57 protein-coding genes, 2 tRNA genes and 1 pseudogene (2 of these 60 only partly in view) are annotated in these 57,671 nt (G+C 45.2%); 31 read left to right on the forward strand and 29 right to left on the reverse strand.

Annotated features, from left to right (window positions below; all coding sequences use genetic code 11):
* From AC51G0_RS07640 to AC51G0_RS07720, 17 genes are all read left to right on the forward strand, one after another.
* Positions 1-122, forward strand: the 3' end of a protein-coding gene (locus AC51G0_RS07640) for a phage protein (RefSeq protein WP_496301455.1). 334 nt of this gene lie to the left of the window's left edge; only the last 122 of its 456 coding nucleotides appear in the window; its start codon lies off the left edge, out of view; its stop codon occupies positions 120-122.
* A 9-nt stretch (positions 123-131) separates the two neighbouring features.
* Entirely contained in the window at positions 132-350 is a 219-nt protein-coding gene (locus AC51G0_RS07645) for a TraR/DksA C4-type zinc finger protein (RefSeq protein WP_496301456.1), read from the forward strand.
* A complete protein-coding gene (locus AC51G0_RS07650) occupies positions 347-850 on the forward strand; it encodes a hypothetical protein (protein ID WP_496301457.1) in 504 nt (167 codons plus the stop codon). Before AC51G0_RS07645 ends, AC51G0_RS07650 begins: the two co-directional genes overlap by 4 nt.
* Complete coding sequence (locus tag AC51G0_RS07655) at positions 847-1,077, forward strand: hypothetical protein (RefSeq protein WP_496301458.1); 231 nt, start codon at positions 847-849, stop codon at positions 1,075-1,077. The genes AC51G0_RS07650 and AC51G0_RS07655 overlap by 4 nt, the downstream gene beginning before the upstream one ends.
* 2 nt (positions 1,078-1,079) lie before the next feature.
* Entirely contained in the window at positions 1,080-1,319 is a 240-nt protein-coding gene (locus AC51G0_RS07660) for a hypothetical protein (protein WP_496301459.1), read from the forward strand.
* Positions 1,316-1,582 (forward strand): putative phage tail assembly chaperone, encoded by a 267-nt coding sequence (locus AC51G0_RS07665; protein WP_496301460.1) that lies wholly within the window; start codon positions 1,316-1,318, stop codon positions 1,580-1,582. The genes AC51G0_RS07660 and AC51G0_RS07665 overlap by 4 nt, the downstream gene beginning before the upstream one ends.
* A gap of 41 nt (positions 1,583-1,623) precedes the next feature.
* Positions 1,624-1,767, forward strand: a complete 144-nt coding sequence (locus AC51G0_RS07670) for a DUF6890 family protein (protein ID WP_496301461.1) — start codon at positions 1,624-1,626, stop codon at positions 1,765-1,767.
* A 38-nt stretch (positions 1,768-1,805) separates the two neighbouring features.
* A complete protein-coding gene (locus tag AC51G0_RS07675) occupies positions 1,806-3,671 on the forward strand; it encodes a phage tail tape measure protein (RefSeq protein ID WP_496301896.1) in 1,866 nt (621 codons plus the stop codon).
* Positions 3,671-4,003, forward strand: a complete 333-nt coding sequence (locus AC51G0_RS07680) for a DUF2590 family protein (RefSeq protein ID WP_496301462.1) — start codon at positions 3,671-3,673, stop codon at positions 4,001-4,003. Before AC51G0_RS07675 ends, AC51G0_RS07680 begins: the two co-directional genes overlap by 1 nt.
* Complete coding sequence (locus tag AC51G0_RS07685) at positions 3,996-5,183, forward strand: baseplate J/gp47 family protein (protein WP_496301463.1); 1,188 nt, start codon at positions 3,996-3,998, stop codon at positions 5,181-5,183. Before AC51G0_RS07680 ends, AC51G0_RS07685 begins: the two co-directional genes overlap by 8 nt.
* Positions 5,170-5,772 carry a phage tail protein gene (locus tag AC51G0_RS07690; protein ID WP_496301464.1) on the forward strand — a complete coding sequence of 201 codons (603 nt, stop codon included), beginning with the start codon at positions 5,170-5,172 and terminating at the stop codon, positions 5,770-5,772. Before AC51G0_RS07685 ends, AC51G0_RS07690 begins: the two co-directional genes overlap by 14 nt.
* A 12-nt stretch (positions 5,773-5,784) precedes the next feature.
* Entirely contained in the window at positions 5,785-8,349 is a 2,565-nt protein-coding gene (locus AC51G0_RS07695; protein ID WP_496301465.1) for a phage tail-collar fiber domain-containing protein, read from the forward strand.
* A 2-nt stretch (positions 8,350-8,351) separates the two neighbouring features.
* Positions 8,352-8,888 carry a baseplate complex protein gene (locus AC51G0_RS07700; protein ID WP_496301466.1) on the forward strand — a complete coding sequence of 179 codons (537 nt, stop codon included), beginning with the start codon at positions 8,352-8,354 and terminating at the stop codon, positions 8,886-8,888.
* Positions 8,885-9,574: a hypothetical protein gene (locus tag AC51G0_RS07705; RefSeq protein WP_496301467.1), complete on the forward strand. Its 690-nt coding sequence runs from the start codon at positions 8,885-8,887 to the stop codon at positions 9,572-9,574. The genes AC51G0_RS07700 and AC51G0_RS07705 overlap by 4 nt, the downstream gene beginning before the upstream one ends.
* A complete protein-coding gene (locus AC51G0_RS07710; protein ID WP_496301468.1) occupies positions 9,565-10,329 on the forward strand; it encodes a hypothetical protein in 765 nt (254 codons plus the stop codon). Before AC51G0_RS07705 ends, AC51G0_RS07710 begins: the two co-directional genes overlap by 10 nt.
* A 1-nt stretch (position 10,330) precedes the next feature.
* Positions 10,331-10,528, forward strand: a complete 198-nt coding sequence (locus AC51G0_RS07715) for a hypothetical protein (protein WP_496301469.1) — start codon at positions 10,331-10,333, stop codon at positions 10,526-10,528.
* A 708-nt stretch (positions 10,529-11,236) separates the two neighbouring features.
* On the forward strand, positions 11,237-12,157 hold the full coding sequence (locus tag AC51G0_RS07720; RefSeq protein WP_496301470.1) for a pentapeptide repeat-containing protein: 921 nt from the start codon (positions 11,237-11,239) through the stop codon (positions 12,155-12,157).
* A 98-nt stretch (positions 12,158-12,255) separates the two neighbouring features.
* On the opposite strand, the pseudogene AC51G0_RS07725 reads toward AC51G0_RS07720, so the two are convergent.
* Positions 12,256-13,200: pseudogene (locus AC51G0_RS07725) on the reverse strand (glycoside hydrolase family 18 protein); the annotation flags it as partial.
* Between the two features lie 522 nt (positions 13,201-13,722).
* Between AC51G0_RS07725 and AC51G0_RS07730 the strand changes: the two are divergent.
* The gene (locus AC51G0_RS07730) at positions 13,723-14,883 is read left to right on the forward strand and encodes an EAL and HDOD domain-containing protein (protein ID WP_496301471.1); all 1,161 of its coding nucleotides are present in this window, start codon (positions 13,723-13,725) and stop codon (positions 14,881-14,883) included.
* Between the two features lie 74 nt (positions 14,884-14,957).
* Here the strand turns inward: AC51G0_RS07730 and AC51G0_RS07735 are convergent, their stop codons facing one another.
* Positions 14,958-15,605 (reverse strand): YccT family protein, encoded by a 648-nt coding sequence (locus tag AC51G0_RS07735; RefSeq protein WP_496301472.1) that lies wholly within the window; start codon positions 15,603-15,605, stop codon positions 14,958-14,960.
* A gap of 281 nt (positions 15,606-15,886) precedes the next feature.
* Here AC51G0_RS07735 and AC51G0_RS07740 point away from each other — a divergent pair, with 281 nt between their 5' ends.
* Entirely contained in the window at positions 15,887-16,138 is a 252-nt protein-coding gene (locus tag AC51G0_RS07740; RefSeq protein ID WP_496301473.1) for a hypothetical protein, read from the forward strand.
* 275 nt (positions 16,139-16,413) lie between these two features.
* Positions 16,414-18,579, forward strand: a complete 2,166-nt coding sequence (locus AC51G0_RS07745; protein WP_496301474.1) for a hypothetical protein — start codon at positions 16,414-16,416, stop codon at positions 18,577-18,579.
* Positions 18,580-18,646: 67 nt separating this feature from the next.
* Here the strand turns inward: AC51G0_RS07745 and AC51G0_RS07750 are convergent, their stop codons facing one another.
* The gene (locus AC51G0_RS07750; RefSeq protein ID WP_496301475.1) at positions 18,647-19,081 is read right to left on the reverse strand and encodes a DUF2846 domain-containing protein; all 435 of its coding nucleotides are present in this window, start codon (positions 19,079-19,081) and stop codon (positions 18,647-18,649) included.
* A 438-nt stretch (positions 19,082-19,519) separates the two neighbouring features.
* On the opposite strand from AC51G0_RS07750, the gene AC51G0_RS07755 reads away from it, so the two are divergent.
* On the forward strand, positions 19,520-19,966 hold the full coding sequence (locus AC51G0_RS07755) for a DUF3319 domain-containing protein (RefSeq protein ID WP_496301476.1): 447 nt from the start codon (positions 19,520-19,522) through the stop codon (positions 19,964-19,966).
* 475 nt (positions 19,967-20,441) lie between these two features.
* Positions 20,442-21,200 carry a sulfite exporter TauE/SafE family protein gene (locus tag AC51G0_RS07760; protein WP_496301477.1) on the forward strand — a complete coding sequence of 253 codons (759 nt, stop codon included), beginning with the start codon at positions 20,442-20,444 and terminating at the stop codon, positions 21,198-21,200.
* An 86-nt stretch (positions 21,201-21,286) separates the two neighbouring features.
* Here the strand turns inward: AC51G0_RS07760 and AC51G0_RS07765 are convergent, their stop codons facing one another.
* Both AC51G0_RS07765 and AC51G0_RS07770 read right to left on the reverse strand, forming a co-directional pair.
* Entirely contained in the window at positions 21,287-22,477 is a 1,191-nt protein-coding gene (locus AC51G0_RS07765; protein ID WP_496301478.1) for a class I SAM-dependent methyltransferase, read from the reverse strand.
* Between the two features lie 197 nt (positions 22,478-22,674).
* Complete coding sequence (locus tag AC51G0_RS07770) at positions 22,675-24,075, reverse strand: methyl-accepting chemotaxis protein (protein WP_496301479.1); 1,401 nt, start codon at positions 24,073-24,075, stop codon at positions 22,675-22,677.
* Between the two features lie 95 nt (positions 24,076-24,170).
* Between AC51G0_RS07770 and yccX the strand changes: the two genes are divergently transcribed.
* Positions 24,171-24,443 (forward strand): acylphosphatase, encoded by a 273-nt coding sequence (gene yccX, locus AC51G0_RS07775; RefSeq protein WP_496301480.1) that lies wholly within the window; start codon positions 24,171-24,173, stop codon positions 24,441-24,443.
* Positions 24,444-24,543: 100 nt separating this feature from the next.
* Here the strand turns inward: yccX and tusE are convergent, their stop codons facing one another.
* From tusE to AC51G0_RS07795, 4 genes are all read right to left on the reverse strand, one after another.
* Positions 24,544-24,873 (reverse strand): sulfurtransferase TusE, encoded by a 330-nt coding sequence (gene tusE, locus AC51G0_RS07780; protein ID WP_496301481.1) that lies wholly within the window; start codon positions 24,871-24,873, stop codon positions 24,544-24,546.
* 139 nt (positions 24,874-25,012) lie between these two features.
* A complete protein-coding gene (locus tag AC51G0_RS07785) occupies positions 25,013-25,678 on the reverse strand; it encodes a Bax inhibitor-1/YccA family protein (RefSeq protein WP_496301482.1) in 666 nt (221 codons plus the stop codon).
* Positions 25,679-26,035: 357 nt separating this feature from the next.
* The gene (locus AC51G0_RS07790) at positions 26,036-27,250 is read right to left on the reverse strand and encodes an amino acid ABC transporter substrate-binding protein (RefSeq protein ID WP_496301483.1); all 1,215 of its coding nucleotides are present in this window, start codon (positions 27,248-27,250) and stop codon (positions 26,036-26,038) included.
* Between the two features lie 261 nt (positions 27,251-27,511).
* Positions 27,512-28,411, reverse strand: a complete 900-nt coding sequence (locus AC51G0_RS07795; protein ID WP_496301484.1) for an adhesion domain-containing protein — start codon at positions 28,409-28,411, stop codon at positions 27,512-27,514.
* Between the two features lie 327 nt (positions 28,412-28,738).
* On the opposite strand from AC51G0_RS07795, the gene AC51G0_RS07800 reads away from it, so the two are divergent.
* Positions 28,739-28,829, forward strand: a tRNA-Ser gene (locus AC51G0_RS07800).
* A 44-nt stretch (positions 28,830-28,873) separates the two neighbouring features.
* A tRNA-Asp gene (locus tag AC51G0_RS07805) sits at positions 28,874-28,950 on the forward strand.
* A 578-nt stretch (positions 28,951-29,528) separates the two neighbouring features.
* Here AC51G0_RS07805 and AC51G0_RS07810 read toward each other — a convergent pair.
* The 6 genes from AC51G0_RS07810 to AC51G0_RS07835 all read right to left on the reverse strand — a co-directional run bounded on the left by AC51G0_RS07810 (position 29,529) and on the right by AC51G0_RS07835 (position 39,352).
* A complete protein-coding gene (locus tag AC51G0_RS07810; RefSeq protein ID WP_496301485.1) occupies positions 29,529-31,037 on the reverse strand; it encodes a cytochrome-c peroxidase in 1,509 nt (502 codons plus the stop codon).
* A 722-nt stretch (positions 31,038-31,759) separates the two neighbouring features.
* Positions 31,760-32,986, reverse strand: coding sequence for an L-lactate MFS transporter (locus AC51G0_RS07815; protein ID WP_496301486.1), 1,227 nt, complete (start codon positions 32,984-32,986; stop codon positions 31,760-31,762).
* 268 nt (positions 32,987-33,254) lie between these two features.
* Positions 33,255-33,491, reverse strand: coding sequence for an HP1242/YdcH family protein (locus AC51G0_RS07820; protein ID WP_496301487.1), 237 nt, complete (start codon positions 33,489-33,491; stop codon positions 33,255-33,257).
* A 274-nt stretch (positions 33,492-33,765) separates the two neighbouring features.
* Positions 33,766-34,989 (reverse strand): sodium/glutamate symporter, encoded by a 1,224-nt coding sequence (gene gltS / locus AC51G0_RS07825; protein WP_496301488.1) that lies wholly within the window; start codon positions 34,987-34,989, stop codon positions 33,766-33,768.
* A 721-nt stretch (positions 34,990-35,710) separates the two neighbouring features.
* Entirely contained in the window at positions 35,711-36,046 is a 336-nt protein-coding gene (locus AC51G0_RS07830; protein ID WP_496301489.1) for a hypothetical protein, read from the reverse strand.
* Between the two features lie 150 nt (positions 36,047-36,196).
* On the reverse strand, positions 36,197-39,352 hold the full coding sequence (locus AC51G0_RS07835; protein WP_496301490.1) for a putative bifunctional diguanylate cyclase/phosphodiesterase: 3,156 nt from the start codon (positions 39,350-39,352) through the stop codon (positions 36,197-36,199).
* 730 nt (positions 39,353-40,082) lie between these two features.
* Between AC51G0_RS07835 and AC51G0_RS07840 the strand changes: the two genes are divergently transcribed.
* Positions 40,083-42,038, forward strand: a complete 1,956-nt coding sequence (locus AC51G0_RS07840) for an LTA synthase family protein (protein WP_496301491.1) — start codon at positions 40,083-40,085, stop codon at positions 42,036-42,038.
* Positions 42,039-42,090: 52 nt separating this feature from the next.
* Here the strand turns inward: AC51G0_RS07840 and gloA are convergent, their stop codons facing one another.
* Together gloA and AC51G0_RS07850 are read right to left on the reverse strand one after the other, a co-directional pair.
* The gene (gloA, locus tag AC51G0_RS07845) at positions 42,091-42,531 is read right to left on the reverse strand and encodes a lactoylglutathione lyase (protein WP_496301492.1); all 441 of its coding nucleotides are present in this window, start codon (positions 42,529-42,531) and stop codon (positions 42,091-42,093) included.
* 36 nt (positions 42,532-42,567) lie between these two features.
* Complete coding sequence (locus tag AC51G0_RS07850; protein ID WP_496301493.1) at positions 42,568-43,245, reverse strand: type 1 glutamine amidotransferase domain-containing protein; 678 nt, start codon at positions 43,243-43,245, stop codon at positions 42,568-42,570.
* Positions 43,246-43,498: 253 nt separating this feature from the next.
* Here AC51G0_RS07850 and AC51G0_RS07855 point away from each other — a divergent pair, with 253 nt between their 5' ends.
* The 4 genes from AC51G0_RS07855 (at position 43,499) to AC51G0_RS07870 (ending at position 45,504) form a co-directional block, all read left to right on the forward strand.
* The gene (locus AC51G0_RS07855; protein ID WP_496301494.1) at positions 43,499-43,852 is read left to right on the forward strand and encodes a MerR family transcriptional regulator; all 354 of its coding nucleotides are present in this window, start codon (positions 43,499-43,501) and stop codon (positions 43,850-43,852) included.
* 128 nt (positions 43,853-43,980) lie between these two features.
* Positions 43,981-44,556, forward strand: a complete 576-nt coding sequence (locus tag AC51G0_RS07860; RefSeq protein WP_496301495.1) for an NAD(P)H-dependent oxidoreductase — start codon at positions 43,981-43,983, stop codon at positions 44,554-44,556.
* Between the two features lie 26 nt (positions 44,557-44,582).
* Positions 44,583-44,966 (forward strand): hypothetical protein, encoded by a 384-nt coding sequence (locus AC51G0_RS07865; protein WP_496301496.1) that lies wholly within the window; start codon positions 44,583-44,585, stop codon positions 44,964-44,966.
* Positions 44,959-45,504 (forward strand): alpha/beta fold hydrolase, encoded by a 546-nt coding sequence (locus AC51G0_RS07870; protein WP_496301497.1) that lies wholly within the window; start codon positions 44,959-44,961, stop codon positions 45,502-45,504. The genes AC51G0_RS07865 and AC51G0_RS07870 overlap by 8 nt, the downstream gene beginning before the upstream one ends.
* A 117-nt stretch (positions 45,505-45,621) precedes the next feature.
* On the opposite strand, the gene torA is transcribed toward AC51G0_RS07870, so the two are convergent.
* From torA to punC, 8 genes are all read right to left on the reverse strand, one after another.
* Positions 45,622-48,084, reverse strand: a complete 2,463-nt coding sequence (gene torA / locus AC51G0_RS07875) for a trimethylamine-N-oxide reductase TorA (RefSeq protein ID WP_496301498.1) — start codon at positions 48,082-48,084, stop codon at positions 45,622-45,624.
* Positions 48,085-48,107: 23 nt separating this feature from the next.
* Positions 48,108-49,286, reverse strand: a complete 1,179-nt coding sequence (torC, locus tag AC51G0_RS07880; protein WP_496301499.1) for a pentaheme c-type cytochrome TorC — start codon at positions 49,284-49,286, stop codon at positions 48,108-48,110.
* A gap of 44 nt (positions 49,287-49,330) precedes the next feature.
* Positions 49,331-49,507 carry a trimethylamine N-oxide reductase system protein TorE gene (gene torE, locus AC51G0_RS07885; protein ID WP_496301500.1) on the reverse strand — a complete coding sequence of 59 codons (177 nt, stop codon included), beginning with the start codon at positions 49,505-49,507 and terminating at the stop codon, positions 49,331-49,333.
* Between the two features lie 573 nt (positions 49,508-50,080).
* A complete protein-coding gene (gene artM / locus AC51G0_RS07890) occupies positions 50,081-50,752 on the reverse strand; it encodes an arginine ABC transporter permease ArtM (protein WP_496301501.1) in 672 nt (223 codons plus the stop codon).
* Complete coding sequence (gene artQ, locus AC51G0_RS07895; protein WP_496301502.1) at positions 50,749-51,438, reverse strand: arginine ABC transporter permease ArtQ; 690 nt, start codon at positions 51,436-51,438, stop codon at positions 50,749-50,751. Before artQ ends, artM begins: the two co-directional genes overlap by 4 nt.
* A 1-nt stretch (position 51,439) precedes the next feature.
* Positions 51,440-52,171, reverse strand: a complete 732-nt coding sequence (locus AC51G0_RS07900) for an arginine ABC transporter substrate-binding protein (RefSeq protein WP_496301503.1) — start codon at positions 52,169-52,171, stop codon at positions 51,440-51,442.
* A 90-nt stretch (positions 52,172-52,261) separates the two neighbouring features.
* On the reverse strand, positions 52,262-52,990 hold the full coding sequence (artP, locus tag AC51G0_RS07905; RefSeq protein WP_496301504.1) for an arginine ABC transporter ATP-binding protein ArtP: 729 nt from the start codon (positions 52,988-52,990) through the stop codon (positions 52,262-52,264).
* Positions 52,991-53,301: 311 nt separating this feature from the next.
* A complete protein-coding gene (gene punC, locus AC51G0_RS07910) occupies positions 53,302-54,510 on the reverse strand; it encodes a purine nucleoside transporter PunC (RefSeq protein ID WP_496301505.1) in 1,209 nt (402 codons plus the stop codon).
* A 105-nt stretch (positions 54,511-54,615) separates the two neighbouring features.
* Between punC and punR the strand changes: the two genes are divergently transcribed.
* Positions 54,616-55,518 carry a DNA-binding transcriptional activator PunR gene (gene punR, locus AC51G0_RS07915; RefSeq protein WP_496301506.1) on the forward strand — a complete coding sequence of 301 codons (903 nt, stop codon included), beginning with the start codon at positions 54,616-54,618 and terminating at the stop codon, positions 55,516-55,518.
* Between the two features lie 58 nt (positions 55,519-55,576).
* Here the strand turns inward: punR and AC51G0_RS07920 are convergent, their stop codons facing one another.
* The 4 genes from AC51G0_RS07920 to AC51G0_RS07935 form a co-directional block, all read right to left on the reverse strand.
* Complete coding sequence (locus AC51G0_RS07920; protein WP_496301507.1) at positions 55,577-55,786, reverse strand: DUF2986 domain-containing protein; 210 nt, start codon at positions 55,784-55,786, stop codon at positions 55,577-55,579.
* 98 nt (positions 55,787-55,884) lie between these two features.
* Positions 55,885-56,499, reverse strand: a complete 615-nt coding sequence (locus tag AC51G0_RS07925) for a CDP-alcohol phosphatidyltransferase family protein (RefSeq protein WP_496301508.1) — start codon at positions 56,497-56,499, stop codon at positions 55,885-55,887.
* Positions 56,500-56,511: 12 nt separating this feature from the next.
* A complete protein-coding gene (locus AC51G0_RS07930) occupies positions 56,512-57,159 on the reverse strand; it encodes an ATP-binding cassette domain-containing protein (RefSeq protein WP_496301509.1) in 648 nt (215 codons plus the stop codon).
* A protein-coding gene (locus AC51G0_RS07935) for an ABC transporter permease (protein ID WP_496301510.1) crosses the window boundary here: on the reverse strand, positions 57,125-57,671 show its end. It continues 1,190 nt past the right edge of the window; only the last 547 of its 1,737 coding nucleotides appear in the window; its start codon lies off the right edge, out of view; it ends in the stop codon at positions 57,125-57,127. The genes AC51G0_RS07930 and AC51G0_RS07935 overlap by 35 nt, the downstream gene beginning before the upstream one ends.

Consider the following 57,671-nt stretch of genomic DNA (forward strand, 5'->3'; position numbering starts at 1 on the left):
ATGGCAATGGTGGAAGTGCCTTGGTTCACAAGGTGCCTTATGAAGTGACCAGTCCTAAGTTTGTTCGCATCAATGGCGTGCCGTACTTGCGTGATGATGAAACTGAAGACTTGGTGCAATAAGGGGGCTTGATGACTGATGTTGTCGACCAAGGCTGCCGTTTCGAAGCCCAATTCACAGAAATGGCGATTGCCAAGCAACGGGCAAGGTCTCACCAGACTGAACAACGGGAAAGCGCACATGAATGCGGCGAATGTGGCGAGCCAATTCCCGAAAAACGCCGCGAGAAAGTACCGGGGTGCAGGTATTGCACCTCATGCCAGGAACTAGCAGACAAGGGACGTCTATGAATATCGCAAAACGCTTTATTAGCTATGTGATTAAGCCTGTGCTTGATCAGTTGGATGCGGCCGCCGGAGGTAAGGGCAAGCTGAACACGGATGCGGCGGTTGCTCTCATCATGATGATTGTGGCCCATGAATCCGGCAAGTTCACGTATTCCAAGCAGGTTCGTGGGCCAGCGATGGGTTTTACCCAAATGGAGCCGGCCACCTTCTACTGGCTGATTGAATGGCTGGGTAAAACAAAACCACACCTGTTGGACGCCATGAGTATGTTCGGGGCCATTGGTGAACATGATCCGTTGATGATGGTGATTTGTCCTCAGTATGCAGTGGCAGCCGCCAGGATGAATTTGATTAGGTTCCCGGAGCCGTTACCAGCAGCTGATGACCTTGATGGTCTTGCTCGGTACGCCAAGAAGTACTGGAACACCTCGGGAGGTAAAGCCACCGAAACGGATTACAAAAACGCTTACCTTCACATGATGGAACAGGAGCAAGCCGCATGAATTTCGTTACTGGCGTACTACTGAAAACGGTTTGGGAAGTCCTGAAAGGTCTGTTCTTCCAAATCGGTTGGAAAATCATTCTGGAACGCTTCGCAACCCGGGCCGTGGTTTGGGGCTTGGAAACACTCAAGAACCTGACAACCAACGATGTGGTTCAAGCAACGGTTGACGATGTAATTGCATCGCTGCAGGGCAAACGCCTGAAGGAAGTCCCTAAAAAGGAATAGCTATGGATCCAAACTGGCTGAATGCACTGGTAGCACTGGCCTCCTTACTCACTTTGCTTACCAGTGTGCTAATCGGCTACCTCTTCCGCTTGTCGAAGGAGCTATCTGATTACAAAACCTATGTGGCGCAACATCATGCCACCAAGGAAGAACTCAAAGATATGGCGGAAAGGATGGAACGCCACTTTGATACTGGATTTAACCGAGTTATCGAAATGCTTAAACAAGGAAAGGCAGCATGAAAGAGCAAGTAGTTACCCTGAACGTTGGCAAAGAAGAGTTGGCATTCCAACCAACAGAAGTTGAATACAACGACTATATGAACGAGTTGATGCCAGATAACAAAGTCGCACCGGCACATAATTTTCTGTTCAATTGCGTTACGGAAGAATCGAAAGATGCCCTGCGTAGTATCACCAATGCCAACCCAAGTGCTGCTGTGCAGTTAACCGCAGCAGTAATGGCTGAATACGCGCCACAGTTGGAAATCACCGTAAAAAAATAGATGGCCTTGTCGCTGCGCTTGACCGCAACGACTTTGGCAAGATGCTCGCTTGGCGTCGTAAGTGGATGCCTGGTGAGCCGGACACCGATAGCAATTTAGCCAGGGCTGTTTGGCTAGAAAAGAATCACTGGGAAAACATGGCAACGGCCACCGCGAACGGAGTAGCGAAAGCCTTTAGTTCATAAGCAAGGATGCATAACGAGTGAGCTTACCAGACGCATTGATGTTCCAAGTGGGCCTGATTGACAAAATCAGTAAACCACTTGGCAACATTCAAAGACAATTCGGTGATATGGGGCGGGATTACCGTGACGGTACCCATACTATGATAGCGGGTGCCGCTGGCGTTGCAGGTGCAGGTTTTGCACTGCAAGCCGCGTTAATGCCTGCCATCGAAATGGATCGCGTTCTTGGTGAAGTGAAATCGTTAGGTGTGGCTGATGAGCAGCTGCAGCAGCTTAGTGATACTGCGCTGAACTTTGCTGTTGATTATGGTAAGTCGGCCACTGAGTTTGTGGCCGCTTCCTATGATATTCAATCGGCCATATCTGGTTTGGCTGGCAATGAGCTTTCCGAGTTTACCCGTGCTTCAGGTGTGTTAGCCGCAGCCACAAAGGCGGATACATCAACCATCACCAACTATGTTGGCACCATGTATGGCATCTTCCAGAACTCAGCAAACGAAATGGGCAAAGCTGACTGGGTGAACATGCTTGGTGGGCAAACGGCAAGGGCCGTTCAGATGTTCAAGACTACTGGTGATGGCATGTCCTCGGCTTTTACTTCGGTGGGAGCTTCGGCCACGGCTGTTGGTGTTGGGATGACAGAGCAAATGGCGATCCTTGGTACTTTGCAGTCCACTATGAGCGGAAGTGAAGCGGGTACCAAATACCGTGCTTTCCTCGCAGGTACAGCCAAAGCCCAAGAAGCCTTGAATATGCAGTTTACTGATGCCCAAGGGCAGATGCTGCCAATGGTCGACATCCTGAACCAAATCAAAGGGCGTTATGGCGACACTATTTCTGTTGCTGAATCAGCAGAATTGAGCAAGGCATTCGGTACCCAAGAAGCAACTGCCATGATTCAACTTCTGATGCAAAACACCGATGGGTTGGCTAATTCCATTGATGAGCTAGGCAAGGTGAAAGGTCTTGATGTGGCTGAAGAAATGGCTGGAAGCATGACAGACCAATGGGAGCGACTGGAACAACTAGTGTTCGCAATACGGGCAGCATTCGGCCAAGCACTACTGCCGGTTGTATTGCCTGTGGCTCAGGCATTTGCCGACGGAGGAAAAGAAATCCTTCTTTGGACGAAGATGTTCCCGAACTTGACCAAGTACATCGGTATGGCAGGAATGGCTGTGCTTGGGTTAGTAGCCGCTGGCGGTATGTTCACCATGATGATGGGTATAGGCAAACAGGCCATGGTGGCCTTTACCTTAACCATGAAGATTTGGGCAGGCATGAACTTCCTGTTGACTAAAGGCATGGTGGCATTACGTGCCGCCGTTCTTGCAGCAAACATCATGATCGCTGCTAACCCTATCGTGCTGGTAATTGTAGCCATCGTTGCCGCAATAGCTGCTATCGGAGCCCTGATTTACTACTGGGATGATCTGAAAGCCAGCTTTGGCGATACCACTTGGTTTCAGATTATCCAAGGTGCAATCACCTTGCTAACGGCACCATTCCAAGCATTGTACCAGTTCCTGAAAGGCGGCTGGCAATGGGTAATGAGTGGCTTCACCGATACCAGTGGCTTTGATGGCCTGTTCGCTTTGGCTGATAGTCTGAAAAACATTTTCGGTACCGTCTTCAGTTGGATATCAGAGCAACTTGGCAGTGTATGGGAAGTGGCGAAAGGCTTGGTGGATTGGATCCCCGGCTTTGGCAGCGAGGAAACCGAAATTAAATCCCAAGCCGTTCAGCAGGCTACACCAAGGGCAGCTATCCAACCAGGCGGCGCGGCTAAATCCATAGCCAGCTATCAAACTAGTTCAACTAATTACGGTGGGGTGGCTATTTATCCAACTTATATGGGTAGCCCGCAAGATATGGCGAGCGAACTAGAAATGGCGGCAGGCTGATGGCGGATTATAAATATCAAGATTTGCTGATTGAAGAAGGTGATGTGGTGCTTGATGCCGGGCGCAACCCTATTTTGATTCAAGACCGAGCAGTGATCGCCCAAGACATTAAACACGCCATTTTAGAAAGCCAGCTAGCAGTTGAACTGATTGCCGAGCGTAGCCCATCACTGAAAGCCGATATTCGCACCAAGTTGGAATTATTGGTGGAAGAAGATGTGCGCTTGGTACCGGGAACGGTACGACTTGAAGAGCCCAAAGAGGGCACGATTTATATCTTTGCTAAAACTATCGACTTTGGCGAATTGACCGTGGAGCTTGTGAATGTCTGATATTCCTAAACCTGATTATTCTGAACTAGTGAAACAATCGGGCATACCGACTGATGAAGCGGGTTGGAAAACAGTGCTCAAAGAAGAAATGGAAAAGGAAGAGTGCATAATCTCTAATGATTCGCCTTTCTCCCCGTTCTGGCGCTTGATTGAATCTGCCGTGGTTAAAGTCACCTTGTGGCTAATTATCACCTTACTGGTTGGTTATGTGCTGCCAAATATGTTTGTCGCTACGGCAGTAGACCAATGGCTGGACTTGCTTGCATGGCAATGCAAATTGACTCGAAAGGGCGCAACTAGCGCCAAAGGCATGATCGCCTTTCAACGTGCGGCTGTGAAAGGCCCGGCATTGGTCATTCCAAAAGACACGTGGATTCAAACCGAAGCGATTAACGGAAATATCTACCGTGTTCGTGTTCTTGCCGATACCACCTTGCCAGAAAACGAAACCATGATTTTGGTTAATGTCGAGGCAGAAGAAGAGGGTGCGGCCTACAACCTTGGCGAAGGTTACTACCATATTTTGCCTACTGCGATACCTGGTATTGCAGCAGCAACCAACCCCGCAGAATGGTTGCTCGAAGCAGGGGCCGATAAAGAAAGCAACGACGAACTTCGCTTACGTATCCGCAACCAGTGGAGCGCCGTAGCGAAATGGCACATTGATGCAGCTTATCGCTCTTTGCTGACCAGTCGCGCAGGTATTAATGACGATAACGTGTATTTCGAGCATAACGCACCCCGGGGACCAGGTACTGCAAACGCCTACATTCTGCTTGATACGGGTGAACCATCACAAGAAATGCTCACCGACCTGAACACCTACATTCGCAACCAGGGGCAACACGGCCATGGCGATGATCTGCAGGTGATGGCGATGCCAGAAACACAACACAGCATTGTTTGCCATGTTTGGCCGCTTCGCTCCCTCACTATGGATGAGCGTACCCAGCTAAAAGCGGCGGTTGAAAAGTTCATCGGTGCCGCATTCCGCGAGAACACTGATTACTCGCCAACGGTGACGAATCCGGTGCTTCGCTTTAGCTTCTCCAAACTTGGGCAAGAACTACACGGCCAGTTCTCGGAGATTGAATCACTCGAATTTGATAATGCAGACATCATCAACAACCTGACGGTACCACGAATTCAGACGTTGGAGGTATCCATTGAAAATACCTGAGATAAACCTGCGTTACTGGATGGGTAGAGGCGAGTTAGCGAAATTCGCCCGAGCACTGTGTAATTACTGGGAACATGTGAAAGCCGCTTTTGAAATGCCGCTGCAACAACATGACCCGCTGATCGCCCCGATTGCTTTGGTGAATATCCTGGCTTGGCAACGTGGAGTCGAAAAGCTCGGCCAAGAGCCCGAAAAACTGTTTCGCATCCGTGTGGCTCATGCTTACGGGTTTTCCCGCGAAGCTGGCTCGGTGGCCGGATGGGAAGAGATGTTTGAAAAGCTCGGCTATCCGCACATTGCCCAAGATGAAAGGCTAGTGAATGTCGATTGGGATGTAGTCAGCCTGAAAATTCAAGACGGTGACTTAACCAACGTTCCGAAGTTATTAGACACAGTGATCCGCCAGTACGGACGTACCTGTCGCCGTTACCAATACACCAGTTATGTCGAAATGCCGTTGGCTGCACGTAGCAAGAACATTGAAGCGCAATATACAACGTCACATGTAAAGACACGGATAAATGTTGGCATGTTACCGAGTGTGCTCAATGTCGATTGTGAGTTTTACCAGGCCACAGTGAAAGGTTAAGGATTAACAAGAATGACAAACACCACTGATAAACAGATTCTAACTGCTGCTGGTAAGGCGTTATTGGCCCAGCTTAACGCAGAAGAAAAACCACTTATCATTGATAAGATGATTTTTGCCAACGTGCCGAACCGTCCAGATTTTCCACAGCCTGATGATGTGGTACCAGGTGACGATGTTGTTCATGAAACAGCCGTAGAGCAGCGTGGACGCCTTTCTGCAGACACGGTTATTTACAGCACAACACTAACCAGTGAAGTAGGCCCGTTCGAGTTTAACTGGACAGGTACCTACTGCTCTGAATATGGCGTTTTGGTCACTATCGACCACCATGCACTGACACCAAAGACTGCCAACGAACCAGGTGTCTCGGGCAATACATTGGTGCGCTCTGTGGTGCTTGAGTACAAAGACATTGCAGAAATCACCAACATCACGGTTGATGCGTCAAGCTGGCAGTACAACGCTGATCCTCGCATGAAGAAGATGGACAACGATACAGCTCAAGCCATCATCGACCAGAACGGCAAAGACTGGTTCATTGAAGATGGTTTCTTGGTAACGCCACAATCCACGGCCTACAACATCAAAGCAGGTGCCGGTTATGTGTCGGGCAACCGTGTCACCTTAGAATTTGATCGCAACGTTCAGGTACCTAACAAGCCATCGTTCATCTATGTGGATGCTCACCGTGAAGGTACATCAACAGGTGAACAAGTCACGTTGTTTGATTTCGTAGTCACAGCCGAAGAAAAAGATGACTACACCGATGCAAATGGCGTGAAACACTTTGTGTGCAAGATTGCTCAGGTGCTGGCTGATGGCTCGGTTGTAGACATGCGGCCGGAGGGAGAGAGCGCAGGTAAAAAGTGGGTGGAAGAAAACGCCGACAAGTCATTTGATGATCTAGAAGAGTTAAAAGGTTCTAGCTATCGAGTCGAAGGTAAACGAGTTTATCTACAAGGCCGATTTAAACCTAACGATGGTGGTGCAGCATATTACAAAATTAAGCGTGGATTAACGGCAAACGGCATTTGGATACATGATTTGGGAAGTAGTTGGTTCGCGGAGTTACAGTTTGATGATATGGGTGTATCTGTTGTTACTCTGGGAATGAACCCTGAAGCTGCTGATAATCGTCAAACTTGGAATGACTTGAATAATTTGGGTATATTTAAAACCGTGACGGTTCCTGCTAAAACATTCCGTTTGTCTCAATTTGTTCCAAGAAATATAACTATTAAGGCCGAGCCAGGGGCTAAATTTGAGTTTTTTTATACCACCACCCCTGTTTTTGTTGGGTTTAAAGAAAACGTTAATATTTATGACCTGTGGTTGCATTCCACTGAGGAAGATTTGGAGTGGCAACGGGCAGAGTTTTCAGATACTCATGATGTAAACATTTATCGTGGCAAAATCTCAGGTTTTCGCCATGATTCTGTATCACCTAATGCGTGGGGGGCTTACTTCAAGCGCGCAAAACGTTGTTACTTGCATAATGTTGAGTTTGAAGATAACACGCAATCGGATATTGCTATTGTTGACGGCAATGAAGATGTTGGAGTTTATCAGCCGAAACATACAACTGACGAGTTAGTGATTAACTGTGAGCCAAACGGGAATGAAGTAAATAAAAGAATTGAGGTTAGTGGTTTTAAAGCTAAACGCCTCTATTTGCTTGTAAACACTCGTGGCATCAATCCGCTGACAGAGATAGCCATCAAAAACGCTGAAGCCGAAGAATTGTATTACGATGGCGCTGACGTTTCATTTGAAAATGTTGTATGTGGTCGAGTGTATGGTGATCCTAATCAGTACTTTACAGGGGTTATCAATTCAATTAATTCGTTTGGAATTGGCGATAATCTGCTAATCGACCCAAGGATTGTCGTTCTTGGGTCGAATAATGGTAACTGGAATGTTCGTTTTTCTAGCATAATTCCTACCAGTCGTTATGAACTGTTTAAACACCCAAATTATGTAGGCGTTCATATTAACCCTCAGAATCTCAATGGTGTTGTAAATATTGAGAGTCAGCACCCTATTCCGATTGAGGGCGGAAAAACTTACTACGTCCACGTAACGGGAACAGCGTTTATTCCGGACGGTGCGCCACATGGTTCTGATTACTTACGCCTGGACTGGAAAGACAATACTGATACGGAAATTCAGTCTGATCCGGTTCGACCTTTCAGAACACAACCAGGAACCACGTCACCAGTGCGAAGTGAGGGTGTGTTCGTTACCGCCCCCGGCAATGCTGAAACTGTAGTGATTCGTATAGCCAATGCTTTTAGTACAACAACCGTCAGTTGTATTTTGACGGCAATCACGTTTCATGAGGCGAGAATGGACTCGACTCAGTTCAACGATGTTTTAGTTAAATATCACTCCCTATCAAATGAGCCAAGGAGTGTTTATAAGTCAAAGCTGACCTCTGAAAATTTCAATTATCAGTTGCCAATGCTCCTCAATGACGTGATATCCGTTGACAGTAACAAGCAAATGTTCCGCTGTATCGATGACACCTACTATCAATCAGCCGGTCATTGGCTTGGTCAGTTCAAAGAGGTGTGAGAGTGCTAACCCTAAACGGAACTCAACTCCCATTAAAGAACCTACGCATTAGCGTTCGTCAGCAATTAGCCGGACAGGACATGTCCGGCCAAACCTCGGCTACTGACCAAGCGGAAACAGGCAGCAAAGGTAAAATACTGACTGTTAAAGGCGCGATCCCTTTTACCAAAAAACAGCTATTAACCAACTTATTCAGCATGGCCGAAGCACTGGAAGACGGTGCTCGGCAAGTTTATCGAATCAGTAATAAAACCGCCGAAACCTTAAAGATTCGCCAGGTGAAATTTCAAGGCGCGATTCGTGCGAATGAGCAAGACACACTCAGGCAGTGGAGCGTGTCATTTGAACTTGTTGAACACTTATCCGTTCCAGAACGTGTTGAGCAACGTCAACCCGACAAGCCAGCTGCACAACAAAAAGTGCAGGGCGTAACCACACCAGTGGAAAGTGGCCGGAGTGAAGATGTTCCTCCTGGTACAGAGGTGGAAACATCACTGGTAATGAGAGCGTTAAAAGCAACTGATGAGTGGTTAGCATGACGGCAAACAACAAATTCCTTTGCCGAATCTATCTCGGCAAGGAAAAAGCCAAAGTAAAAAGTCACCGCATCGTATTCAGTGAGAACACACCAGGGCGATGCAATCTCATGGTTGAAGGCAATCCTGAGCCAAATACGATCGTTGCGGTTGATTTGGGATGGGGGGACTCAATCACGCGAGTATTCTTGGGCTACATCGAACGTGTACAACCTGCTGAAAAAGGGTGGTCAACGTTATTTTGTCGTGAGCTGGCGGCGGTATTGTTCAAGCCGCTCAACATCATTATGCGCCATCCAACATTGATGCAGCTACTCAGTGAAGTCACCAACAAAACAGGGCTGCAGTTTGTGGTGCCAGAAAGAGCCTACAGCAAAACAGCTATTGCTTGTTTCTACAGTGATGGTAATGGCTATCGGGTCATTGATGAACTGGCCCAAGCATTCAGCATTGATGATCTGTTTTGGCAGCAACAAGGTAACGGTCAAATATATGTTGGCAGTTGGAAGGACTCGTTTTGGGCAGATAAGCCAATCACCATCCCAAACCAACTAATGACTAATCACACCGCCAACAAATCAGTGAAAATCCCTGCAATCCCAAAACTAAAGCCGGGTGTTGTTGTTAATGGCATTCGCCTCACTGGCGTAGAGTTCGAAGGAACGGAGGCAAAGATAACGTGGATGTAAAAACAATTCGGCGCATCATCTTTCGCCTGTTTCCAGAGTTGACAGGCCGATGGCATTTACCAAGATGGGGGAAGGTGGTCGCACTGCCAGAGCTGCCAGAAGAGGGCGATTTGTCTGATCGCTTTTATCCTCACTATGCTGTTGATGTTCAGCTACTTGATGAAAAGGGTATGGAGTACGAGAACAAACCACCACTTCAAGCGGTACCGCTTCCCGTTCCTGGTCTTGGTGATCATGCTGGCCGACTCGAACCGCCTGTAATCGGCAGTATTGTCGAGCTCGGCTTTATGTTTGGACAGCCAGATAAACCATTTATTCGTTGCGTCTTACCGCTTGGCTTTAAGTTACCGGCTATCAAAGAAGGCGAAAGCCGATACCAGCAACGTAAAGGTGTTTACCATTACGTTGACAAAGACGGCAACTTTGAAAGCACCACAGACAAAAACGCCACACTCAACTGTATCGACAGAGCAGTTAACGCCACCAATTACACCGCCATCATTGAGCAGATGTGCAAAATTGTGGTGAAACAGAGTGAAGAAATCACCATTCTCAAAGATCAGGTTCAGGACATCAAAGGGCAAGTGAATCTCACTGTGGGCAAAGACCTAACCATCAAAGCCAAGAACATTACCGAAGATGCAGACACCATCAAACTCAATGGTGGTAAAGGGGTGTGTACTGGCGGAACTTACTGCCCATTTACAGGGAAAACCCACGTAGACGTATCAACTACAGTATTTGCAGGAAAATAATATGGCATTAAGCAAAGCATCATTGAAACAGAAACTGGAAACCGAACTGAAAGCCCAGGGCTTTGTTCTTGATGGCGAGTTCGCAATGGCGGGTAAGATGGCCGAGGCCATAGCTAATGCCGTGGTGGATGAAATAACCCAGAACGCCAACGCCGATGTAAAAGGTGGTAGTTCCACCGGGCAGCATTCAATCATCTAACACTTATACCTCATACCTAATCACCACAGAGCGCCCTTAGCAGGGCGTTTTCTTTCATCTGATGAATCTACACCGCCAATCATCCACGAAAAGCACAGAGACAAGCGCACACCACCACGGAAAGGCTGACGGCGACGTTAACGCCACGGAAAGCGCACTCCTCCTCCCCCTCCTGCGGGCTTTGCGATCTAAAATTTTTTCAGTTTTATATTTTCGCAATTCTGGCAAGCCAGCGAAGAGCGCAGGCCACGGCGAGAGCAGAGAAATAGCGGGGTTCGGGCTGAGAGTAGACACGCTGAGAATGGCTGTCAGGGAGGAAAATAAAATCTCAAAGAATGATCTTCTTTTCACCGTTTTTCAGTTTAATGATCACGATAAAGATTCAATGTTTTTAACTAAGTGATTGATAATAAATGGAATTGTGTGTTTTTCGTCGTATTTCTTTGAAACGAAAGGATCTGCCACAATTTTGAGAGGTACCGACAAACCCAGTAACCACGCGGGATGAATTAAGTAAGAGTGAAAATGAAAACTGAAACTAGTGATATGACAACTTGACTACCTCAATTTTCCAACAAGTCAGGATTAGCAACTTTTATTCGTTATTTTTCGAAAGTGTTGGGTTTACTCTGTATTGAGAATGTAAGGATACTTGGACAGTGATAGGATATTCAGCAAGATAGATAAGTTAGCTTAGTGCCAAGGAAAATGATGAGACGACAGAAACCAGAATTTTATCGTTACAAGAAGCAACTCAAGACAATTCCTTGTGCAAAACATTCGAAACCGATAAATAACATGTTACATCAGTTAGCTAACTGGTTGAATGACTGGCATTTAGTGCGGATTTTCTCGTCTCTATCAAGTTTTTTGTTGATAACAGCACTCTTTTCATTTTGGACGGACCTTCAAGACCGTCAAGTCGGGCTAATTAATTCCGCATGGCAACTTCTTACTAGCGATGTTTCTGGTCAATCAGGTAAAGCACAAGCAATTGAATATTTAAATAGTGAAAAATGCTTACTGAACTCAGTTCTATGTTGGAAAGAGCGTGTGCCATTAGCTGGACTCGACTTAGCACCAAGTAATGAAAATGAACTCGGGGTATATTTGGTTGGGGCTAAACTTAGTGGTGCTCAACTTTATGATGCCGATTTTACGGAAGCTGACTTATCTAATTCAGATCTTACAGGAGCTGAATTAACAATTGCTAATCTAATGAGAGCTGATTTTTCAAGAGCTATATTGATTGGTGCAATACTGGTGGATGCTGATCTAAGTCAGGCATACTTAAGTGGAGCTAACCTTTCGTATGCTAATTTGAGCGGAGCTGATCTTCACAACACGTTTTTACGGTCAGCTAATCTACAGAACTCCAATCTTTCTAATGCTGACTTAACTGGTGCTGATTTGGGTTCTACAGATCTAAGAGGAGCTAATTTTATCAGGGCGGATATTAAAGGGGCCAACATAGGCAATTCAGATTTGAGGGGAATTCGCCTTGTATCAACTGAAGAGAGAAGCTTACATGTCAAGTGTAGTAGGCTCTTTGAATTTAAAGGTTGGGAAAAAGCCAAAAGAGATGAAAGCCTTGCTTGTGGTGCTTCTATCCCAAGATATCTTGAGTAAGATGCACTTTTAAGTGTCGCCACTTTGTCGCCATTAGTTGTTCTTGTGGCTTTTAAGTTCTTGAATAAGAAAACATTAATTTTGATAAAAAGATTCTACGACATGATATTGACGTAATCTAGGTACTTGGTGACGTCAAACGTCTCCATACCACGCAGCAGGTAACCGGAAGATGGCGCTGCGATAGTTAGCATATAGTGAATGCCATCTTGCGCTGATGCTTGATCTAGCTTTTGACGGAGGACTTTCATTAGCTCTTGGTAAGAGGCCCATAGGTACTGACGGCGAGGCTCCATGAAAGTTTTGTCATCTGGGTTGCCTGCACCTGCCATTGACGTTGGGTATTCGTAGTCGATATCCAGACCGTCGAACTTGTACTTTTTCATCATCGCAACTGCAGAATCGGCAAATTTTTGAATACCTGCGTGGTTAATGCTACCGTCAGCGTTGGTCGTCATTGTGTAGAAGCCGCCATCGGCAACCCGTTTGCCATCAACACCAAAGTGACCGCCGGTTTCAGCCCAGCCACCAATTGAAATCAGAGTCTTTACTCCGTGTTTGGCTTTTGCTGTTGCGAGCGCGCCGAAGTGGCCCTTGAATCCAAGAGAAGGATCGATTTCAACGCCGTTCCATTCCATGCCAACTGCCGGGTTGGTCGGATCATTGACATTGCCAATATTGACATTGCCGTCGGCTCCTATGCTGACAAATGCATAGTTGATATGCGTCAGCTGCTCCCATGGAATATCTTTGACTAAATATGAGGCTTGCGGATCATCTCCTGCACGCCAGCTAGTGAAGTAACCAATGACCCGGCGAGGGTGGTCTGCCCCCATTTGTTCACGGCCTTGCTCATCGTAAACGGTACAGTATGGAACGGTGACCCCTTCAGTCTGGTATAACCCGTCGGGGCGACAATCTTTGGCCACAGCAGCGGTACCTGATGCTGTAGCATGCACATTGAAAGCCAGTAGGCATGAAACAGCAAGGGTTGTTAGCCTGAAAGCCTGTTTTATTACCTTTCCTTGTTTCGAATGATTCATTTGTTCATCCTTAAGTTGTTGTTACATTATTGGTTTGAATGAGAGGCAGTGTATTTATTCTTTAATTCTGCCGTGAAAAAACTATAGAAAACCATCTGGAATTAGCACTGTTTATAAGTGTTTTTTTTATGATGCCTCGCAAAAACAGGTGGTAAAATGTAATGTTTAAGCCCTTTTTTTGCACAGAGAACCAATTGATTTGTAGGATGAACACTTGATTTATTTGAATTGCCCTTTAAGCAATCCAAATTTAGTTTGTTGCATTTTGTGCAGGAAGGAGCTTACTTTGAGTTAAAATTGCTCAATTGCCATTGGTTGCCTGAATGTTTTCTTGGTGGGGATTTGACTTGTAAATGGTGCGCTTGTATAAAGGCGTTATATCATTTTCCAGCTAAAACCCACGGTTGTGTATTTACTCAAAATACGAGCAGGTGTTAGAGAAGTACTAAAATGGAATGTTCCGCGGTACGGCAACCGATATATAATGCTAGAAAGAACAAAGTCGCATACCAAATCAGTTTTGTGAATCAAGAACAGCTGGCCAATAAATGTATTCCAGCGGCTGTTTTCCAGGATAGATCTGATCCCAGAAAGCTATATGAGCTGCTTGCCAAGGCTGGTGTTGACTATTATTCAGACAATAAAACAGTAATCATTACATTTGAGCGTGAGACCCTTAAGGGGATATTTGACTACTTTTTCTCTTCTAGAAGCCTAGTGATAGAGCTTTCGACTGCAGAGGCATTGGATGACGAGCTTCTTGGCCTTATTCGTATCGGTAAGCGTCGAAATTATAACATTATTCTTGGAGAGAAGGCGCTGCTAGGCGGAAATGAAGATTTTCTGAACTATATTAGTCATATTAAAGTTGATGTGGCGAATAAAACACCAGAAGCTGTGCAGCTGCTAATTAATAAAGCACAGAAGCATAACGTTCGAATAATTATCGATAATATCTCTTCTGATGAGGAATTTAATAAATTCCATGCACTCAACGTGGATTTTTTTATTGGTGATCTTTTTTCAAAACAAGATCTTGTTGAAATGCGAACCAATAAGCTTCATGAGGGTAGCTTGCTGAATGTATTTCAGCATGTGATGTCGGAAGATTATTGCTACCAGAAACTAACCGATATTCTTGCGTCAGACGCTCAACTCACTCATAAACTGATTTCTTTTTTGAATTCAGTGATGTATGGACGAAAGGGTAATATTTACTCGGTGAAGCAGGCTATTTGCTTCATGGGCGAAAATAAAATGCGTAAGTTCATTTCATTGCTGACGGCGCAAGAGCTGACGGATTCTCGCTCGGAAGATATTTATTTAAAGGCGACGAGTCGTGCTAGGTTTTGTGAGTTGTTGGCCATGAGGATGGGTAAAAAGAGAGCCGTCGTTGATCGGGCTTTTTTGAGTGGATTATTCTCTAATCTACCCGATATTCTGGGGTTAGAGATGGAAGAGGCTTTAGATATACTCAAAATTCATGATGATATTAAGAAGGCCTTGATGGGATCTGAAGGTGACTTGAAGCGCTTGGTTGATATGGTTGTGGCTTATGAGTCTGCCGACTGGGATAGGCTGTCAAAACTGACGGAAGGAAGCGGCGTGCCGTTTGATTTAGTTCCCCGACTCTATAAGCAAATGATCAAGGATATGAAGACAGAAACCTATCTAATGCATTAGTTAGTCGTTCCTCGAATATTAAAAGGGCCCAGGCGAGCTGGGCCTTTTTTGATCTAAAACTGGCCGCAGGGCAGTTATAACTGGTTAATGTGGGCTTTGAAGCGTTCACGCGTTGCTTCGTCAGCTTGCGCATACCAATAGTTAAGCATGTTCTCGGCAACATTCTTGCCTTGTGGTAGCGGCTTGCCATCAACGGCAGGTTTGGCTGTTGGCGCAGCAGCGATCGCAGGCAGTGTAGTGATCGCCATGGCTGATTTGAGTGCTGCAGGTTTGTCAGTTTGGTTATAAGTCGCAATTTCTGCTTCAAAATTCCGCCCGAACTGTAGCCCATGCTTCATTAATTTGTCTTGGGCATAATCGACCTGGTTACCTTGCTCGTCAGTTAGGGTCAGGGAGGGGCTCTTGTTGAACTTCTGAGCGTCTTGTGCACTGCGCAGCTTAGGTAGTTCGAGATGATATGTTGAATCCTGGCCGGAGAATTTCACGATGACCACATCGGATTTAAATAGCTGATGCTCACCGTTCTCTCGGTAGCTGTCTTGATAACGGAAGGCGATTTGGTTTTCACCGTTTTTGAGTGAAACAGGGTCGTTTCCATCTGCTTCAATGCCATTGACTAAGACGAGCTCGGCGCTGTAAGGAAGCGCTAACTTGATATCAGCAAGAGTCGGAAAGCTTAACCCGCATGCAGCTATGGCCAGAACGGCCGTACGAAATTTCATGTCAGTTCCTTGATGGTTCTATTATCACAGCAGTTTGGCGCTTACGGCCTGAATATAACCTGAATGCTGTCGTGCATAAGACAGAGAATAATGTATTCCAAATCCTCCCTCAAGAACAAAGAGCTAGCTGCTTGACATCTGGGTTTAGTTAACGAGAAAAACTGTATCAAAATGACTTCCGCCACCAATAAAAATATTTTTGCTTTTCCTTTGACGGTGAAAACGCAGATGAAAAGGCGTGGGACTTCTTGCTTTGGGCCGCAGGTGCGCGTGGCTGGTCGATGGAATCTAAATCTGAAGATGAAACTTACCGCCAAGCCGTAGCTGAAGCTAAACAAGCCGCATGTATCGAATACGCCAACAGCTATTTCCGATTCAAAGAAAAGCGTGCTTACTGGCAAAGCGTCTTAAATGATGAACATTTCCGTAATGAAAATGAGGGTGATCATGAGGCTGAACTGTCTAAGAGCATGCTAATGGTTGAGCAATATGAGAGGTATTACAATACCGGTGATCCGTACCTATTGATGTAAGGGAATGATTATGCGTGACGAAGAAAAGCGACAATAAAAGTTTCAAGGATTAAAATAATCCATACATTGTGTCTGGTTGTCTTTACAACGGAAGGTGAGCCAATATAATCAACACGTTTTAGTCATTACTGCGTTGTGATAACAAGTTCAAGGTGTTGTATTTATAGATCATCACCTAATCATTAGGTGAAATAACTTAAAATCTCACTTTGAAATTTCAAATAATTCATAAAAATGTCGGTTAGGATAAGAATTAGCTCAAGGAGCGATACCACATGAAACACTTAGTTCGAGGTGTTCTTTTTATTTTTCTATTAGGCTCATTAGTCGCCTGTGGTGGTGGCGGTTCAGGGGACAGTGCAACACCAACACCAACACCAACACCAACACCAAACACGATTGATAGTCTCATAAGTTCAGCTGATGAGGCATACAACGAGGGTGAATATACAAAGGCATATGGGCTTTATAAACAGGCCGCTGAGTTAGGTGACAAATGGGCCCAGTTTAACGTTGCTTGGATGGCAGAAAATGCTGTGGGAGTGCAACAAAATTATGAAACTGCAGCATATTGGTATCAAAAGTCCGCTGATCAACATTATCCTGCGTCACAAAATAATTTAGGTGTCTTGTATGAAAATGGCTTAGGAGTTGAACAAGACTATACCAAAGCAAAAGAGCTTTATCTTGCATCAGCGAAGCAAGAAAATGAATACGCTAACTATAACCTAGGTCGCTTATACAAATCTGGCCTTGGCGTTGACCAAAATGATGAATTAGCTGCAGATTGGTTTGAAAAGGCTGCGTACCTGGGGCATGCCTATGCGCAAGCTAATTTGGCTGATGCTTTCTATTACGGAAATGGCCGAGAACAAAATTTATATAGTGCTTATTCTTGGTATCTAGTGGCAGCAGAGCAGGGAGTAGCCAGTGCTCAGAATAATGTTGCTGAAATATTTGAAAAAGGTAAACCTTACGGTGTCAACTATAAGCTAGCGTTTTATTGGTATCTCAAAGCAGGCGAACAAAATTATCCTTCAGCCTCATATAGCTTAGGCTTTTTGTATGAGAAAGGGTTGGGCGTTACCAAAGACAACAATATTGCCAAGAGCTGGTATCAAAAGGCTGCAAGTCAAGGCTATGAGAAAGCAATCAGTCGGCTAAATCTCGCGCCAATTAAAATGATTTTTTCAACGGCCACGGCGTTTGCCGCACTTAAAGAAGATGGCAGTGTAGTTACCTGGGGCTCAGACTACTACGGTGGAGATTCATCAAGTGTCAATACTGAACTGTCCGCTAATGTTGAAACTGTTCTTTCAACCATTGATACATTTACGGGCCTCAAAAGTGATGGTAGTTCGGTGGTATGGGGAAAAGGAGCGAGTATTGCAAATTACTCAGCAGTTGCTTCAGACCTTACTAGCGGTGTTAAGCGCCTTATTGCGAGAAAAAATGGTTACGCTGCGCTGAAAGACAACGGAAAGGTAATAACTTGGGGAAGCGGCACAAGTGATATAGATTTCTCATCAGTATCTTCAGCATTAGAAAACGGAGTTAAAGAGATTTATTCTTCCAAAGATGCATTTGCCGCATTAAAAAATGATGGCAGTGTCATTACTTGGGGAGGGAAATATTCTGGTGCAGATTCATCATCTGTCGCTTCCGAGCTAGAAGGTGGTATTAATATGATCTACCCGTCGAATGATGGCTTTAATGATGGCTTTGTTGCATTGAAAGACAATGGCGGTTTGGTATTGTGGGGTTATATTGATAAGCCCTATTCACATCAGCAGCCTAACCTATCGAGTGGAGTTAAAGAAGTATATACCTCATCTGGAGGAGCTTTCGCGGCCTTGAAAGATGATGGTAGTGTTGTTGTTTGGGGCGATAGCAAATATGGAGGAGACCCCTCTTCGGTAGCATCAGATCTTACAAGTGGTGTGAAATCTATTGTTTCAACTCGTAATGCTTTTGCCGCTTTAAAAGATGATGGTAGTGTTGTTGTTTGGGGTGATAACAAATATGGAGGAGCCCCCTCTTCGGTAGCATCAGATCTTACAAGTGGTGTGACGGAGATGTATGCCGTTTTCGATATCTTTGCTGTACTGAAAGAAGATGGTAGCGTGGTAACTTGGGGCTCAACCGATTATGCCGAGAGCTTATCTTCAGTGGCTTCAGAGCTGTCTAGTGGCGTGAAGACGATTTATTCAAACAAGTATGCCTTTGCTGCATTGAAAGAAGATGGCAGTGTAGTTACCTGGGGCTCAGACTACTACGGTGGAGATTCATCTTTAGTCGCTTCTGACTTAAAAAGTGGTGTGAAGATGATTTTTTCAAATGATAATGCCTTCGCAGCTTTGAAGGAGGATGGCAGTATTGTCACCTGGGGAAATTCGGGGGGTGACTCTTCGTCTGTAGCGCATTTACTTAACCCCCTTTAAGTAGAAAAAGCTCAAAGTGTTTTTATTTACAAGGCTGCTGAAGGCAGCCTTTCGGACTTCCCTTAAGTTACTCAGCTAATTTTGTTTTAAGTACACGTTTCATCCCTTCTTCCGGGTCGACTAGCTCTAAACCTGCACCACCGACAAAGAGTCCCATTTTTATGTAATTCTCAATGAAGTAGTTTTGGCCAGATTCAGCGTCAACAATTAAGTCATTAGGGCTAAATTCGGACTCAGTTGAAAGGGTATGTTTACCTTCACTAACCAGTCTATAGAAATAAACGGAGGGAGCAGATTCACCTAATACTTCACCATCAATCCATATGGTTTTTTTCAAAGCACCACCAAGAGCAGAGTCTCTAAACACATATATACCGGCATTACCTTCAGGTGGGGGGGTGAATTGTTTTGCTTCTTGATCCATTTCCTTAGACGCCATTGGTACTGTTGCACATCCGCCTAGAGTCAATAATGCCAATGTTATTACTAGTATTCTTTTCATCAAAATCACCCTGTGCCATCTGATATTTGTAATTGTTACAATTCTCAAAAAATTGATAGTTACTATGCCCGTACCCAGATCCTTTATATGAAAACAGACATCACGAGTCAAAGCTTGGCATTGTGCCTTACTTCTCAGGCAGCAATGTGTGATGTTGCAAGCAAAATGAATTGTGAGATTGATATATTTACAAAAATTAGAATGCATGGAAATTTTGATGTGGGCACAATGAAGATACATAACTAGACTGCTAAATGAGGATCGTTTTTCGTCACTGGTGTGTCCTGCTTCCTGTGAGCGTATCAATAGTGTTAATTGATAACGTTATGAAAACCTCCTTTACGGAAACCTTTATAATCACAAGTCAGAGCAGTTTTTAACTAAAAGTTTGATACGTTTTAGATATAATCTCAGATAATTTCGGTTATAACGTTGCCTATGTCTATAAAAAAAGAGCTATTTAGATTATTCGGCTTCAATAGCAATCGGACTTCATCAAAGGTAACTGAGTCAAGCCACCTGCAACAGCCAGTAATAAAAAGAATGCATCACCGCGGTTATCTTATGGAAAGCTCGACTGAGGGTGTTGATAGCTGGAAAGCAAAGATCAACGGTAAGGTTATTACTGGTGAGCAAGCTTTTATCAAGGAAAGTATTGATTGGTGGTGTGACAAGAAAACAGAACTATCACCGGAGAAAGCTTCCAGTCACGACAGCTCAAAGCGTAAAGTTGAAGTTCACCAAGGGTTCAAAATAATGAATGATACCGGTGAACACAATGGATGGTATATGTTGCATAATGGAAAATTGTTAAAAGGAACAAAGAAGGCCATTGAAGCAAGGATAGATATTGCAGTTGAAAGGTTACGCAGAAAACAAAAATGATTTGCCGCGAACATCGTCCCGTGCTGTAAATCGGCCAGTAATTGGGGTAGTTAGCTCCATACTAATCACCACCCCCCGATAACTCAGAACCTCTAGCGTTACCCACACAGAAAGCTAGCCTCAATCAGCTAATCAGTGAGCCGGTTTGGGATGTATCTCTATTGAAGGAAAAGTGGTGATAACGAAACCTAGAGGGTATTTCGTTATCACCCGATAGACACGAATGTCTCGAAAAAGAGGTGGTGCACAATGCTCATTAGTGAGTATAGGTGCTGATTCACTGTATAGGACTTTTTTGTTGTACATTTTTTGTGTGCGATGTGGCTGATATCCCGATACAATGAAAACCTGTCACCATATTGTCGCCATTTTTGATTTGAAATGGTTATAACTAATTGATATCTAATGAAGTTAAACATGGTGAACTGGATTGATATATAACTGATAAAGAATTAACTAGGAATTTGAAAAGTATATGGATATTACTCTTTTTCAAATTGTTTTGCTGCTGGTAACAGGTTTTCTGGCCGGCATTATCAATACCCTGGCCGGTGGAGGTTCCAATTTAACGCTGCCCGCGCTAATGGTGATGGGGATGCCAGCGGAAGTTGCCAATGCGACTAACCGGGTTGGGGTGGCAATTCAGGGGCTGACTGCTGTTGTAGGTTTTCGCAAACACGGCAAGCTAGATACTGACGATACCGTACCTATCTTAATTCCATCGGTTGTCGGAGGCTTGTTGGGTGCTGCGGGTGCGGCCTATGCCCCTTCCGAGTGGATAAAGCCGCTGCTACTTGGCACTATGCTGACCATGGCTTTTGTTATTTTGGTTAAGCCATCTATTGTTGCACCTGAACCTGGCACAGTTAGCCGAAAAGTGATGGAGACACCAAGTTCGTGGTGGGGGCTAGGCCTTGCCGGTTTTTATGGTGGTTTTGTACAGGCAGGGGTGGGCTTTGTATTACTTGCCGCTTTGGCAGGCACGCTTCGCTATGATTTGGTCAGAGCCAACGCCCTTAAAATGTTGTGTACCCTGGTGTTTACCGTTGTTGCGCTGGGGCTGTTTATTGCTGAAGGCTTGGTGATGTGGCTACCGGGGCTTATTTTGGCCTTCGGAACTATGTTTGGTGCCAATATGGCGGTTAAAATGGCCATTAGAGCCAAGCCAGAAACATTGAAGTGGTTTTTGTTTATTATGACTTTATGCGGGTGTATTGCTGCGATACTCAGTTAATACAATTGGTGAAAGCCATTATAAGAAAGCCAGGCTGCATAGCCTGGCTTTATTGGTTGGAAAGAATCATTGCTGCTGGGGAGCAATTATTTCACGTAGCAGGCAAAGCCTTTCAGGTAGAACCCTTCAGGGTAGGCACTGTCTAGCGGGTGATCAGCGGCTTGGCTGAAGCGTTCAATAAACTGGACTTCACGCTTTGCATCCAAAGCGGCATCAGCAACGATTTTCTGGAATAAGTTGTTGTCCATTAAGCCAGAACAAGAGTAAGTAAGCAGGGTACCGCCAGGCTTCAGGATCTGCATCGCCAGCATGTTGATGTCTTTGTAACCGCGACAAGCACCAACCAGCTGAGATTTAGATTCTGCAAATTTTGGTGGATCCATGATAACCACATCAAACTGCTCGCCACGCTCACGGTACTCACGAAGTAACTTGAAGACATCGGCATTCAAGAATTCAGCGTTTTCAACTGGCAGGTTGTTCATCTCTGCATTTAGGCGTGCGGTATCAAGGGCTGGCTGAGAAACATCAACATTGACTACTTCGCTAGCGCCGCCTTTAAGGGCGTATAGGCCAAAACCGCCGGTATAACAGAAGCAGTTCAGTACGCGCTTGCCATTAACATATTTTACGGCACCCTGGCGGCTATCGCGCTGGTCAAGGTAGAAGCCTGTCTTGTGACCGCCAACGATGTCGACATTGATCTTAACGCCATTCTCTTCGATGGTAACGAACTTTGGTGGCTCTTCACCAGATAGCACGCCAGTGTGTTGTTTCAGCCCTTCTTTCTTACGGACAGAAACATCAGAACGCTCATACACATTGCAATCTGGGTAGCAGATGTTCAATGCTTCAACCAATGCATCCTTCTGCGCCTCGGCACCGGCGCTCAATAGCTGGCATACCAAAAAGTTCTGATAGCGGTCGATGGTGATCCCCGGTAGGCCATCAGACTCGGCTGCGATTAGGCGGTAACCGGTCAGGCCATCACGCTGAGCCAGAATATCTCGCAAGCCCTGGGCGTTGTTTAGACGGTTAACGAAGAAATCAACATCCACAGCTTCGTTTTTATTGAATGTCCATACACGAACACGGATCTGAGATTGTGGAGAATAAGCACCACGTGCTAGCCATTCGCCTTTATGATCAAAAACCTCAACGGTTTCACCAAGAGAAGGCTTGCCTTCGATACGTTGAATACCACGTGAAAATACCCAAGGGTGGCGGCGGCGAAGTGATTTTTCTCGGCCTTTAACCAGATAAATTGAAGCTGTCATGACATGCCCAGTAAGGAGTTCAGAATGGTCGCGTATTATGTTGTCCACAAAGCGGAAAAGCAAATTAATCTGTGGCTAATCGATGAATGAATTTGCTCAAGGTGTATTGGGGGCAGTTTATCCAGATAGTAAGTTGGAAGTTACTAACAGAAAGGGCGCACATTACTGCACGCCCTTACAATGATAATCAGTGTCACTTAGGCTTTTAGGCCACTCATTAATGATTCGAGTACTTCAGCTTGTTGATTCAACCGCTCAATTTCACTGGCAGATTGGGTGATCACATCGCAAATTTGACTTGATTGAGAACGTACCTGCTCGACACTGGTCGCAATATTGTCAGCTACGGCACCTTGTTGCTCTGCTGCTGCAGCTATTTCAGTACTGCGGTCAGAGATGAGCTGGTTACGTTCGGTGATCTGGTTGATTTCACTATCGACGGAGTCCATCAGCTGTTCACTGCTGGTGGCATTGTCGACAGTGTTCTTCATGACTCCCATAAGCCGCTGGCTGTTTTGCTGCAGGGACTCAATCATTTTCTGGATCTCAACCGTGGCACTTTGTGTTCTGCCTGCTAGGGTACGAACCTCATCGGCAACGACGGCAAAGCCTCGGCCTTGTTCACCTGCACGGGCGGCCTCAATAGCAGCATTGAGTGCCAATAGGTTGGTCTGCTCTGAAATGCCGTTTATTGTGGTTACGACATCATCAATTTTGGCCGCATTGCTATCTAGCTCTGTTACAGCATCAGCCGCCTGACCAATTTCTACGCTCAAGACTGAAATTGCCGAACGGGTTTGGTCGACTTGAGCCCGGCCTTGTTCGGAAACCTGCTGGGCTTCTCGTGTTTGTTCCGAGGTTTCATGGGCATGGGTCGCCACTTCTCGGATTGATGTCGCCATTTCCTCGGTAGCACTGGCCAGTGAGTCTAAGTGCTGTTGCTGATCAGAAGAAAGTGTCTCGCTTTCATGGCTACGCTGGCGTAAATCGCTGCTGATTTGCTGCATTAAGGCGGTAGCTTGCTGGGTCGCTTGAACCAGTTTCTGCTCTCTTTCGCTAACTTTGTCGATGGTGATTGCCAAGGTACTGAATTCATCGCGAACCTTGAAGAAATTAAGGCGATTGGTTAAATCGCCATCGGCAAGTGCTTGTAGGGCCTTGTTGGTGGTAAACATTGCACCACCAATGAAAGTCATGATGTAGTACACAGTTGCCAGAACAACAGTCAGTATAATAATGGTTACGCTGATCTGGGTAGTAGAGAGATAGTTCAAAATGCTTGGAGTGTCAGTGGTAGTAATCGTGTAGTTCATCCCTGGTACTACCGCTGAAAAATCTCCATTGCCGATTTCTAGTCCGTTTGGGGCCAACAATGCGGACGCATCTGACTGGCTGACCTTATATTCAGACAGCAAAGCTGCCGTGGAATTTAACTGATTATTCGTGATTTCAATACGTTGTTCATCTGCCGCATCAACTAGAATTGCACTGACACTTACGATGGCAATGATTGGTAGTAGGAAGAGAAGATAGAATTTTTCTTGTATTGTTATATGAATGAGATACTTATCGATCCATCGAAAGGCAACTTCTTTCATGAGGGCATCCTGTTTTAGCTGGTGTTTTGTAGCTTTATTGATAAAGCTCATACTAAGCATTTATCGGGCTATATAAAGAATACTTGAGGTGATCTATGTCACAGATTTGTGTAAAAGCGTTGATCAAAGGAATGGTGCAGGGGGTAGGGTTCAGATTTCATACCGCTCATGAAGGCTTACGGTGTGGGCTGACAGGGTATGCGAAGAATTTACCCGATGGTAGTGTTGAGGTGTTAGCTTGTGGCCATGAAGAAAAGGTTAGCCAATTGCTATTATGGCTAAATTCAGGGCCAAGAACATCGAGAGTAGATAGTGTTGAAACCGAAGAAATAGAATGGCGTCATATCGATGGTTTCGAGATCATGTAGTGTTAGAACCTAGAACCTAGAACCTAGAACCTAGAACCTAGAACCTAGAACTGACAGTTCAGGCTCTAGGAACCAGGATCCAGTGGCCTAGCTCAATACATTATATGCATTTTACCGGCTTAGGCAGCCCAGCTAGCTTAGTGGCTTGCTTTGCAGGGCCTTTCGGGAAAAGTTTATATAGGTAGCGTGAGTTACCTTTTTCTTCACCGTACTTTTTAGCCATCGCTTTAACGAGCATACGAATTGCGGGGGAGGTATTAAACTCCTTGTAGAAATCACGTACGAAGTGAACCACTTCCCAATGCGCTTCGCTGAGCTCAATCCCTTCTTCATCGGCAAGGAGGGGAACTAGCCCGGCAGACCAGTCATCAACATTCTTCAGATAGCCATGAGCGTCGGTTTCGATTTGTTTACCTTCAAATTCAAGCATAATGCGCCTCGATATTTTGAACGGGGCAAGAATAGAGATTAAGGCATAAGGCTGCAAGTAAAAGTGTCATTTGCAGATACTGGAATAATAAAAAAGCGCCTCGAAAGGCGCCTTTTAAGCAAAGAGTTAATCGTAATGATTAATCATCACCACCCATGATGCCTAGAATTTGAAGCAGGCTCAGGAATAGGTTGTAGATAGATACGTACAGTGTCACTGTCGCAGAGATGTAGTTCGTTTCACCACCGCGGATGATGTTCTGTGTTGTCAGCAGGATAGCTGCAGACGAGAACAGTACGAACATACCGCTGATAGCCAGTGAAAGCATCGGCATCTGCAGGAAGATGTTAGCGACAACGGCAACCAAAATAGCAACAAAGCCAGCTAAGATCATCCCGTTAAGGAACGACAGATCACGCTTAGTGGTTAGTGCGTAAGCTGAACATGCCATAAAGGTCAGCGCCGTACCACCCAACGCAGGGATGATGGCATGACCCATGCCAGCGCCGATATACATGTTCAGGATTGGGCCGAGGGTATAACCCATAAAGCCAGTAAGAGCGAACGTAAATACGAGACCTAAACCGCTGTCACGGTTCTTTTCTGTCAAGAACATTAGGCCGTAAAAGCCAACTAGGGTAATAATCAAGCCTGGGTGCGGTAGGTTCATTGCCATCGCGAAGCCTGCGACTACTGCCGACCATACAAGTGTTAGCGATAGTAGAAAATATGTGTTGCGTAGAACTTTGTTGGTTGAAAGTACGCTTTCGTAAGCTGAGCCACGATTGACAATACGATCGTTCATAAATACACCCTCAGGGTTAGTTATGTTGATAGCTAATATGACATATATTGGGGTATTCACTAATAAATGCAAGTCATCAATACGCATAAAAGTGATTACCGATGGCAATATGCCTTCTGTAAGTTGTTGACACAGATAATACTTAACAATTCATTATCTTTGCTCTCAAAGTTGTAAATTTATGTTTCAACTCCTAGCTGGCTCACAAAACTGAAGATTAGCGCCGTGAGAATTGGTGATTTCGACTCGGTTACATCACTTCTTGTATGCTTGATTGAGTTGCTGATGATCTTGTTTAGATTTAAATAATGAGCGGGGGAGGGTTATTCCCCCGTCTCGTGGTGATGAATGTATGGGTTATCGAATCGGAGGAGCGTACTGGATACCGCCATCGCGCCATAGCGCATTAAACCCACGCCTTACCTTGAGCGGGGAGCTCATACCAATAGTACGTTCGAAACTTTCACTGTAGTTACCAACTTGCTTGATCACTTGGAAACTCCAGTCGTCTTTTAGCCCCAGCCCTTTGCCTTTCGGGCCATCTAGGCCAATGAGGCGGCGAATATTCGGATCATTTGAATTTTTCATATCGTCAACGCTGATTGATGAAACCCCCAAGTCTTCAGCATGCAGCATTGTATAGAGCGTCCATTTCACAATGTTGAACCATTGTTCATCACCTTGTCGAACGGCAGGCCCTAGTGGTTCTTTGGAGATGAGCTCGGGTAATACGACCACTGAATCAGGCTCCTCCATCCCAAGGCGATGGGCATAGAGTGCAGATTGATCGGTTGTCATCACATCACAACGGCCAGTTCTAAACCCGTTAACGGTTTCTTCCTCCGTATCGAAGACAATAGGCGTGTATTTCATTTCACGGAAGCGGAAATAGTCGGCAAGGTTAAGTTCAGTTGTCGTACCTGACTGGACACATACCGTCTTGCCATCAAGCTCAGTTGCACTGGTTATGCCAAGGCTTGTTTTGACCATGAAACCCTGACCGTCATAGTAATTCACGCCAGCAAAATTGATCCCCAACGCGGTATCGCGATGGAGTGTCCAGGTCGTATTACGCACTAACAGGTCAACTTCCCCAGACTGAAGGGCGGTAAAGCGTTCTTTTGTTGTTAGCGGGATATACTTCACTTTTGTTTTGTCGCCAATTGTTGCCGCTGCAACGGCCTGGCAGAACTCAACGTCTAATCCTTCCCACTCGCCGTCTGCATTGGGATTAGAGAAACCCGGTAAGCCCGTACTGACACCACATTGCACATAGCCCTGTTTTTTCACTTTATCCAGGGTGCCCGCCTTTTCCGAGGTGGCGGTGTTACTGGCGAGCTGTTTTTCGAGGCTGGCAATTTTGTCTTCTAAAACTGTTGTATCGGCACTATCACTACTGGCTGTTGCCGGTGGCTGTTCGGGTTCTGACTGTTCTAGTTGTTTTTCGAGGGTTTGGATTTTTGCCTCTAGCGATTTGATCAGTTCTTTGTCCTGAGCGTTGTTACTATCACAGCCGGATAGCATTAACGCCAGGGTAGAAATGGCCAGAGAAAACTTTATTGTTTGATTCATAGTTATGTCCCGTCGATCCAAATGAAGAGAAACTAAAAACAATTTGGTTTCTCATTTAGAGCACTGATGCATTAAATCTATGTTATTCGTATCAATATTCAGTATAGGAATAGATTGTAATTCTTCTAGTAATCGCCTTTTATCATTGCTCTAAGACGAATATGTGGTTGGGATCGAGAGGCGCAAGGTGATTTGTCAGTATAAGCCACGTGAGATGTGGCTTATGTGTTGGTTAGTGACGGCCCGTATTATGCCGGTGAGTTAGCTAGCTTCAGTGACACAGGTTGTGTAGAGCAGGGCGAGAGGACGGTATTCATCGTGCTGACCGCTACGAAGGTTCAGGGTTTCGAACTCACCGGAGTATAGGCTGATAGTCTTACTCCAATAACTGGATTTAATCGGCCAGTGATGGCGAAGAAGGTAGTGTTGCCCGTTAGTGTGAAGGTCTTTTAGCTCACTAATGGTTGGTAGGCGAAGGCCATAACGTTGGCACCAATTATTTGCCGTTTTGAAGTTAACTTTCGACCAATATTGGTCGTTCTCATTAATGAACATTGGTGGCATTTCTTGGGTGGAGTTGATGTTTCTTGGTTGGTGGTATTTTATGTTATTGAACGTAAAAGAGTAGAGGATGGAATTCAATACGACCCGGTTATCAATCAGGGTGTTTTTCTGGCTATTTGCATCAGCCTCTTGGTCTGGGGCTGATGATTTAGTCATTTGATTGCTGACGGAAATACGCGTAGCCGTTTGACGGATAAACGTTTCAGCGAGTCCATGCCGAGCAAGTTGCCCCTTGGCAGTCAAAGCCTGATCATAGTGCTTAAATGGGCCAATAAGACAGCGGAACTTGCCATTGTCGGGTACGAGGTAACGGTGATCTTGAAATAGACTATTGACGGTTGCTGTCACTGTTTTATTGGGTAAGGCTTTACCGTAATTGCATTGGAGCCAAAAACTACGGTCACCACTTTTTGGCTTTCGCCCCCATAATCCGCTACCGATGTCACATTGCGAGTTAAGGTAGTGCCAGCCAGACGCAGATTTTTCTACCTGGCAGTCTGCTGTGCTTTGTTCCCCCGCAGAACTGGCCTGAGGGAAAAGAGGGCTAGCGGCTAGCAAAAGCCAGAAAATGGACCGTATTTTGTTCTGACAGATCATGGTGCTTACAACTCGGTATTAAGATGTGCGTGACTATGGAAACATAGAAAATGTCATAAATACGTGAAAGCTCAAACAGAACTATTGATAAAAACCATGTTTGTGTCAAATTTGAGGAGAAGCGCAAATAATTGGCAGGAGAGTCTATTGCTATTGAAAGAAGGTGAACGAGGCTAATTCTGAGTTATTACAGCTATCTGAAGCACTCTTTAATGTGTTTACAGCGATAAGATTCAACGGTTTGTACCTACTTTGTGCAATTGTGGCTTTTTTGCCAAAAAAGGCTTTACAGTAAAAAGTGAAATCCGTATTATTCACCGCACTTACGGAGAGATGGCTGAGTGGTTGAAAGCACCGGTCTTGAAAACCGGCATACGTTTGTAGCGTATCTAGGGTTCAAATCCCTATCTCTCCGCCACATTCTAGAAATTGGATGGTCATCATCGAGTTTCATACAGAATTGGAGCGGTAGTTCAGTTGGTTAGAATACCGGCCTGTCACGCCGGGGGTCGCGGGTTCGAGTCCCGTCCGCTCCGCCACTACACTGAAGCCTCAGCAGCAATGCTGGGGCTTTTTTGTATGCGTTGGATTAACTTCGCCCTTCGGTCGAATGAGTCCCGCTTGATCGCAAGCCCGACCGTTCCGCCACTGATTTAAGCCCGATGCGAAAGCGTCGGGCTTTTTTTCGTTTATAACGCTCCCGAGAGCCCTTCGGTCTCTTGGTCTCGGAGCTAGGCGCCCCCGATCGAGTCCCGGTCGTGTGCGACCCCAGCCGTTCCGCCACTACACTGAAGGCTCAGACTACGCGTCCCGGCAGCAATACTGGGCTTTTTTGTATGCGTTGGATTAACTTCGCCCTTCAGTCGAATGAGTTCCGGTCGAGCGCGACTCCGATGGAATGCCAGCCCAGCCTGGGCGTCCCCGCCGCTCCGCCACTACAACGAAGCCTCAGACTACGCGTCCCGGCAGCCATGCTGGGGCTTTTTTATCTGATAGCCCTGAGGGAAACAAGGAAAAGCCCGACACTTATATGTACCGGGCTTTGTTCGGCGCTCTAAGCTAAAGTTAGTCTCAATGCTTGTGAGTTACAATCATTCCCACACTGAGCAGTAAAGCATTAGCGACGACGACGTTCTTCATACCTTCTTGAACGATAAGGCTGTGGTAGTTTTACTGATTTTGTATCTGTGAATGTTTCTAAGTACGCCACGAGTATACGCTCATCTTCAGTGGTCAGACGAAGATCGCCAACACCGAATCTCGCAATATTTTGATCTACTTCAGGTTCAGGCCAGCAATTTTCAGCCATGGCGTCCTCTACGGTCGTAATATGAGCTTCACAGCGTGTTTTTCCGAAGAAACAAGCAGTAGAAGCAGCCATTTTTTCCTCATCCGTTGTTGCACTGTTACACTCTTCTATCTCTTCGGCCGTTGTTGGTACGGTTGATGTATTATAAAAATGGACCAGCTGCTCTAAGGTTTTAAAATACCCGTTATGGGTATAAGCTTTTACAAAGTTGGGATCTGGTCGTTTATCCACATTACGGAGTGTCGGCACTTTATGTTGACCTTTAGTGCTTTCATCGTCAATTCCTTGAGCCTTTAGTGTATTATAAAGACCTAAGTCAGGTTCTGGGTTTCCAGATATCTGATGATTTCTTGGTACCCCTAAATTGAAATATCGATCATTGGTATAACGTTCACCCATACTCACACCACCATCGTTTTCGCTCTGGTGGCAGAAGAAACACCTGGCACCGACCCCTGGCCCAACGCCATAAAAAAGATCATGTCCACGATTCTCTTCATCAGTAAATTGCAGTAACGGGAATGCTCCGTTATCATCATTTCTTAGTGCTATATCACGCTTAGAGCTAAAATTGTTGTTGTCTTCGGACATTTGCCAAGCCGTTAAAGCGACTGCATATCTCGCAAAGGTTGTATCTATGTTTTCCCCATCACAGCTATGTTCCGCTCCCCAAGCATATTCGAATAGCTCATCACCCCACGCTGTCCCCTTAACCTGCGCACAAACATCTTCTTTAGAAAGGTGAGCCTGCTCTACTGGGTTAATATATGGGCTAGCATGAGCCTGATCGGTGACTGCCCCAATATAGTCTTCATACATCTCTTTGTATTCAGGATCCAATCCTGCGAATACATCAATTCCAGCCTCATCTATTAAGTCGCCTTTTGCCCGACCATTCCAGAATGCCCCGCCACATGGTGCTGTTCCGAAAGGAGTGAGACATTCTGCACTAAAGTTAACCAATCCAACATTATTTCCCTCACTATCTTTAAATTGTGCGTATTGGTTTGTTGGTGGCTTAAGGGCACCAAATCGGCCGGGAACAGATGCCTCAGAACCGACAATTGTACGGTTTGTTTCTGAATCACCGTGAGTACCACCTGTTCCAGGGCTGTGGCATGTAGAGCATGACATATTGTTGTTTATTGATATGGTTTCAAAGAATAGGCGCTTACCCAACTCCTCCAAATACGACATATTACTTGCACTGGCGTTATTGGGCAATAAGCCCATACAGAGCACTCCTCCTACAACAGCACTATAATGATATGTTCTTTTTTTATTTCTGACTCTTTTCTTTATGGATATTTCAGACATCACTCTCTCCTTACTCCTACCGTACCCTACTGAGAAATATTGGCTAGGACTAATAACGAACCTTCATTATTAGCTTTGTTAAGTAGAAATCGAATTATCAGATTAAATTTAGCACCCATAATAATAAGAAGTTATCTCAATAGTAGTAATTCAGGCGTCGGGGTATGGATAAATAAATATTGGAATGGGCAGTTAACATGCTGTCTTATTTATTACATGTTTTTATTGTTTTTTGTTCGGTTTTTCAGACAAACAACAAATCGCATTTATTTGAGTAAGGCAATACATTGTTTCGAGAAAGAAGTGGTGTTGTTATGCTAATCATTGACTTAATCAGAGTGAGAATATGAATGCATCTAATTGAGTTCTACGGTCGAGATGTTTGTTTTTGTAAGTGTTTTAGGTGTAATCTCAATGGACTGACTTGATGGATTTAGGATGGAATAGCGCTTCTAACTATTAGCGTAGATAGTATTATCGATGTGAATGATTAACATCATTATAAAGACAATGTGTTATTAATGATTCATTTCCCCAATTTTTTTAGACTTTAAAAGAATTAAAATTTGGATGGTGTATTACAACTAAGAGTTATGATAACAAAATTGACTATTAAATTTGGCAAATGCAATAAATTTAATAAACAAAAAAGCCCGACTATTATAGTCGGGCTTTCTGGCAAGGATCAATCTCACAATCTTGTGGTGAGATTGGTGCTGAGTTTACGCTTGGGCGAGTTTCCTTTCCAGCGCTTCAGCATCAACTGGCTTGGTAATGAAAGACAGAACAACAGCTACGGCCATCATTACCGCACAGATAGTGTAAGCCAGGGTGTAAGTACCGGTAGTGTCTACAGCCACAGCTGCGACGACTGGGCCAATGAAACCGCTGATACCCCATGCGGTGTAAAGCACGCCATAGTTTGCACCGTAGTTTTTCAATCCATAGTAATCAGCCGTAATCGATGGGAATACAGCAAGCAGTGTTCCGTAGCCAATACCGGCCAGTGCTGCACCAATCATCAGGGTGAAGTCAGACTGGAAGCTTGCAAACATTGCCATGTTGATGCCTTGCATAATGAAAGCAAGCATTAAGGTTTTAACGCCGCCAATTTTGTCAGACAGCATACCTGCAGCCACACGGCCACCAGAGTTGAAAATCGATAGAATGACAACCAGGTAAGCCGCTTCGGTAATGTTTGCCTGCGCTGCTGCAATAGAAGTGATGTTACCGATGACCATGAGGCCGGCAGACGATGCTAAGGCAAACATTAGCCATAGAGAGTAAAACTGTGGTGTTTTAAGCATGCTACGCCAGTTGATGTCTACAGGCTTTGCAGCGGCTTTATTTGCAACGCCAGCTGGAACCTCAGGTGTGTAGCCTGCTGGGGGGTTGGAAATAGTACACGCCAGGGGTACAGCAATAAAAAGAACGGCTACACCAAGGATCAGGAAGCTGGTGTTAATACCAAAACCATCGATCAGGCTAGAGGTTAGGGGAGCAAGGTATACTGCAGCAAGGCCGAAACCAGCGGCAATCAGGCCATTCACCATGCCTTTCTTTGAAGGGTGAAACCATTTCATTGCCGATGGGGCAAGGCACGCATAGCCAAAGCCAATACCACAACCTGTCAATACGCCAAAAGTTAAGATCAGTAGTAGCGGTGAGGTTGCAAAGCTAGAGATGATCATGCCTAGGCCTACCATCACTGTACCCATGATAAGAATACGGCGCGGACCCATACGATCCTGAAGTATACCTGCGACAAGCAGTGACAGCGAGAAGGTGATGACAGCAACAGTGTAGGGCATCGATGCGTCAGCGTTAGACCAGCCTAGATCGACCACTAGCGCCTGCTTGAATACACTCCATGCATACAAAATACCCATACATAGGTTAATACAGAAACCGGCAAGCAGGATCTGCATAGCTTTATCGAATTTTTTCATTTTTATCTCAATCACCACGACAAATGCAGCCAGTAGTATTGGCTGCAGCAAAGGCTCTAAATTTTTTGGGGTTTATCAACAAAAATTGCAGTGTTGATAAGGTGCGCGGATTCTATCAACTTTTTTTGAAGAGGAAATAGCTAGAAATGTCTTGTTACACATATTTTGCGGGCTTTAGATACATAATCCCCCCGTTCGAACGAATGGGGGGATATCTATGTAAGGGGCTCGGCAGCAAGTACTGCCATCTCATTGATAAGCAAAGGGGTTAGTTAGTTAAGATGCTGTAGATTCTATCCTTCAGTTGAGCTCGTTCAAATTTGAGTTGGGTAAAATGTGAATCTTCAGTAGGGATGTTGTTACCTTCTAATCCTCGTATCGCATGGTCGAGTTTATGGTATCTATCTGACATGGCTTTGAAGTTTTCATCAACTAATTTTAGCCGCTGGATCTTGTTCTGCATTTCTGGAAACTCAATGAAGAGTGCGTGATTTTCACCTAACATCTTAATACTCCATCCGTTCTGTGTGTGAAGCCCTGCTTTTCTCTTAATTATTTTATGAACATACCAAGCCGTTAATAAACGAAATGATATAAGAACTTAATTGCGTACCCTTAATGAAATGTAGAACGATGTTCCATGTGAACAGCTTAAGTTGCGTGAAATTCGTTATTTGTTTGTATTAATAATAGAACGAAAAAACGCGGCTGAGGTATCCGAAGATAATAAAAAAGGCCAAGTGACGGTGTCACTTGGCCTTTTTGTGATCTTGCTCAGGCTACTGAATAAAGCTGATATATGCTTGCAAGACAACCAGGTTGGCAATATCAATGAAGAATGCCCCAACGATCGGTACAACCATGAAAGCCTGAGGTGACGGGCCGTTCCTGGATACCAGAGATCCCATGTTCATCACGGCTGTAGGGGTTGCACCCATACCGAAACCACAGTGGCCTCCAGAGATGATGGCCGCATCATAAGTCTTGCCCATCAACCGGAAAGTCACAAAGTAGGCGAAAAGAGCCAGAGTGACAGTCTGTACGGAGAGGATCAGTAACATCGGCAATGCAAGCTCAAGTAGCTCCCAGAGCTGTAGGCTCATCAGTGCCATTGCCAGGAACAATGATAGGGATATCGTTCCCAGAGCATCGACTGTTTCTTTGTTAACTTTGTAGACTTTGGTCGTTTCACACAGGTTAGTAATAAATACGCCAATAAATAAGGCATATACAAAGTCCGGGATTCGCAGCCAGCCAATACCAAAGCCATCAATAAACTCTTTTACATGTGCGGCACCGGTTACGCATATGAGCAAAATAAAGAGCACTTCAATTGAGTTTTTAGCCGTGATGCGATCTTCTTCATGATCGCTGTACGTTACTAGATCGGGATGCTCAATGTGGTGATGTTCACCTTCGCCAAACTCAGACTTTAGCTTGTGTTTGTTGATCAGCCGTTGTGCTACAGGGCCACCAATAATCCCGCCCATTACAAGGCCGAATGTGGCTGCAGCCATTGACAGTTCAAGAGTATGCAGGCCAAAGTTACTTGAAAATGTTTGTGACCACGCAGCACCTGTACCATGGCCGCCTGACAGTGTGATCGAGCCGACAATGAGCCCGAGTAGTGGATCAAGGCCTAGCAAGGTACTAAGGCTAACACCAACAGCATTCTGGATGGTGATATATAGTGTGGCAATACCTAGAAAGAGAAATACTCGAGAGCCGCCTTTAGCCAGAAGCTTAAAGCTTGCTGCTAATCCGACGGTCGCAAAGAACATCTGCATTAAGGTGTCTTTGATGCTTAGCTTGAAAGTGATATCGATACCTTGCTGGTGGAGCAGTGTGATGAACACCGCGACGATCAAGCCTCCAACAATGGGTTCCGGGATATTATACTTTCTTAGAACCTTTACTTTGCTATTAATAAAGTAGCCAAGAAAAAGCACGATAATCGCAATAAGCAGAGATTCCAGCTCGTTAATTTGAATTATTGAGTTCATGATTATGTCTATTCATACTTTTTTAGACAGCAATTTTACCCCTTAAAAAACGTTGTGCCTATATTGCTTTTGTTGAGTTGATAGTGTAGGGCTCGTGATAAATAATTGTTTAAAATGTAACATCCAAAATGTTTAATTTGCCATAAATGTATTTCTCTGGATTGTATTGTTGCAAGCTAATATTTCCATTGTAGCTGTTGGTCCGGAAGTGTTAATTGTTATGATCAGCTAACGATTTAACTGTTAGGGTTGGTTTAAACTGGATTTTATAAGTAATATCCTTAATATACAGTCTGTTACCTCTTGAGTATTATGTGATTTGACATCTTTATGAAGAATAATGAGGGGACTTTTCATGTGAGAGTTTTGTTGTTAAGTCTGATTTATATATAAAAATAATATATATATCACCGGGTGGTTGATTTGTGCTCACTTTGGTTTGTTTTTACCCTTTAATTTTTTTGATTATCATTATGATTATTTTAAAAGAGATCATGCTGATATTTAAAAGCTATCATTTAGCTTGTTTTTTGAACTGTACTTTGGGTTAAAAAATAGCCAGAAAATAAAAATTACAATGAAATGGTGTTCAATTTACGATACTTAAGGCTATTGAAGCTTGGAATATAGGAGGGGTAACAGCAATAAGTTTATAGAGCGCTAAAGAGTTAGATGCTTGTACCTCTGTTCATTAGCGCGATTGGAATGGTAAACGATATTATTAAGACCGTTTTTTTAGCTTAAGCTCTTTTCTTAATTGTTTGATATAGTCGATGCGATCGGGGTTCGCTGGTGCAGAATCCTCTTTCAGTTGATCGACAACCTGGGCTTCATTCTCGGTAACGCAGCGCCCATTGATACGGACATGCGGGGCCTTGGTATCTATCGTTGCTTGTATCGCAGCATCCTCTTGAGCTTTGGCAATTGCTTCGCGAGCGACACTCTGGTTGGTAGGCTCTTGAACTGCATACTGACGCCGGAATGGACGCTGCGATGTAGATTGAGGTTGCTGGTTTCGCTGTTTAATGAAGTTATCTAAGTGATCACTAAAGCTCATATGGGTACCTTAAGGTATCGATGTTCTGTGGTTCTATAAGTCAGATTATATGCTCGAACATGTAAAGCAACAAATGCTATTGCCTGTTATACCCAAACTACCTCAAGATGCTTGTTTCAGCGAGATTGAAGCAGCTTGGGTATATACCCGTTAGTATACTTGTTCATTGACAAGAAACGCATCGGGCGTACAGAGATATTGCCGCTCGAACTCTTCGAGCGGCATTGGAGGCCCAAAGTAGAAACCTTGAAACTCTTCTACACCAATACTGGCTAAAAATTGCTCTTGAGCTTCTGTTTCCACACCTTCGGCAACGACTTCCATATTAAGGTTATGCGCAAGTTCGACAATTGAACGGGTGATGGTGATATTGTCTTTATTTTTTGGCAGATCTTTAACAAATTCACGATCGACCTTCAATATATGGACAGGGAATCGGCTGAGGTAGGCCAATGATGAATACCCAGTACCAAAGTCATCGATAGCGATTTTTACCCCCAGAGCTTCTAGCCCCATGAGTTTGTCCAGTGCGGTGGTAACATCAGCCATAATCACACTTTCAGTGATTTCAAGCTCGAGATATTGTGGATCGCAGCCTGTATCTTCAATGGCTTGGCTTACCGTTTCAACAATGTTGGAGTTAAGTAGTTGGCGTGCAGAAATGTTGAGCGCAAAATGGAGTCGGTAGTTTTTCTTTTGCCATTTTTTCAGTTGGTTGCATGCACGGTAAATGAGGTATTCGCCTGCTTCAATTATCAGTCCGGAATGTTCAAGGATTGGGATAATATCCAGCGGAGACTGGATGCTGCCATTCTCGTCTTCCCAGCGCAATAGCGCCTCTATGCCACAGATGTCATGTGTAATGGCATTCACTTTTGGTTGGTAATAAAACTGGTAACGGTCGGTGCCTATTGTTTTTCTGAGTTCCGATTCGAGCTGCATACGCTTGATACTGTCTTGGCCCATTTGCTGGGTGAAGAAGCAGAACTTGTTACGGCTTTCTTCTTTAGCTCGGTATAAAGCAATGTCGGCATTTTTGAATAAGGTCTCCACGTTATCACTGTCATCAGGGAATAGGCTAATCCCCATGCTGGCCGTAATAAACAGTTCATTGTTGTCTATACATAGCGGCTCGCTGATATGGCGAATGATACGGTTAGCCATATTGACCAAGTTCTCAGGCTCTACACCATGCTTGATAATGATTGCGAACTCATCACCGCCTAGTCGCGCCAGAAGGTCATCATCTCGTAGTGAACTATGGATTCGCTTAGAAATAGCTAACAGTACCTTGTCACCAATATCATGGCTTAATGAGTCGTTGATCTTTTTAAAGTGGTCAAGATCGATGGTGATCAAGGCAATACTATTGAACTCACGTTTGGCTTGCTCTATAGCATTTTCGAGGAATTGTTGGAGTAGCGTTCTGTTGGGAAGCTCAGTTAGTAAATCATAATGAGCAAGCTTGTGCAGTTTGCTCTCAAACAGCACTCTTTCAGTGATATCTTTGCCCGTCGAAATGTAATGGCTTATTTTGCCTCGGTTGTTGCGAATAGGGGCAATGGTTTTCTCTTCGTAGAATATATTATTGTCTTCTTGCTTTCGTGCTAGCACCCGTTGGATTGTTCTACCATCTTTTAATTGTTCCTGAACTTTACGAACTTCAGCTTCATCGTCCAGTGTTTGCTTGAGCAGTGTCGAAGATTGTGCACCGAGGATATCCTTGGACTTTACACCGGTGAATTTTTCAAATGCCTGATTAACATATTCAATAATGCCACGGTGGTTCGTTATGATAATGGAGTCATTACTTTGCTCTAGTGCGCGTGACATGCTTTTAAGCTTTTCTTCTCGCTCAATCCAGTAGGTAACATCTCTGAAGTTCAGCAGTAACTCACTGCTTGAGCTATAAATTGTTTCGGTGGCGATAAACTCAATATGTCGAGTCTTTAAATTACTTAACTGGATACGCGTTTTCACAGGGCGATTGTTATTGTCTGCTTTATTTTCATGAACTTTTTGTACGAGTTGCTTAATTTGCTCCCGGTTTTTTTGCCCGCTGATAAGTTTGATCAGGTTCTTTCCTGTGGCGGATTCCTCATTAATGTTGAGAATGTGCCCGGCAGCTTTGTTGATAGTATTGATTGTCATATCTTGGCTGACAGTAATGACTCCGTCAGGTACATGCTTCAGCACAGTTGAATATTTGAGTGCAACATCTTCGATGTCCTGCTTTAAGCTCTTTTCGTGTCGAAGCATCTGTAGGAGGTGCCAAGCCAGCACGATGCAACCTGCAACCAGAGCCATAATCAAAATAGTGAAGATGGTGAATTTCACGATACGTTGTTGAGAGAAGGCAAGCTCGTTGATCGCTTCATTCATATTTACCCGAGAAATAATTGTCCAAGGTAGATCTGTACCATCAAAGGGTAGGGTAAAAAGCTTATCGCCTAAAAACTTGTCGCCAGAGAAGAAACGGGTGAAGGTATAAAGGTATTCGCCTTGTAAGATTTGGCCATTTTCACTCTCATTGATTTGCTCCCACAGATTTGGGTAGGCCTGAAAGAAATCTTGATTCTGCGTATTTTCCTGCGATGGCATAAATTGCCAGGAACTATCTGATGTTGGGCCGAGCAGCCAGTGCCCATTGTTGTTGATTAACCAGTTTTGACCACTATTCCAGTTATATTGGTTATTGAGCTCAGCGAGATAGTCACGGCCAAGATAGTTAAGTGAAATGAGCCAGCTTTGCCCGTTGATTTTGAAGTGGCTAACGAAACGCAGCGTGGGCTTGGCGGGGACTTCGACTTGGCCATTTTCAATATTTAAGTCAAATTGTGAGGTATAAAAGGCACCGGGACTGATCTTTAGCGATTCTTGTACATACGGACGATGGCTTTTATCTTGAAGCTTATTATCTGCCACCCGATAGGCTTGGCCGTTTTTCATGTTAACCCGAATAACTTCGAATCCTTGATCGTTGATAAGCCGAACTTGGTCGTAATAGGCCCGGGTTTGTGTCATTCGCTTGAATGTAGCAGCCAGGGTGTTTTTTGGCTGGGTTGTAGGATGTGGGCTGATACTAAGTTCATTTGCTTTTTGGGTCAGATAACGAAGATCGTCGATAATAGGCGCAAAATGCAACCGTGTTATGTGTAGGGTTGATTGATGAACACTACGCTCTCTTTCCTGAATACGCTGCTCAAGCTGGATGACATCCCCGTAGTAGATATAAAAGGCAGCCGCTGCCGTTATTGACAGTAAGGGAAGTAGCAGTGCCAAAAATCGAAGAAAAGCTAGCTTCATATGTCATCCGTGATGTAATTAAACCCCTATTCGCTAATAGTATAGTGTAGCAGTGAAGTAAGGCTCATATGTGATTGTCTGTATTTTATCGACTCACCACAATAAATATTTTGCAACAGTATGATTTCTTGCGGCTTGGCTGCGATATTTTAGCCGTACTGGTAGGGGTAATCGTGCGCTCTGACACGATAGTCCAGTGCAAGAGGTGACTTTCTAAGGGAATAGGTTAGCGAGAAATATCACACACAGGCCGCTAATGTAGAAAAGGCTGCTCACCAGTTTGTTCATTATAAGTGACATATATTTGACGCCCGTAATCAGGATAACTTCTTTTACAAATAAAAAATATAAAGAGGGTGGCCGAATCATTCAAAAAACTAGAGATGGGGGGGCTTTATTAGCTTCGAGAAAATCATTTTAATATGAACGTGAATGCATTTTTATGCTCTCATATTTTACATCCAAACGAAGTATTTATACCAATTGGCTATACATCGAGGGGCTTTTCACTTATTTTTCACACTAATGATGCTACCTGTGTATTTTGGGTGGCATTTAAAATATAAGGTGCTGTGTGAAAAATAAACAAAAAAGATTCGTTCGCCTTGTCTAAAAAGACATGGGATCGGCTGCTGTGTTACTAACCCTCATCATGGCGATATCCACTTGGGTGTACATCGTTTTTTCAAACTTAGTTATGTCATAACAGGTTTTATTACAGGAAGTAAAAATGACAGATATTGTCAAAAAAAGGTTGGGTGTTCTATATCCTATCTGTGCCGCATTTTTAATCTGCCTCTGCATTCTCACTATATCCCGTATTGGGTTAAGCCTTTGGCATAGCGAACGTGTCACTGAGGCAAATGGATGGTTGAATATATTATTCAATGGCATACGCATTGATATTGCAACGTTGAGCTATTTATTTATTTTGCCTGCGCTGCTGACATGTCTTTTATCCAGTGATGGGTATATCGGAAAAGCATGGCTATTTGTTCTACGAATTTGGACTTTGCTAGGGCTGTGGTTCTTGGTCTATATGGAGATATCCACGCCTACCTTTATTATGGAATACGACGTTCGCCCCAATCGGTTATTTGTCGAATACCTGATCTACCCTAAAGAAGTGTTGGGTATGTTGTGGAGCGGCTACAAAATAGAGTTGTTTATCGGGGCAACGGTCAGCACTGCAACATTATACTTAGGGTGGAAGCTTACTCATCATTTAGTGTCAGGCCTTGTTTTCCCTCGCTGGCCCTGGCGGATCGCTTTAGCAATGTTAGTGGTTGTCATTGGAGTGATGGGTGCTAGATCAACACTTGGGCATCGACCTCTTAATCCTGCGATGGTGGCTTTTTCTACCGATCCGCTAATGAATGATCTTGTACTCAACTCATCGTATTCAATGTTGTTTGCCGTCAAGCAAATGTCTGCAGAAGATAGTGCAAGCAAATACTATGGCAAGATGGACAGCAAGGAAGTTATTGCGCTTGTCCAGGAGTCAACTGGGCGACAGAGCCAAGATTTTATCTCTAGTGAAATTCCAACGATGGCACACCACACTGCCACGTATAAAGGTAAGCCGAAAAATCTTGTTATTCTGCTGCAAGAAAGCCTAGGGGCGCGTTATGTCGGTGGCCTCGGGGGGATGCCGTTAACACCGAACCTTGATGGATTAATGCAAGAAGGCTGGAACTTTACGCGTATGTACTCGACGGGCACACGCTCGGTACGGGGCATAGAAGCGGTTGTTACTGGCTTTTCCCCGACGCCTTCGCGTGCTGTGGTCAAGCTAGGTAAGAGCCAAACCGGCTTTTTTACTATTGCCGATCTATTAAAAAGCAAGGGATATCATACCCAGTTCGTTTACGGAGGGGAGAGTCACTTCGACAACATGAAGACCTTCTTCCTGGGCAACGGTTTTATGGATATGCAAGACTTCCCAACATTTAAGACCCCTTCTTTTGTGGGATCCTGGGGGGCTTCAGATGAGGATTTATACCAAAAGGCGCATGAGCAATTTTCTAAGTTGCATGACTCAGAACAACCGTTTTTTAGCTTGGTATTTACCTCTTCGAACCACAGTCCTTTTGACTACCCGGATGGACGAATTACACCCTATAATGAGCCAAAGCAAACGCGGGAAAATGCAGCGAAGTATTCTGATTATGCGCTTGGTGAATTTTTTAAGCAGGCGAAACAATCATCATACTGGGACGATACTATTTTTGTTGTGGTCGCCGATCATGACTCTCGTGCCTATGGCAGTCAATTAGTACCGATTGATCATTTCCATATTCCTGCTGTTATTTTAGGTAAAGGGGTCAGTGCCAAGCAGGATCAGCGCCTGGCGAGTCAACTTGACCTTCCTCCAACGCTGTTATCCCTAATTGGTGTTGATAGTTATAACCCAATGATTGGTCATGACTTAACTAAAGATATCGACAGTAAGAATTTACGGGCGATGATGCAGTTCTACAAAAATTTCGCCTGGATGGATAATAATAACGATGTTGTTATTTTCCAGCCAGATAAAGATCCGATTGGATTCTCATATGATGCGGAAAGTACGGACTTGTTTGAACGTGAACAGCCTCTAACTATGGTTAAGATGGCCCAGGCGAATGCACTCTGGGGTAGTCTTGCCTACCAGAACAACTTCTACAAGTCATTGGCTGAAAAGTAGCACTCTCAACGCGTAGCAAAGCAGATAGCGATTGCTTTGCTACGCATTCTTCTTACCATTCCCCAATATTCTGCATCGATATCCAGGGTTCTTGTTCTACCAGTGCGGCACCTTTTTGCAGCAGTTCAATTGATATTCCGTCCGGAGAGCGAATAAACGCCATGTGCCCATCACGCGGCGGTCGATTGATAGTGACACCTTGTTGTTGCAAGTGGGTACAGAGCTGGTAAATATCATCAACACGGAAGGCAAGGTGGCCAAAGTTACGTCCTGTGGTGTAATTCTGCTGATCCCAGTCATAGGTGAGCTCTAGCATTGGAGTACTGTGTAATTCGGCATGCTCGGTGTCGCCCGGGGCTGCGAGGTAAACCAAAGTGAAACGTCCCTTGTGGGTGTCGACACGACGAATTTCTTTGAGTCCTAGCTTGTTGCAGTAGAAGTCGAGTGACTCATCCAGATCACTGACGCGTACCATGGTATGTAGGTATTCCATCAATAGTTCCCCCTCGTAGATAAGCCATTGAGCTGGCTACTTCTGAAGCAAATCGCAAACGGCCTCGCCGACACCTGCCGCTGATTGTGGATTCTGGCCAGTCACGACTCGGCCGTCAATAACGACATTGGCTGTCCAAGCAGGCTGCTCGACATAATGCGCGCCGTTGATGATCAATTCGTCCTGTAGCGAGAAGGGGACGATATCGGTCATTTCCACGGCGTCTTCTTCTTTATTGCTAAAAGCCGCAACCCGTTTGCCATCAATAAGCAGCTGATCATCAGAGAGCTTAATGTTGAGAAGGGCGGCAGGACCATGGCAGATAGCTGCGACAATCCCCCCTTGCTCATAGATGGTTGCGGCTTTGTCCTGCACGTCAGGATCATCGGGAAAATCCCACATGGTGCCGTGACCGCCTGCAAAAACGATGGCTTGATAATTATCAGGGTCAATATCATCCAGGGATTGGCTATTTTTGAGGAGCTCTGTCAATTCTGGCGTGGCCATAAAACGTATATTTAGTTTGTCATCTTCATCCCAGCTTCGTGGATCTACCGGTGCTTCGCCTCCCTGTATCGAGACTATGTCTACTTCGATGCCGCGATCGGCAATGGCATAATAGGGGTGGGTGAGCTCTGATAGCCAAAATCCAGTTTTTTCATCGGTATCACCCATTTGTGAGTGGCTGGTTAATACAATTAATGCTTTTGCCATGTTCCAGATTCCTCTTCATGAAGTGCGAAGCCTAATTGGTGCTATTACGAAGTTTAGTCACAACCCCAGTAAGTTGTTTTCGGTTGAGGTGCTATAGCATGAAAATAGCTGATATGAATTCAAGAAGAGCCATTGCATGGTTTGATTGTTGAAGTTTCTGATGAATACAATAGCCAAAAATGTGATTATATTATTGATTTAAAGCTTGATATCAGCTCATGGTGTCAGTGGTGTATTGGAAAGGAGAACCAGGTTGTATATCGGAGAAATATCTAAGCGCACAGGCGCTTCGCCAAAAGCAATTCGGCTGTATGAAAAATTAGGGTTGTTATCAGAAGTCCGTCGTGAAGGTAGCTATCGGGTATATGACCCTGAGGATGTTGAGTTTGTTAAGCTCATCAAACAGGCGCAATTACTGGGGGTTAGCCTCTCAGAGCTGAAAAAGCTGGTGGTGGGGCGTAATCAGCTTGATTGGTATGCTGTGATTGACTTGCTTGAGCACAAGCAACAGCAGGTCGATGCCGAGATTAATGCATTAAAGGATATGAATGTGCGCATTCACGCCTATCGTTCAGAGATAGAAGCATGCCTGCAAACCAGCGCCTGACCTTAGCGCCTGGAAATTCTCGCTGAAACGAGCACCTTGAGATTACTTGGGTATAAAACGATAGTTCTTTGTTGACTCTTCCCCAAGGGACAAGGTTTATGCTGCCTCCTATTGGATAAGGAGGAACTATGAGTAAGAAAATACTGGTCATAAACGGAAATCCTAAGGCAAGCAGTTATTGCCATAAGCTGGCTGAGCAATATGTTGAATCAAGCCAAAGTCGCCATGAGGTAAGGGTTGTACAACTCAGTGAGCTGAAATTCGAACTTGATCTGAATAATGGCTATGACGAAGTCCAAGCCCTTGAGCCAGACTTGGTTGATTTTCAAGCTAGGTTAAAATGGGCAGAGCATGTTGTGTTTATTCTTCCAGTTTGGTGGGGAGGAATGCCTGCCAAGCTGAAAGGCTTGATTGATAGAACGTTCTTATCTAATTTTGCCTTTAAATATCATAAGAATAAGTCAATACCAGAAAAGTTGCTGCGCGGCCGCACAGCTGATGTCGTACTTACCATGGATACACCTCCATTCTTTTATCGTTGGTTTCAAGGAAACCCTGTTTATAAACAACTGAAACATACCTTGCTGGAGTTTTGCGGTATTAAGGTTGTTTCTACGACTTATATCGGGCCTGTTATAAGTTCTTCGAAGCAGCAGCGAGCAAAGTGGGTTAAGCAACTTTCTAGGCTGGCAGTGAAGGTATAACGTTATCGCTATCGGAAGGATAAAATGTGAACGTTTGGATATTTAGTGCAGGTATAATCGGTATAGTTACGGCTTTGATCCATATTTTTGCTGGTCAAGTTGACCCAGTTAAGCCATTTCTGAAATTGGATTTTCATGATGGACGCAAAGCGACATTGTTAGCGTGTTGGCATATGGTATCAGTGATGCTGTTTTTTTCTTCTCTAGTATTTATATATATCGGCTGGAATTCACTTGAAACCATATATTCAACCATTATTGGTCTATCGATTAGCTACATTATATTTTCGATGGTGTTTGTAATTGTTGGTTGGTGGTTCTTTGGTGTAAAAGTGTTTGTCAAAGTACCACAGTGGTTGCTTATGTTACCTATAGGCTGTTTGAGCTTATACGGTAGTATGTATGCTTAGCATCAAGTTTAATTATTGGGAAATCGGCTTTCTTGATTTGCGCCTTAGCTATAGCATTATTCTTTGGTTAATTGGTCATCTGGATCTCGATAAACTGGCTGCGTTTGGTCATTCGTTCGGTGGTGCGATGGCCTCTCATCTAGCAATGAATGATGAGCGGGTGAAAGCAGGCATAAACTTAGATGGTCAACATTTCTCCTTTTCTGTTAATTCCGCAAGCAATGCACCGGTTTGCTTTGCTTATTCTACCGAAAATCAGTTGGCAGGTATTAGCTATGACTTTTCGTGGACAAACCAGCAAGTAGCAAAGGCCAACCCGAGAGGTGGCTGTGAAGCTGTATTCGCGGGGGCTGGACATATGAATTTCAGCGACCTGAACCATTTACCACCGCTTAAATATGCAGGGGTACTTGGCAAGATAGATTCAGCCGATATGCATACTGCAACCAATGCCTTGCTAGTGGTTTTTTTTAACGAGCACCTGCAAGATGGTGAGCCATTACTCGTACCAGAGAGTGTAGAATTACGCCGTTACTAAGGCTAATCAACAAATATAAAGCCCTGGTCCTGACTTGTTATAAGTCGTTGGTCCAGGGCTTTTAAAGGTTAAGTGCTATTGATGAGAAACTAGGGGGATGTTTCTCGCCCTTACCACTTAGCTGACTTCAATCGGGCCACCAAAGGAGGTCACAGGCGGTACTTCACCAGTGAACTTCTCAAAGTCGACCAGGCAGGTATTGGCACTGGTAGCCTGTGCAAGCTCCGATGACGGAATATCCTGGGTCAGGGTGTTTGGATCACCATAAGTACAGACTGCACCGACTTTTTCATTAAGCGGGCCATACCAAGCACCTTCTTCAATACGGATCACGCCGCGTGCGTAGCTATCTGTTAGAACCGCACCGGCGAGAAGTTGGCCACGGTCATTAAAAACGCGAACGATATCGCCATCTTTAATGCCTTTTGCTGCCGCATCTTTCGGGTTGATGTAAACAGGTTCACGACCTTTCACTGCATAGGTTGCACGGTATTCTTCCGACTCACACATCTGGGAGTGCAGGCGTTTGTCAGGGTGACAAGATTGCATCCAGAACGGGTGTTTTTCAGAACCCGGACCGCCGTGAGAACGTTCACTCTTCTCAAACCACATTGGGTGGCCCTGGCAATGTTCGTAGCCGAAACGGTCGATCTTGCGGCTGGAGATTTCAATGAAGCCTGATGGCGTACCCAGTGCGTTGATCTCTGGATCTTCACGGAAGTCGGCATGGCGAACCCATGGTTTACCTTCACCAAAATCAAGCACGCCTTTTTCCCAGAATTCATCAAACTCAGGCATATCGAATGATGCCTTGTTTGCATCTCGGCAATCTGAGTACAGTGAGCGTACCCATTCCATTTCATCCATACCACGGGTGTATTCTTTGTGGCGGCCGAAACGGCGAGATAGCTCGGTAAAGATCTCAAAGTCAGTTTTTGACTGATACAGCGGGTCTACCAGCTTTTGCATCGCAATAAGCCCACGACCACTGTAAGAGCCGTAAATGTCGATATCGTTACGTTCGAACTGGGTACAAGCAGGCAGTACGATATCAGAGAAACGACATGTTGCTGTCCAGGCGAAATCCACTGTGACTACCGTTTGCAGCTTCTGGAAAGCTTGTTTCATACGGTTACGATCCTGGTGGTGATGCCAAGGGTTGTTACCGCTGATCACCATCATTTTGTAGTCAGGCAGGATGACTTTTGAACCGTTGTACTTGATCTCTTTACCCGGTTCCAGCAGACAGTCTACCCAGCGTGCAACAGGAATAGTACGGCTGTAGCCATTGAAGTCGTCATTGTCCCACTTAGGCTTCTGACCTTGGTCAACGTTACGAGGGAAACCACCCGGAGCCGCAAAACCAGTAGAAGGAACACCAATCGAGCTGTAGTGGTGACCGTAAGAGACACCACCACCAGGCAGGCCAATCTGGCCAACCATTGCAGCGATAACGGCACCCATCCAGTATGGTTGCTCACCGTGCTCCTGGCGTTGAATACACCAGCCAAACAGAAGCTGAGTACGGCCATTGACCAGCATGCGGGCAAATTCACGGATCTTGTCGGCTTCGACACCACAGATTTCAGCTGCCCACTCTGGCGTCTTCTCGATGTTGTCCTTGGTCTTACCCATGAAGTAAGGAACAAACTCGTCAAAGCCTAGGCAGTAAGTTTTAACAAACGCTTTGTCGTAAAGATCTTCGGTGTACAGCGTATGCGCAACCGCAAGCATGAAAGCGACGTCAGTTTGCGGGTTGATGTACATATGGTCGTTACCTAGGTAACGCTGTGTTTTGTTCTTAACCGGGTCAACAGAAAGTACGTTGATTTCACCGTTGGCAACTTTCTCTTTCAGTTTCTCAAGGTATGCATATGACTCGTGTGTTTCACAGTTCCAGCCAACCTGCAGGTTTTTAACGGGATCGGTTGCCCACAGCACGATGTTCTTGCTGTGATCAAGGATCTCAGACCAAGACGTCCCTTGTGCGTACACTTCGGTCGAGCCTAAGATATACGGAAGAATAGTTTGCCCAGCACCGGTCGAGTAATCGCCGACTTTGGTGATGAAGTTACCGTGCATACCCACGGCGCGCTGCATGTGGCTGGTACAGCTATGGAACTGGCCTGTTTGGCGCCAGCCAGTCTGGCCAGCATGCAGAGCCCACGGACCGTAATCTTTCTGTACACGTTCCAGCTCGCGATAGAAAAGATCCAATGCTTCATCCCAAGTCACACGGACAAAACGGTTATTACCGCGGGTTTCACCGCTGTATTTGTGTTTTTTCAGCCAGTCTAGACGTACCATTGGGTAACGGACACGTGATGGGCTGTATATAATCCCCTTAATACCGTTCATCATATCGGTTGGGTGCTTATCAAGCTCCAGCGGCTTGATTTCCTGCACCTTGCCCGCATAGATATGGGCACGGAATGCACCCCAGTGCGAGCCAGATACTTTCCAGGTACCGGTAGTTTCTGCGGCAGTTGCTTTTGCTGAAGCCAGCAGGCTTGGACCGATGACAGAGACGGCGCTTGTGGTCGCCAGACCTTTAAGAAAACTTCTTCTGCTAACAGACATACTTAAATTACTCCATCAATCGCTTAGTGGTGGCCGTCAGAAAAATCTGATGAATGCTTTTGTAGATACTTCAGTACCAGTGCTTTGCTGTCGGTATCGAAGTTAACGAATGCCATCATGCCGTTGAACATGCCAGGCCAGGTATTGGCGTCAAAGTGCGCTTCATCAGGCTGGGTGTGACACACTGAACAGTTAGTCTGGTAAGACTGCTTAGCCTGCTCCCAGATTGGCTCGACATCACCAAGTAGGGCTTCTTTCTTCATCCACAGCTTGGCGGTTACACGCTGCCAAGGCAGACCTGTTAGGTCGTCTTCTTTACGTTCGAACTTCTCAACAATTTGATCGTTAGTTGATGTCTCTTTAAGCAGAGAGGCAACAGCGATGTTCATACCAAAGTCTTCCTGGATAACACGGCCAAAGCCCTTGTCTTTACGCCAGCCAGAAACTTCAACCTGAATTGCATCACCAGACTGATCGATAACTTTTACTGAAGAGGCAGGGTTTAGTAGGCCGGCTTCCGTTGATAGGCTTTTTTCTTGATAAAGAGGTAGATGGCGAACACTGATGTATTCTTCGCCATTGGTAAACTTAGTGTTAGAAGCCAATTGTTCAAGCTGAGAAATCATGCCGCCAGTGCTGTCCATATTTTCAGGAAGGTGGTGGGCGATGCCTTTGTGGCAATCAAGACAGCTTTGATCACGCTCTTTTGCTTGTTTCATCTGGATACGCGCGGTCGGAGACATCTTTGTGAAGTCCATACCGTCATAGTCGTGACAGTTTCTACATTCCAAAGATTTGTTTGAGCTAAAGCGGTCCCACTCGTGTTGAGCTAGTACAATTCGTCGATCTTCAAATTTTTCTTGGGTATCAATAAAACCAGCAAAGTGGGCGAACACTTCTTTACTTGCTTGGATCTTACGAGCGACTTTTGATGTCCAATCGTGAGGTACGTGACAATCAGGACAAGTTGCACGAACACCAGAGCGGTTCTGGTCGTGGATCGTACCTTCGTATTCAGGTGCGACGTTCTCAGCGTGGCAGCCGATACAGAATTCTTCTGTATTAGTCGCTTCCAGTGCGGTATTGAATCCACCCCAGAATATAATACCGGCTAGAAATCCACCTAGCGTTAGTACGCCGAGGCTGATGTGGATACTTGGACGAGACAATGTCCGCCAAGTTTTAGTTAAAAATGATTTCATGATGGGTTCTCTTAGTGATGATTCTGGTTAATGTCGTGAAGGGATCAGCCGCCGTGACCTGGAGGACCAAGGAAAAAGACCTGCATCATCCAAACGAAAAATCCGTATCCACCTACCGTCATGACACTAAGAACCGGGAAGAGAACGACTGTGATTAAAAAAAATGTTCGCCACTCAAGCTTCTGCTTGTCTTGGCTAGCTGTGCTAATGCCATTGTTCATAGAGCTACCTGCATATTAATTAGTTGAACAAAAAACAAAGATGAAATTTAACAATTCTATTTTTAGAAAGATCATAAGTTATATTTTCATAGTGATTCAATTGGCAGGCAGGTATTAATCCCTTCAATCTTTAGCTTTTTTGATCTTCAACGGAAAGATGAATGACAATAATATAGTTGTGTTTTCTTGTGGTTATTTATTAATAAATGTTAATAGATCATGAAATGATAATCATCGCCACATGTGTTTGTTAAATGTTGCGATGGTTGCGGTGTTGTTGCGCAATGGTTGCTTTTGATTGGTGGCGGCGGTGTTAATAATCATTTTGTTATGCGTTAATGATATTACCGCTTGTTCATATATTTCCAATTGCCATAAAGAGGTGAAAATTGTGAATTAACTATGAATAAGTGTAAATGTGCATATGCCTATAAAACAGGAGTTTAGATAGGAATAGATCTCATTAAGGTTGATGATTTACTCGTGTTTGGACTTTTTAAAAAACTTGAAATAAAAAAAGCCAGTCATTTTTATAACTGGCTTTTATTATAAAGTGAGGCACCTGTCGTAATATTAACGCGCTACTTCAAATGCAAGGGCTTTTTTCTCTACACGACGAAATATCAGGGTAAGCGCTCCATTTACCCCTAAATAAAATAGGCCAGCTACGCTAAAGACAACGAGTGTGTCATACGTTTGGGCATTAATTCGCTGGGCATAGCCCATGATGTCCATAATGGTGATTGTGCTGGCTAGTGAGGTGCCCTTGAATACCAAAATAACTTCATTAGAGTAGGCCGGTATTGCACGACGGATTGCGTATGGTAGCAATACATTCAGTGTTGCTTTTTTATCCATACCTAAGGCCTGGCAGGCATGCCATTGGCCTGCTGGAATGGCATTAAAGGCACCCTGAAACAACTGGGTACTGTAGGCGGCGGTATTTAGAGCCAGTGCCAGCATTGCACAAAACCATGGTTGGCTGAGCCAGTCCCAGAAAATACTCTCACGTACAGCTTCAAATTGCCCCGGGCCATAATAGATAAGGAAGATCTGTACCAGCAACGGTGTTCCGGTAAACAGGGTGATCAAGCCACGGCTTAGCCAATGAATGACAGGAGTGCGTAAGATCAGCGTTACTGTCATTAGTAGAGCCAGAAGACAGCCGACTAACAGTGACGCAGCAGTCAACTCGATACTGGTGGCAAGACCTTCTAGCAGTTGCCAGATATGCTGTTGGTTCATGCTGAAGCTCCTTGTGCATTGCCTAGCCCCTGGGCACTGAATTTCTTATCCATGATCTTTACGACCCGCTGAGTGAGTAGGGTGATCATCAGATAGATGGCGGCGGCACAGGCGTACCAGGTAAAGCTTTCGTGAGTTGCAGCGGCTGTTAACTGTGCTTGTTTCAGCAGATCGGTCACACCAATCAGCGATACTAGCGCTGTGTCCTTGAGCAGAACCAACCATTGGTTAGTGAGCCCCGGCAAAGCATGACGAATAGCCTGGGGAAGAACCACTCGGATAAAGGATCGGAACTTGCTGATCCCCAGTGCGCTGGCGGCTTCTCGTTGTCCTGCTGGCACTGCTTTTAATGCACCACGCAACGTTTGCGCTGCATAGGCTGCAAAAATGAGCGAAAGGGCAATGACGCCAGATAGAAACGGGCTGACATCGACATAATCGCCAGTAAGAATGAATAGTACCTGGGTTGAGCCAAAGAAAATAAATAGAACAACCAGCAGTTCCGGCAGGCCGCGAAGTATGGTGACTAACGCCGTTGTTGGCCATGAAATAAAACGATGGCGAGACATTTCGCCGCTAGCGAAGACGACTGCCAATACAAGTCCTACCAACAGGCTGGCAAAAGCCAGCTGGATAGTCAGCCAGCCAGCCTCTGCCAGGGTAAGCGCATAACCTGATAACGCCATATTACTTACCGAAGTATTTATCGAAGATCACCTGGTATTCACCGTTGGCTTTCACTGTCTTCAGTGCCGCGTTCAGTTTTTCTACCAGCTCCTGGTTGTTCTTGTTAATCGCAATGCCGAAACCATTGCCGAAATACTTGGCATTGGTTACTTGCTCGCCGACGTAAGTAAGCTTGTCATTTTTTTCAAACCACTCTGCAACGACTGCCGTGTCACCAAAGACAGAATCAATACGGCCGTTTTGCATGTCAATGAAAGCATCTTGGTAGCTTGCATAAGGGACTGCCGTTACGCCGTCCATTTGCTCGGTTAGGTAGCTCTGGTGGGTTGAACCATTCTGAACACCAACACGCTTGCCATCAAGTGCGGCTTGGCTGGCAACGTTACCTTCAATGGCAACAAACGCTGCTGAGTTTTCATAGTACGCGTCGGTAAAGTTCACCTGTTGCAAGCGTTGCTCGGTAATATCAATACCAGAAATTGCCGCATCGTAACGACGGAATTTCAGGGCAGGGATCAGGCTGTCAAAAGGCTGGTTATGGAACGAGCATTTCGCATCGATTTCTTCACAAAGTGCATTCGCAAGATCGACATCAAACCCCTGAATTTGATTATTTTCATCAACATATTCAAAAGGTGCGTAAGTGGCTTCCATAGCAAATTTAATTTCGTCTTGCGCTGCCGCGTGGCTTGAGGCCAGGCCGATTAGGGAAGCTAGTAAGATCTTTTTCATCGCGATACTCCATGCGTAACTATGCCCTGCATCGTTGTCGATAATGATGACGCAGAGGAAATTGGGTTATTAAGGGTATAAAGGGTTAAATCAGTGTGTGAGGTATTCTGCAAATTCCGGTGTTGCCGGATTTACAAACGCCTCTTTGGTGCCATGTTCAATCATTCGACCTTGTTCCAGGTATAAAACATGGCTGGCAATTTTTCGTGCGAAGTCGACTTCATGAGTCACAACAACCTGGGTAATACCGGTTTCGCTCAGTTCATTGATGATCTTGACAACCTGGTTGGTAATTTCAGGATCCAGAGCAGCGGTTGGTTCATCAAAGAGCAATACATCCGGTTTCATCATCAGTGCGCGGGCAATTGCCACACGTTGTTGCTGGCCGCCAGAGAGCTGCAATGGCCAGGCATCAATCTTGTCGGCCAATTGCAGGGTAGACAGGATCGTTAGAGCCTCTTTCTTGGCGTGTTCTTTATTCATGCCTGCGACTTTTACTGGCGCTTCGATCAGGTTTTCCAACACCGTTAAATGAGGCCATAGGTTGTATTGCTGAAAAACCATACCGACCTTGCGGCGTAATTTCAGGCCATCTTTTTCTTGAACTGTCGTGGCGAAGTTGAAACGTTCGTCAGCAATTTGCAGCTCACCGCTGCTGGCCGTTTCAAGCAGGTTCAATACACGTAGCAATGAGCTTTTACCGGCACCGCTTGGACCGAGTAATACCAGGGTATCGCCCTTGTCACAGGTGAAGTTCACATCATGAAGAACCTGCGTGGTTCCGTAGAATTTATTGATATTGTTTACTTGAATACTCATGCTGACTTACTGCATTAATCGTCACTGGGTTTTTATATTACTCAACGTGGGATCTTATGCAAGAAAAATGTATAAATAATCCAATGTGTTATATCTTTGTTTAAAAAATGTTCGGTCTGTGGTTTTTATCTCTGGTTTAACCAGTGTGTTATCGGCTAACTGTTAAAGATATAGCAAGTAGCAAAGATGGGTGGATTCTAGAGGATGAGATTTTAATCATTTTACGATTGGAGGTGATAGGGTGTTTTTCGGCGAAAAAAGAAGGCTGCCCGTAGGCAGCCTTAACTATTTATTCGATCTTGAGTGCTAATTTATGCGGTCTGAGCGTGCTGTACTGACTGGCGTCGAGCTTGTACAACCAGGGCATAGCCAATCAGGGCAATAAAAGCGGTCACGAACATTGAAGTTGTAACAGTGATCAGTCCGTAAGAAGAGAAGGCCGACACGATACCGCTTGCTGCGAAACACACCATCGTCTGCAGGAAGTTCAGCAATCCAGCTGCTGTTGCACTGCAGCTCCTAAAATCTTCCAGCGCTTTACTGATGATGATCGGGTAGATAGCACCGTTTGCGACTGCCAGCAGGCAGAAAGGAGCCAAGATTGGCCAGATTGTTGTTGGCTCAGCGTTGACAGAGATAAGGAACATGACTGTTACGCTGGTAACAAATAATTTTAGGATCCAAGGCAGGATTTGTTGGCTATCAAATTTGCTTAGCAAAGTACGGCAACCATAACCACCAATAATGAAGGCAACGGTTTGAGGTGCGTAACTCAGGCCGATATCAGCACCTGAATAGCCCATGGCTGACATAACAAACGGTGAGCCTGTCAGGTAGGCGAAGAATGCCGCAGAACAGGCTGCAAAGATCATCATGTTGCCGATGAATTTTTTTGAACTTAAGATCTGCTGGTAGTCGCGACGTAGCTGAGTGGTGACTTTTTCCTGCTTTTTGTCTAAATTTGCACTTTCAGGCTCTTTAAGCGTCATAATGGATAAAACAGCGCCAAAACCAACCAGGGCTACAAAAATACTGCGCCAACCGAACTGGCTTTCAAGCAAGGCACCGGCAAGAGGGGCAAGTGCTGGAGAAAGGGCAACTAGGGGCATAATGGTAGCAAATACACGTTCAGAGACCTTGCCTTCGTAGCGATCAACAACCACGGCCTGCCAGATAACAGTTGCGCTGCAGGCGCCTAGTGCCTGGGCAAAACGGGCGACCAGCATGAACTCGACATTCGGTGCAAAGGCACACAGTACAGATGCAATGCTGAACAGAATCATTCCGCCCATCAATACTTTAATACGGCCGACACGATCGGAGAGCGGACCGTAGATCAACTGACCTAACGCCATACCCAATAGGAAAATACTTAGCGACAAACCTATAAGTGACTGTGATGTATTGAAATCTTCTCGCATTGTTTCAAAAGCAGGGAGGTACATGTCGGTTGCCAGGAAACCCAGCATACTTAGACATGCAAACCATATAAGAGTAATTGTTGAAGGTTGTTTGTTCATAAAAGGTGACTTTATCTGTTTTACTATGGTGGCAAGTTTAATATTGCTTTACTTGGCTGTGAAACGGTAATATTTCATCATTGCTTTCAAAATATTTGATTTGATATGTTTTCGTACAACGATCTGCAAGTTATTGATATTGTTGCAAGAAGAGGGAGCTTTTCGGCGGCGGCAGACGAGTTGCATAAGGTTCCAAGTGCAATCAGTTACACGGTTAGGCTTATAGAAGAGCGTCTTGCTGTTGATTTATTTGTTAGGTTGCACCGACAGGTGCAGCTTACCCCGGCAGGTGAGTATTTTGTCGAGGAAGCCCGTAACCTGATCAAACAGATGGAGCAGATGAAATTACAGACCCAACGGGTAGCAAATGGTTGGTCGCAAAGCGTATCGGTTGCGCTTGATACGGTGGTGAGGGAAAGCCGTGTGAATACCCTGGTACGTGACTTTTACCGCGAATTCCCTGATGTTGAACTGCACTTGTCGATGGAGGTATTCAACGGGGTGTGGGATGCCCTGGCTGATGGCCGGGCTGATCTGGTGATTGGTGCTACGGCAGCGGTGCCTGTCAGTGGCTCGTTTGCCTATCGCGACATGGGGACCTTGTACTGGAAGTTCGTGGTCGCGCCAGATCATCCGTTAGCCACGGTGGATTATGAGCTCGGTCCTGAAGAGTTAATGCAATACCCGGTTATTTGCATTGAAGATACATCCCGGGTATTACCAAAGCGTGTTACCTGGATGATGGATAACCAGCGCCGGATCATGGTGCCAAACTGGTACAGCGCCATCCAATGCCTGAAAGCCGGGCTTGGGATCTGTGTGGTACCAGAGCATATGGTCCAGCCGAGGATAGAGTCTGGGGAACTGGTTGAGAAGGTACTTACAAATAAGCCTGCCGCAAGCCCGTGTTGCCTAGCCTGGAGAAAGGAGAGCCAAAACCCTGCCATTGATTGGTTATTAGAATATCTGGGAGACAGTGAGCAGCTTCATCGAGAGTGGATGAGATGATCGAAAGAGAAGACTTGCGGTATAGATACAGCAAGTCTTCAAAATCAGAAAAAGAGCGCTATTCGCCTGTAGATTCAGCTTGGCTGTCAGCAGGAGTTTGCTGTGGCTCTTGTGAGGAAACCGCGTCCTGGCTTTGGGCCGCTTCTGCTTCCATCTTAGCTCGTTCTGCTTTTGAAATATAACGGGGCTTGTTACTACGGTGAAGCTTCGCGTTAGTCCTCTTCTGCCTTTTCTTCAGGGCCTCGTTAATCTTTTTCTTTCTGTTCATAGTCTCGGTGTACACTCGTCAATATTAGGCGCTGATTGTAGCGGTATCTTGGCTGAAGACAAGCAGAATGATGGTTTATTCATCTAGGGGTGCGTAACCTACTTAGCTTCTTTGAGGGTATGGTAACCCGCCCAAACCCGGGTGCTGGTGGTGATCCAGCAAAGAGAGCCAAAGATCCAGGCGATAGTGGCAAAGTGCTGCGGCAGTAGGCAGAACAGAACAAAACAGCCAATAGTCTCTGTACCTTCGGTCAAACCACCGATGTAGTACAGGGATTTTTGTTTATACACCGGGCTTTCGATATTGCGCTTGCTCGCCATAATGGCAAAGGCCAGAAAGCTCGAGCCCGTACCGATAAACGAGAAGATCAAGAAGGCACCAGCAACCGCATTGGTGTCGGGATTGGCGATCACAAAGCCAAATGGCACCATTGAGTAAAACAGAAAATCTAGCGTTATATCTAAAAAGCCGCCGCAGTCGGAGATCCCTTGTCGCCGGGCGACAGCGCCGTCAAGGCCATCAAAGCACCGGTTTAACAGGATAAAGGCGAGCGCCCATTCATACTGCTGAAAGGCCAAAGAAGGCAGCGCAAACAAACCGAGGACAAAGCCTGCAAGTGTGATTTGATTGGCGGTGATCCCCAGTTTGTCAGGCAGGGCTGAAAAGGTATTCAAAGGCCAACGAATTACTTTGACGGCATAGCGATCTAACATGGTGTTTCCTCTTCAATCCTGGTTTGTTTCAGCCCATGGCCAGCGCAGTACACTGCCGCCATCGGGAATATCGTCATCGTCATGGGTTACCATCAGCGCGGGGACTTCTTGCTGCTGGATCTGCTGGAAAACAAAGCTTCTAAACTCGTTGCGCAGGGCTTTATCTAGCTTGCTAAATGGTTCATCAAGCAAGACGGCATGAGGCTCTGATAGTAACATCCGCATTAAGCTAATACGGGCGCGTTGGCCTCCTGATATTTCGGTCGGCATTTTCTCTGCCAGCTCGCTCAGGCCGAGTTGTTGCAATGTCGCCATGGCTTTTGCTTTGCGGTTGTTACCCACAATAGATTTAGGTAAGCCAAACGCGAGATTTTCCCAGATGTTTAAGTGTGGAAACAAGAGATCATCTTGAAAAAGTATCCCAATACGGCGTTGGTCGGGGGCCATTTCGATCATATTTAGCCCATCAAGGCTAATTGCTCCTTCTAGCAAAAAAACAGGGCTCAGGTGGCCGGCAATGGCGCTGAGCAAGGTCGATTTTCCACAACCGCTGGGGCCCATCAGGGTAAGGATTTTACCTGGTTCAACCTGAAAACTGACAGGTTGGAACAAGCGCTGCTCACTATTACTTAAAGTGAGGTTTTCCACAGATAATGTCATCCGTGTTTTCTCTCCGTTGTTGCTGGGTTCGTCGGGTAAAGCGAGCAGAGTAGCGATTTGCTGCGATAGCCATGGTAAAGAAGATAAAGGGCAAAATACCCTGAAGTAGACCATATACCGCACTGACGCGTCGGTCCTGACCACTGGCAAGCGCGACAGCTTCGGTGGTTACGGTTGATATACGTCCCGCCCCGAGCATCTGTGTCGGTAGGTACTGGGCGAGGCTGACGCTGATCCCGACAGCCAAGCCTAACCAAATTGCTGGCAGCATTAACGGACGTTTTACCCGCCACCACGTCTGCCAACCATTCAAACCCAGGCTTCGGGCTGATTGGTCGAGGCGAATGTCATAGTTACGCCAGGGGCCGTCCAATGCCAAATACAGGTAGGGGAAGACAAAAAATAGATGGCTCCACGCGACCCAGGTCCAGTACCACTGCCCGGGTATAAAATACGTTGTGATCTGAATACCAAACAACAGTGATAGCTGAGGCAGCACCATCGGGAGCGCA

Source organism: Photobacterium sp. HL06 (assembly GCF_059552575.1).

What these genes read in the sequence shown, in the direction of transcription:
- AC51G0_RS07650 (WP_496301457.1), top strand. Translation starts at nt 347, where the DNA reads ATGAATATCGCAAAACGCTTTATTAGCTATGTGATTAAGCCTGTGCTT.
- yccX (WP_496301480.1), top strand. Translation starts at nt 24,171, where the DNA reads ATGTCACAGATTTGTGTAAAAGCGTTGATCAAAGGAATGGTGCAGGGG.
- tusE (WP_496301481.1), bottom strand. Translation starts at nt 24,873, where the DNA reads ATGCTTGAATTTGAAGGTAAACAAATCGAAACCGACGCTCATGGCTAT.
- AC51G0_RS07795 (WP_496301484.1), bottom strand. Translation starts at nt 28,411, where the DNA reads ATGATCTGTCAGAACAAAATACGGTCCATTTTCTGGCTTTTGCTAGCC.
- AC51G0_RS07850 (WP_496301493.1), bottom strand. Translation starts at nt 43,245, where the DNA reads ATGGCAAAAGCATTAATTGTATTAACCAGCCACTCACAAATGGGTGAT.
- AC51G0_RS07925 (WP_496301508.1), bottom strand. Translation starts at nt 56,499, where the DNA reads ATGTTAGATCGCTATGCCGTCAAAGTAATTCGTTGGCCTTTGAATACC.
- AC51G0_RS07750 (WP_496301475.1), bottom strand. Translation starts at nt 19,081, where the DNA reads ATGAAAAGAATACTAGTAATAACATTGGCATTATTGACTCTAGGCGGA.
- AC51G0_RS07860 (WP_496301495.1), top strand. Translation starts at nt 43,981, where the DNA reads ATGAGTAAGAAAATACTGGTCATAAACGGAAATCCTAAGGCAAGCAGT.
- AC51G0_RS07830 (WP_496301489.1), bottom strand. Translation starts at nt 36,046, where the DNA reads ATGAGCTTTAGTGATCACTTAGATAACTTCATTAAACAGCGAAACCAG.
- punR (WP_496301506.1), top strand. Translation starts at nt 54,616, where the DNA reads ATGTTTTCGTACAACGATCTGCAAGTTATTGATATTGTTGCAAGAAGA.
- AC51G0_RS07835 (WP_496301490.1), bottom strand. Translation starts at nt 39,352, where the DNA reads ATGAAGCTAGCTTTTCTTCGATTTTTGGCACTGCTACTTCCCTTACTG.
- AC51G0_RS07715 (WP_496301469.1), top strand. Translation starts at nt 10,331, where the DNA reads ATGGCATTAAGCAAAGCATCATTGAAACAGAAACTGGAAACCGAACTG.
- AC51G0_RS07870 (WP_496301497.1), top strand. Translation starts at nt 44,959, where the DNA reads ATGCTTAGCATCAAGTTTAATTATTGGGAAATCGGCTTTCTTGATTTG.
- AC51G0_RS07810 (WP_496301485.1), bottom strand. Translation starts at nt 31,037, where the DNA reads ATGTCTGAAATATCCATAAAGAAAAGAGTCAGAAATAAAAAAAGAACA.
- AC51G0_RS07900 (WP_496301503.1), bottom strand. Translation starts at nt 52,171, where the DNA reads ATGAAAAAGATCTTACTAGCTTCCCTAATCGGCCTGGCCTCAAGCCAC.
- AC51G0_RS07760 (WP_496301477.1), top strand. Translation starts at nt 20,442, where the DNA reads ATGGATATTACTCTTTTTCAAATTGTTTTGCTGCTGGTAACAGGTTTT.
- AC51G0_RS07720 (WP_496301470.1), top strand. Translation starts at nt 11,237, where the DNA reads ATGATGAGACGACAGAAACCAGAATTTTATCGTTACAAGAAGCAACTC.
- AC51G0_RS07670 (WP_496301461.1), top strand. Translation starts at nt 1,624, where the DNA reads ATGCTCGCTTGGCGTCGTAAGTGGATGCCTGGTGAGCCGGACACCGAT.
- torE (WP_496301500.1), bottom strand. Translation starts at nt 49,507, where the DNA reads ATGAACAATGGCATTAGCACAGCTAGCCAAGACAAGCAGAAGCTTGAG.
- AC51G0_RS07685 (WP_496301463.1), top strand. Translation starts at nt 3,996, where the DNA reads ATGTCTGATATTCCTAAACCTGATTATTCTGAACTAGTGAAACAATCG.
- gltS (WP_496301488.1), bottom strand. Translation starts at nt 34,989, where the DNA reads ATGAACTCAATAATTCAAATTAACGAGCTGGAATCTCTGCTTATTGCG.
- punC (WP_496301505.1), bottom strand. Translation starts at nt 54,510, where the DNA reads ATGAACAAACAACCTTCAACAATTACTCTTATATGGTTTGCATGTCTA.
- AC51G0_RS07655 (WP_496301458.1), top strand. Translation starts at nt 847, where the DNA reads ATGAATTTCGTTACTGGCGTACTACTGAAAACGGTTTGGGAAGTCCTG.
- AC51G0_RS07665 (WP_496301460.1), top strand. Translation starts at nt 1,316, where the DNA reads ATGAAAGAGCAAGTAGTTACCCTGAACGTTGGCAAAGAAGAGTTGGCA.
- AC51G0_RS07660 (WP_496301459.1), top strand. Translation starts at nt 1,080, where the DNA reads ATGGATCCAAACTGGCTGAATGCACTGGTAGCACTGGCCTCCTTACTC.
- torA (WP_496301498.1), bottom strand. Translation starts at nt 48,084, where the DNA reads ATGTCTGTTAGCAGAAGAAGTTTTCTTAAAGGTCTGGCGACCACAAGC.
- AC51G0_RS07790 (WP_496301483.1), bottom strand. Translation starts at nt 27,250, where the DNA reads ATGAATCAAACAATAAAGTTTTCTCTGGCCATTTCTACCCTGGCGTTA.
- AC51G0_RS07930 (WP_496301509.1), bottom strand. Translation starts at nt 57,159, where the DNA reads ATGACATTATCTGTGGAAAACCTCACTTTAAGTAATAGTGAGCAGCGC.
- artQ (WP_496301502.1), bottom strand. Translation starts at nt 51,438, where the DNA reads ATGGCGTTATCAGGTTATGCGCTTACCCTGGCAGAGGCTGGCTGGCTG.
- AC51G0_RS07680 (WP_496301462.1), top strand. Translation starts at nt 3,671, where the DNA reads ATGGCGGATTATAAATATCAAGATTTGCTGATTGAAGAAGGTGATGTG.
- AC51G0_RS07815 (WP_496301486.1), bottom strand. Translation starts at nt 32,986, where the DNA reads ATGAAAAAATTCGATAAAGCTATGCAGATCCTGCTTGCCGGTTTCTGT.
- AC51G0_RS07675 (WP_496301896.1), top strand. Translation starts at nt 1,806, where the DNA reads ATGTTCCAAGTGGGCCTGATTGACAAAATCAGTAAACCACTTGGCAAC.
- AC51G0_RS07770 (WP_496301479.1), bottom strand. Translation starts at nt 24,075, where the DNA reads ATGAAAGAAGTTGCCTTTCGATGGATCGATAAGTATCTCATTCATATA.
- AC51G0_RS07755 (WP_496301476.1), top strand. Translation starts at nt 19,520, where the DNA reads ATGTCTATAAAAAAAGAGCTATTTAGATTATTCGGCTTCAATAGCAAT.
- AC51G0_RS07745 (WP_496301474.1), top strand. Translation starts at nt 16,414, where the DNA reads ATGAAACACTTAGTTCGAGGTGTTCTTTTTATTTTTCTATTAGGCTCA.
- artP (WP_496301504.1), bottom strand. Translation starts at nt 52,990, where the DNA reads ATGAGTATTCAAGTAAACAATATCAATAAATTCTACGGAACCACGCAG.
- AC51G0_RS07740 (WP_496301473.1), top strand. Translation starts at nt 15,887, where the DNA reads ATGGAATCTAAATCTGAAGATGAAACTTACCGCCAAGCCGTAGCTGAA.
- AC51G0_RS07765 (WP_496301478.1), bottom strand. Translation starts at nt 22,477, where the DNA reads ATGACAGCTTCAATTTATCTGGTTAAAGGCCGAGAAAAATCACTTCGC.
- AC51G0_RS07695 (WP_496301465.1), top strand. Translation starts at nt 5,785, where the DNA reads ATGACAAACACCACTGATAAACAGATTCTAACTGCTGCTGGTAAGGCG.
- AC51G0_RS07920 (WP_496301507.1), bottom strand. Translation starts at nt 55,786, where the DNA reads ATGAACAGAAAGAAAAAGATTAACGAGGCCCTGAAGAAAAGGCAGAAG.
- AC51G0_RS07820 (WP_496301487.1), bottom strand. Translation starts at nt 33,491, where the DNA reads ATGTTAGGTGAAAATCACGCACTCTTCATTGAGTTTCCAGAAATGCAG.
- AC51G0_RS07840 (WP_496301491.1), top strand. Translation starts at nt 40,083, where the DNA reads ATGACAGATATTGTCAAAAAAAGGTTGGGTGTTCTATATCCTATCTGT.
- artM (WP_496301501.1), bottom strand. Translation starts at nt 50,752, where the DNA reads ATGAACCAACAGCATATCTGGCAACTGCTAGAAGGTCTTGCCACCAGT.
- AC51G0_RS07705 (WP_496301467.1), top strand. Translation starts at nt 8,885, where the DNA reads ATGACGGCAAACAACAAATTCCTTTGCCGAATCTATCTCGGCAAGGAA.
- torC (WP_496301499.1), bottom strand. Translation starts at nt 49,286, where the DNA reads ATGAAATCATTTTTAACTAAAACTTGGCGGACATTGTCTCGTCCAAGT.
- AC51G0_RS07735 (WP_496301472.1), bottom strand. Translation starts at nt 15,605, where the DNA reads ATGAAATTTCGTACGGCCGTTCTGGCCATAGCTGCATGCGGGTTAAGC.
- AC51G0_RS07785 (WP_496301482.1), bottom strand. Translation starts at nt 25,678, where the DNA reads ATGAACGATCGTATTGTCAATCGTGGCTCAGCTTACGAAAGCGTACTT.
- gloA (WP_496301492.1), bottom strand. Translation starts at nt 42,531, where the DNA reads ATGGAATACCTACATACCATGGTACGCGTCAGTGATCTGGATGAGTCA.
- AC51G0_RS07645 (WP_496301456.1), top strand. Translation starts at nt 132, where the DNA reads ATGACTGATGTTGTCGACCAAGGCTGCCGTTTCGAAGCCCAATTCACA.